The sequence below is a fragment of the Gardnerella sp. DNF00753 genome, from assembly GCF_049244275.1.
Taxonomy (GTDB): domain Bacteria; phylum Actinomycetota; class Actinomycetes; order Actinomycetales; family Bifidobacteriaceae; genus Bifidobacterium; species Bifidobacterium greenwoodii.
Window position 1 is genome coordinate 864,724 of the sequence record NZ_CP058393.1, and the last position, 57,671, is coordinate 922,394.

The 57,671-nt window shown below is 42.5% G+C and carries 46 protein-coding genes and 1 riboswitch (2 of these 47 only partly in view); of the genes, 13 read left to right on the forward strand and 33 right to left on the reverse strand.

Annotated elements, in window-relative coordinates; genetic code table 11:
- A protein-coding gene (gene uvrA, locus HXT33_RS03675) for an excinuclease ABC subunit UvrA (RefSeq protein ID WP_421776144.1) crosses the window boundary here: on the reverse strand, positions 1-1,292 show its 5' end (the start). Its footprint begins 1,669 nt before the window's first position; the window shows 1,292 of its 2,961 coding nt (coding positions 1-1,292); it begins with the start codon at positions 1,290-1,292; its stop codon lies beyond the left edge, outside the window.
- Between the two features lie 213 nt (positions 1,293-1,505).
- Here uvrA and HXT33_RS03680 point away from each other — a divergent pair, with 213 nt between their 5' ends.
- Together HXT33_RS03680 and HXT33_RS03685 are read left to right on the forward strand one after the other, a co-directional pair.
- Positions 1,506-3,107, forward strand: coding sequence for an ABC-F family ATP-binding cassette domain-containing protein (locus tag HXT33_RS03680; RefSeq protein WP_004137256.1), 1,602 nt, complete (start codon positions 1,506-1,508; stop codon positions 3,105-3,107).
- Positions 3,108-3,163: 56 nt separating this feature from the next.
- Positions 3,164-5,377, forward strand: a complete 2,214-nt coding sequence (locus HXT33_RS03685; RefSeq protein ID WP_421787590.1) for a beta-carotene 15,15'-monooxygenase — start codon at positions 3,164-3,166, stop codon at positions 5,375-5,377.
- Between the two features lie 18 nt (positions 5,378-5,395).
- On the opposite strand, the gene HXT33_RS03690 is transcribed toward HXT33_RS03685, so the two are convergent.
- The 3 genes from HXT33_RS03690 to HXT33_RS03700 form a co-directional block, all read right to left on the reverse strand.
- Positions 5,396-6,586 carry a pyridoxal phosphate-dependent aminotransferase gene (locus tag HXT33_RS03690; protein ID WP_421786549.1) on the reverse strand — a complete coding sequence of 397 codons (1,191 nt, stop codon included), beginning with the start codon at positions 6,584-6,586 and terminating at the stop codon, positions 5,396-5,398.
- Between the two features lie 99 nt (positions 6,587-6,685).
- Positions 6,686-7,462, reverse strand: coding sequence for a polyphosphate--glucose phosphotransferase (gene ppgK / locus HXT33_RS03695; protein ID WP_102694731.1), 777 nt, complete (start codon positions 7,460-7,462; stop codon positions 6,686-6,688).
- 112 nt (positions 7,463-7,574) lie between these two features.
- On the reverse strand, positions 7,575-8,621 hold the full coding sequence (locus HXT33_RS03700) for a glycosyltransferase (RefSeq protein ID WP_421786551.1): 1,047 nt from the start codon (positions 8,619-8,621) through the stop codon (positions 7,575-7,577).
- A gap of 72 nt (positions 8,622-8,693) precedes the next feature.
- Positions 8,694-8,840, forward strand: a riboswitch (FMN riboswitch).
- A 6-nt stretch (positions 8,841-8,846) separates the two neighbouring features.
- Here HXT33_RS03700 and HXT33_RS03705 point away from each other — a divergent pair.
- The 3 genes from HXT33_RS03705 to HXT33_RS03715 all read left to right on the forward strand — a co-directional run bounded on the left by HXT33_RS03705 (position 8,847) and on the right by HXT33_RS03715 (position 12,256).
- Positions 8,847-9,425 carry an ECF transporter S component gene (locus tag HXT33_RS03705; RefSeq protein WP_421776142.1) on the forward strand — a complete coding sequence of 193 codons (579 nt, stop codon included), beginning with the start codon at positions 8,847-8,849 and terminating at the stop codon, positions 9,423-9,425.
- Between the two features lie 48 nt (positions 9,426-9,473).
- Positions 9,474-11,789: an energy-coupling factor transporter ATPase gene (locus HXT33_RS03710; RefSeq protein WP_421787592.1), complete on the forward strand. Its 2,316-nt coding sequence runs from the start codon at positions 9,474-9,476 to the stop codon at positions 11,787-11,789.
- Positions 11,790-11,950: 161 nt separating this feature from the next.
- A complete protein-coding gene (locus HXT33_RS03715) occupies positions 11,951-12,256 on the forward strand; it encodes a YhbY family RNA-binding protein (RefSeq protein WP_119521168.1) in 306 nt (101 codons plus the stop codon).
- Between the two features lie 52 nt (positions 12,257-12,308).
- Here HXT33_RS03715 and HXT33_RS03720 read toward each other — a convergent pair whose 3' ends face one another.
- The 7 genes from HXT33_RS03720 to HXT33_RS03750 all read right to left on the reverse strand — a co-directional run bounded on the left by HXT33_RS03720 (position 12,309) and on the right by HXT33_RS03750 (position 22,395).
- Positions 12,309-13,547 carry a hypothetical protein gene (locus tag HXT33_RS03720; RefSeq protein ID WP_421786553.1) on the reverse strand — a complete coding sequence of 413 codons (1,239 nt, stop codon included), beginning with the start codon at positions 13,545-13,547 and terminating at the stop codon, positions 12,309-12,311.
- Between the two features lie 92 nt (positions 13,548-13,639).
- The gene (locus HXT33_RS03725) at positions 13,640-14,137 is read right to left on the reverse strand and encodes a hypothetical protein (protein WP_421786555.1); all 498 of its coding nucleotides are present in this window, start codon (positions 14,135-14,137) and stop codon (positions 13,640-13,642) included.
- A gap of 139 nt (positions 14,138-14,276) precedes the next feature.
- Entirely contained in the window at positions 14,277-15,386 is a 1,110-nt protein-coding gene (locus tag HXT33_RS03730) for a hypothetical protein (protein ID WP_421786557.1), read from the reverse strand.
- Positions 15,373-16,767, reverse strand: a complete 1,395-nt coding sequence (locus HXT33_RS03735) for a replication-associated recombination protein A (RefSeq protein WP_421786559.1) — start codon at positions 16,765-16,767, stop codon at positions 15,373-15,375. The genes HXT33_RS03730 and HXT33_RS03735 overlap by 14 nt, the downstream gene beginning before the upstream one ends.
- Before the next feature lie 77 nt (positions 16,768-16,844).
- A complete protein-coding gene (locus HXT33_RS03740; RefSeq protein ID WP_421786561.1) occupies positions 16,845-19,373 on the reverse strand; it encodes a DEAD/DEAH box helicase in 2,529 nt (842 codons plus the stop codon).
- A gap of 59 nt (positions 19,374-19,432) precedes the next feature.
- Positions 19,433-21,625 (reverse strand): bifunctional cytidylate kinase/GTPase Der, encoded by a 2,193-nt coding sequence (der, locus tag HXT33_RS03745; RefSeq protein WP_421786563.1) that lies wholly within the window; start codon positions 21,623-21,625, stop codon positions 19,433-19,435.
- Positions 21,622-22,395 (reverse strand): pseudouridine synthase, encoded by a 774-nt coding sequence (locus tag HXT33_RS03750; protein WP_308582558.1) that lies wholly within the window; start codon positions 22,393-22,395, stop codon positions 21,622-21,624. The genes der and HXT33_RS03750 overlap by 4 nt, the downstream gene beginning before the upstream one ends.
- Positions 22,396-22,631: 236 nt before the next feature.
- Between HXT33_RS03750 and HXT33_RS03755 the strand changes: the two genes are divergently transcribed.
- The gene (locus HXT33_RS03755) at positions 22,632-23,576 is read left to right on the forward strand and encodes an MIP/aquaporin family protein (RefSeq protein ID WP_421786565.1); all 945 of its coding nucleotides are present in this window, start codon (positions 22,632-22,634) and stop codon (positions 23,574-23,576) included.
- A 3-nt stretch (positions 23,577-23,579) separates the two neighbouring features.
- On the opposite strand, the gene HXT33_RS03760 is transcribed toward HXT33_RS03755, so the two are convergent.
- The 15 genes from HXT33_RS03760 to HXT33_RS03830 form a co-directional block, all read right to left on the reverse strand.
- Positions 23,580-23,897, reverse strand: a complete 318-nt coding sequence (locus tag HXT33_RS03760; RefSeq protein WP_032841794.1) for a hypothetical protein — start codon at positions 23,895-23,897, stop codon at positions 23,580-23,582.
- Between the two features lie 141 nt (positions 23,898-24,038).
- The gene (gene purH, locus HXT33_RS03765) at positions 24,039-25,754 is read right to left on the reverse strand and encodes a bifunctional phosphoribosylaminoimidazolecarboxamide formyltransferase/IMP cyclohydrolase (RefSeq protein WP_421786567.1); all 1,716 of its coding nucleotides are present in this window, start codon (positions 25,752-25,754) and stop codon (positions 24,039-24,041) included.
- A gap of 25 nt (positions 25,755-25,779) precedes the next feature.
- Positions 25,780-27,192 carry a DUF6350 family protein gene (locus HXT33_RS03770; protein WP_421786569.1) on the reverse strand — a complete coding sequence of 471 codons (1,413 nt, stop codon included), beginning with the start codon at positions 27,190-27,192 and terminating at the stop codon, positions 25,780-25,782.
- Between the two features lie 90 nt (positions 27,193-27,282).
- Positions 27,283-27,864, reverse strand: coding sequence for an adenine phosphoribosyltransferase (locus tag HXT33_RS03775; RefSeq protein WP_119487159.1), 582 nt, complete (start codon positions 27,862-27,864; stop codon positions 27,283-27,285).
- 119 nt (positions 27,865-27,983) lie between these two features.
- Positions 27,984-28,415: a preprotein translocase subunit YajC gene (gene yajC, locus HXT33_RS03780; RefSeq protein WP_308582573.1), complete on the reverse strand. Its 432-nt coding sequence runs from the start codon at positions 28,413-28,415 to the stop codon at positions 27,984-27,986.
- 68 nt (positions 28,416-28,483) lie between these two features.
- Positions 28,484-29,536, reverse strand: a complete 1,053-nt coding sequence (gene ruvB / locus HXT33_RS03785) for a Holliday junction branch migration DNA helicase RuvB (RefSeq protein WP_308582575.1) — start codon at positions 29,534-29,536, stop codon at positions 28,484-28,486.
- Between the two features lie 37 nt (positions 29,537-29,573).
- On the reverse strand, positions 29,574-30,197 hold the full coding sequence (ruvA, locus tag HXT33_RS03790) for a Holliday junction branch migration protein RuvA (protein ID WP_421786572.1): 624 nt from the start codon (positions 30,195-30,197) through the stop codon (positions 29,574-29,576).
- Positions 30,198-30,287: 90 nt separating this feature from the next.
- Entirely contained in the window at positions 30,288-30,869 is a 582-nt protein-coding gene (gene ruvC / locus HXT33_RS03795) for a crossover junction endodeoxyribonuclease RuvC (protein WP_004137308.1), read from the reverse strand.
- A gap of 6 nt (positions 30,870-30,875) precedes the next feature.
- Positions 30,876-31,634 carry a YebC/PmpR family DNA-binding transcriptional regulator gene (locus HXT33_RS03800; protein WP_004137310.1) on the reverse strand — a complete coding sequence of 253 codons (759 nt, stop codon included), beginning with the start codon at positions 31,632-31,634 and terminating at the stop codon, positions 30,876-30,878.
- Positions 31,635-31,695: 61 nt separating this feature from the next.
- Positions 31,696-32,352, reverse strand: a complete 657-nt coding sequence (locus tag HXT33_RS03805; protein WP_421787594.1) for a CDP-alcohol phosphatidyltransferase family protein — start codon at positions 32,350-32,352, stop codon at positions 31,696-31,698.
- Between the two features lie 288 nt (positions 32,353-32,640).
- Entirely contained in the window at positions 32,641-34,671 is a 2,031-nt protein-coding gene (thrS, locus tag HXT33_RS03810) for a threonine--tRNA ligase (RefSeq protein ID WP_419389049.1), read from the reverse strand.
- Between the two features lie 172 nt (positions 34,672-34,843).
- Positions 34,844-35,704 carry a metal ABC transporter permease gene (locus tag HXT33_RS03815; protein WP_421786575.1) on the reverse strand — a complete coding sequence of 287 codons (861 nt, stop codon included), beginning with the start codon at positions 35,702-35,704 and terminating at the stop codon, positions 34,844-34,846.
- Complete coding sequence (locus HXT33_RS03820; protein ID WP_421786577.1) at positions 35,705-36,637, reverse strand: metal ABC transporter permease; 933 nt, start codon at positions 36,635-36,637, stop codon at positions 35,705-35,707.
- Between the two features lie 5 nt (positions 36,638-36,642).
- Complete coding sequence (locus tag HXT33_RS03825) at positions 36,643-37,365, reverse strand: metal ABC transporter ATP-binding protein (RefSeq protein WP_116794058.1); 723 nt, start codon at positions 37,363-37,365, stop codon at positions 36,643-36,645.
- 133 nt (positions 37,366-37,498) lie between these two features.
- A complete protein-coding gene (locus tag HXT33_RS03830; protein WP_421786579.1) occupies positions 37,499-38,680 on the reverse strand; it encodes a metal ABC transporter substrate-binding protein in 1,182 nt (393 codons plus the stop codon).
- 317 nt (positions 38,681-38,997) lie between these two features.
- Here HXT33_RS03830 and HXT33_RS03835 point away from each other — a divergent pair, with 317 nt between their 5' ends.
- From HXT33_RS03835 to HXT33_RS03850, 4 genes are all read left to right on the forward strand, one after another.
- Complete coding sequence (locus HXT33_RS03835; RefSeq protein WP_421786581.1) at positions 38,998-40,002, forward strand: ADP-dependent NAD(P)H-hydrate dehydratase; 1,005 nt, start codon at positions 38,998-39,000, stop codon at positions 40,000-40,002.
- 40 nt (positions 40,003-40,042) lie between these two features.
- On the forward strand, positions 40,043-40,693 hold the full coding sequence (locus HXT33_RS03840; protein ID WP_421786583.1) for an HAD family hydrolase: 651 nt from the start codon (positions 40,043-40,045) through the stop codon (positions 40,691-40,693).
- Positions 40,694-40,795: 102 nt separating this feature from the next.
- Entirely contained in the window at positions 40,796-41,728 is a 933-nt protein-coding gene (locus HXT33_RS03845) for a LysR family transcriptional regulator (protein ID WP_004129177.1), read from the forward strand.
- Between the two features lie 310 nt (positions 41,729-42,038).
- Complete coding sequence (locus HXT33_RS03850) at positions 42,039-42,488, forward strand: Panacea domain-containing protein (protein WP_421786585.1); 450 nt, start codon at positions 42,039-42,041, stop codon at positions 42,486-42,488.
- Positions 42,489-42,892: 404 nt separating this feature from the next.
- Here the strand turns inward: HXT33_RS03850 and HXT33_RS03855 are convergent, their stop codons facing one another.
- From HXT33_RS03855 to lepA, 3 genes are all read right to left on the reverse strand, one after another.
- Positions 42,893-43,348, reverse strand: coding sequence for a tripartite tricarboxylate transporter TctB family protein (locus tag HXT33_RS03855; RefSeq protein WP_421786587.1), 456 nt, complete (start codon positions 43,346-43,348; stop codon positions 42,893-42,895).
- 76 nt (positions 43,349-43,424) lie between these two features.
- Positions 43,425-44,741, reverse strand: coding sequence for a radical SAM family heme chaperone HemW (hemW, locus tag HXT33_RS03860; RefSeq protein ID WP_421786589.1), 1,317 nt, complete (start codon positions 44,739-44,741; stop codon positions 43,425-43,427).
- Positions 44,738-46,618 (reverse strand): translation elongation factor 4, encoded by a 1,881-nt coding sequence (gene lepA, locus HXT33_RS03865; RefSeq protein WP_421786591.1) that lies wholly within the window; start codon positions 46,616-46,618, stop codon positions 44,738-44,740. The genes hemW and lepA overlap by 4 nt, the downstream gene beginning before the upstream one ends.
- Positions 46,619-46,964: 346 nt before the next feature.
- Between lepA and rpsT the strand changes: the two genes are divergently transcribed.
- Positions 46,965-47,225: a 30S ribosomal protein S20 gene (gene rpsT, locus HXT33_RS03870; protein ID WP_004127335.1), complete on the forward strand. Its 261-nt coding sequence runs from the start codon at positions 46,965-46,967 to the stop codon at positions 47,223-47,225.
- Between the two features lie 135 nt (positions 47,226-47,360).
- Here the strand turns inward: rpsT and HXT33_RS03875 are convergent, their stop codons facing one another.
- From HXT33_RS03875 to HXT33_RS03885, 3 genes are all read right to left on the reverse strand, one after another.
- Positions 47,361-48,080 (reverse strand): trimeric intracellular cation channel family protein, encoded by a 720-nt coding sequence (locus tag HXT33_RS03875; protein ID WP_116794070.1) that lies wholly within the window; start codon positions 48,078-48,080, stop codon positions 47,361-47,363.
- A 198-nt stretch (positions 48,081-48,278) separates the two neighbouring features.
- Entirely contained in the window at positions 48,279-49,448 is a 1,170-nt protein-coding gene (locus tag HXT33_RS03880) for a branched-chain amino acid aminotransferase (protein WP_308583176.1), read from the reverse strand.
- Positions 49,449-49,730: 282 nt separating this feature from the next.
- Entirely contained in the window at positions 49,731-50,351 is a 621-nt protein-coding gene (locus HXT33_RS03885) for a 50S ribosomal protein L25/general stress protein Ctc (protein WP_415704168.1), read from the reverse strand.
- A 328-nt stretch (positions 50,352-50,679) separates the two neighbouring features.
- On the opposite strand from HXT33_RS03885, the gene HXT33_RS03890 reads away from it, so the two are divergent.
- A complete protein-coding gene (locus HXT33_RS03890) occupies positions 50,680-52,731 on the forward strand; it encodes an AMP-dependent synthetase/ligase (RefSeq protein ID WP_421786594.1) in 2,052 nt (683 codons plus the stop codon).
- Between the two features lie 324 nt (positions 52,732-53,055).
- Positions 53,056-57,039 (forward strand): hypothetical protein, encoded by a 3,984-nt coding sequence (locus tag HXT33_RS03895; RefSeq protein WP_421786596.1) that lies wholly within the window; start codon positions 53,056-53,058, stop codon positions 57,037-57,039.
- 149 nt (positions 57,040-57,188) lie between these two features.
- Here HXT33_RS03895 and era read toward each other — a convergent pair whose 3' ends face one another.
- Positions 57,189-57,671, reverse strand: partial view of a GTPase Era gene (gene era / locus HXT33_RS03900; protein ID WP_421787596.1) — the final stretch only. 513 nt of this gene lie beyond the right edge of the window; only the last 483 of its 996 coding nucleotides appear in the window; the start codon falls outside the window, past its right edge — the gene reads right to left on this strand; the stop codon is at positions 57,189-57,191.

Below are 57,671 nucleotides of genomic sequence, written 5' to 3' on the forward strand. Positions count from 1 at the left end.
TCATGCTTTCGCATAAGCGTTCTAACTACACCTTCAAAGCCTGTGGAATATTCGCGCTGCCTACCCCACCTGTTTTTGTACGAGACTTTTACGCTAAAATCATGTCCGTACATGATTGCATGCTGTACGTCTTCTGGAAGATTTTTCCAAGGCGTATTCATACTAAAGCCCATGTCTTTAGAAAGACCTGAAAGTACGTGCTGATAGTACATTCCTGCAGCTTTATTCATTGCCCAAGGTTCAATAGCTCCTTGAGAAAGAGATTTGTCTGAATCTGGTATAACAAGCTCAGGGTCAATTTCAAGCTTGTAGCCAATTCCGGAACATTCTGCACACGCTCCGTACGGTGCATTAAACGAAAATGTTCTAGGTTCAATTTCTTCAAGATCTAGCTTGTGATTATTAGGGCAAGACCTGTGCTCGGAAAATGATTGGCGCCTGTTTGGAGAGTTTTCTGGCTCGTCAACAAAATCAGCAACCATAACGCCTTTAGAAAGTTTTAATGCTGTTTCGATTGAGTCTGTTAAACGAACGCGAATACCTTCTTTTATGACTATTCGATCAATTACTACTTCAATATTGTGTTTCTTTTGTTTTTCAAGAGTAATATCTTCAGAAAGTTCATGCATTTGACCGTCAATAATTGCTCGCGCGTAACCGTCCGAACGCAACAATTCAAGCGTATCTTTAAACTCTCCTTTTCTACCTCTAACAACAGGAGATAAAATTTGCAGACGCGTACGCTCTGGCTTAGAAAGCAAAGCGTCTGTCATTTGTTGAGGAGTTTGTGCACTTACCAACTCACCACACTCAGGGCAGTGAGGAACTCCAACTCTAGCAAACAGCAGTCGTAAATAATCGTATATTTCAGTAATTGTTCCAACTGTAGAACGAGGGTTTCTATTAGTAGTTTTTTGGTCAATAGAAACCGCCGGACTTAACCCTTCAATAAAATCAACATCTGGCTTATCCATACGCCCCAAAAATTGGCGAGCGTATGCACTAAGCGACTCAACATAACGTCGTTGACCTTCTGCAAAAAGCGTGTCAAAAGCTAAAGAGGATTTACCAGATCCAGAAAGACCAGTAAAAACAACCATTCGATTTCGAGGAATAGACAAGCTCACGTTTTTAAGATTGTGCTCGCGTGCTCCTTGAATAGTGATTTTCCATTCGGAAGGCACTTTAGACAAATCCGATATTATCTTTCCGTCATGCGAAGAAAACGTAGTATTATCTAGTAATGCTTGCAAAGCATCAGACTGCTTACTTACTTGCTGATTCAAACGCATACCTCCACTTGTAACCCCATTAACACACCCCAACTATTAACAAACCACTATACTATAAAATTACATTTAGAACAAGTGTTCGAAAAACTAAAGTATTTTGCTAACTTATAATCACATATTCGTTACTAGCACACGGTACAATAGTGAGTTTGGCAATACTTTACTTATTACACATAAAATAAAGCCTAATTTTTGGGGAACGGATTATAAACTATGCCTATTGACGCACAAGCATTAACCATTCAAATTGGTGCGCGCACGCTGTTAAACCCTACCGATTTTCACGTTACAAAGGGAGACAAAATCGGTTTAGTCGGTAGAAACGGCGCAGGCAAAACAACTCTTACTCGAGTAATTACTGGAGATATGCTTCCAGCAGGAGGATCCGTTAGAGTAAGCGGAGGCCTAGGATATTTGCCTCAGGATACTCACGCAGCAGACCCTGAGCAAAGCGTAATTGATCGCATTATGAGTGCTCGAGATATTTCTTCTATTGTGTCTAGGATTCGCAAAGCAGAAAAAGAAATGACCGATCCAGACCCGGACGTAATGACTAAAGCTATGAACCGCTACGACAAAGCTATGCAAGATTTTGAAAAAGCAGGCGGTTACGCAGTACAGTCTGAAGCAATTTCAATGGCAACAAGCTTGGGACTACCTCAAGAAGTTATGCAGCAGACTCTTGGCACTCTTTCCGGCGGACAGCGCAGACGCATCGAACTAGCGAGAATTCTGTTTTCTGACGCCAACACTCTTATTCTCGATGAGCCTACGAACCATTTGGACGCCGACTCAATTATTTGGTTGCGTAATTATTTGAAACGTTTCGAAGGCGGCTTCCTTGTTATTTCCCACTCAACGGAACTACTTGACGAAGTAGTAAACAAAGTTTGGCATTTGGATGCTCAACTCGCCCAAATAGACATGTATTCAATGGGCTGGAAAGCATACTTGCATCAGCGAGTAGTAGACGAAGAACGCCGCCGCCGCGAGCGCGAAGTCGCCGAAAAGAAGGCAGAACGCCTTATGAAGCAAGGTATTCGTCTGCACGCAAAAGCCACAAAAGCAGTAGCAGCTCAAAACATGATGCGCAGAGCAGAACGTTTACTTAGCGAAACCAGCGAAGCTCAAAAACAGGAAAAAGTTGCAGACATTCGCTTCCCAGAACCATCACCATGCGGTCGCACACCAATTATGGCAAAAGATATTTCTAAAGCATACGGTTCTAACATTGTTTTCGCTGGAATTAATCTTGCAATAGACAAAGGTTCTAGGGTTGTTATTTTGGGTTACAACGGTGCTGGAAAAACCACAACTTTGCGCATTCTAGCAGGAGAAGAAACGGCAGACACTGGAGAAGTTCAGTACGGTCACGGCTGCAAAATCGGCTATTTTGCCCAGGAACACGACACTTTGGATTTAGATGCTACGGTTCTTGAAAACCTTCAGCATGTTGCACCAAACCTGGATGACACACAAGCACGTTCTATGCTTGGCAGCTTCCTATTTTCTGGTGACGACGCAATGAAGCCTGCTAAAGTGCTTTCCGGCGGCGAAAAAACGCGTCTTGCTCTCGCAACACTTGTTACTTCGCAAGCTAACGTACTGCTTCTCGATGAGCCTACTAACAACTTGGATCCTGCGTCTCGTGACGAGATTTTAAAAGCTATATCTAAGTATGAAGGCGCAATTGTGCTAGTCACACACGACGAGGGTGCTGTTGAAGCTTTGCGCCCTGAGCGTGTTCTTCTTATGCCTGACGGCGACGAAGATTTGTGGAACGACGAATATCTTGACTTGGTTGCTGAAGAATAGTTAGAAAAATGCTCGAAACTTTGAAATAGAATGGTTATGTGGTGATTACAACGTCCATGCTTAAAAACTTGCCGCAAGATTCTAGCAATACTATTTCGCATACTAGCAGGCAAACTCACAGTCGCATTATGCGCTGCACATGGCGTTTTTTACACATTCCACTTCTTGTTTTACTTATAATTACACTATTTGAATGTTCTATTGGAAATATTCCATTTTGGAGCAGTGTTACAGGAAGTACGGATAGCGCATCTGTTCACAATTCTTTAGGAAGCGGCGTTAAACGTCTTAAATCAGGCGGTCTTCTTATAACAGACCCTTCCGAAGCATACTTAGAGGTTATTTCAGATGGAAGCTCGCCTTATATTCGTCTTCAACCTTCTCGCGTTAAAAATAAGCTTTATAAAAAGCAGCAAATTATAGACGATATTCACACGCGTGTTGAAGCTAATAAATATTTAAGCAAACCACAGAGCACAAATCCTCGAGCGCTTAACGCTTCCCTACTTAGCATTCCCGAAGAAGTAGTTGATCAACCGTGCGTAGTTAGAGTATGGCTTCAACATCCGGCTGGAGCAATACTTGATATTGAGGATGCTAGAGCTAATGTTAGAGCGCCTTTTAGCTGGTCTTGGGGACGCGTAAGCATACTAATTGTTTTTGCAATACTTATAGCTTTATGGAATCCTTGGTCTAAGCTTTGGAAAATTAAACTCAACACAAGTAGCATTTCTCAACGATTCTACTTATTCGCATCATGGATGCCTTTTATAATCATTGCGCTTGCAACAATTATTTGGAATTTGCGCAATGCTACACCAATGCATTTTGATTCGCCTGGAAATTACGCCTACGATTTCGACCAGTATGCTCATACTGCAGACGCTCTTGCAAAAGGGCAGGTTCATCTTAATCTTCCTGTTCCTCACGAATTAACCACCTTGCCAAACCCGTATGATCCTATGGCTAGGAATAATCTTCTTAATCATTCAGTTCCTCACATGTACTGGGATTACGCATACTATAAGGGGCACTGGTACTCGTATTTTGGTGTTCTTCCAGCAGTACTACTGTTTTTGCCTTACCGTCTTATTACAAGCATTTGGATTACAGGCGGAGCAATGCTTCCAACTACTGTTGCAACATTTGTGTTTCTTATTGCTTTTCTTATTTCAGGATCTTTACTTGTTATTCGCATAATTGAGCATACTTTAAAAAACGCTTCTTTAGGAACCGTATCAATTTCTTTAGCACTGTTCTTTATTAGCGCAAACACGGTTTACTTGTGGTTTAGAACATCTTTCTATTCCGTTCCAATGGCAGCTTCACTATTTTTCACATCTTTAGGATTATGGTTTTATTTCGGCGCATTTGCTAAGAGTAAAACTAATTCTTTTAGAAATATTGCTTTGGGATCGTTCTTTATAGCGCTTAATTTAGGTTGCAGACCTACTTTTGTAATAGCACTCTTATTTGCAATTCCTGTGCTATACCCTATTTTGAAAAAATCGTTTAAAGATTTTAGTAAAGATTGGAAAAAATCTGAATATTGGAGAATTCCTTTGCTCTATGCTACAGCTTGGATTCTTCCAGCAGTAATTACTGCAATTCCGTTTGGATTGTATAATTTTCTGCGCTTTGGATCGCCTTTAAACTTTGGTAACGAGTATCAAATCACTATTACAGATATGACAACTATGCGTTTGCCATCGCAAAATATTCTGCCGTCTATTTTTAGCTATATTGCTCTACCTTTGCGCTTAATTCCAACTTTTCCTTGGATTGGCATTCAGCCTGTTGCTTTTGACAGATGGCAGTATGCTGAGCCTATGATTGGCGGAATGTTCGTGCTTTCTCCTCTCGCATTAGTTGCGTCTTTTGCTGCTTTAGTTATGAGAAAACGATGCTTGCACAAGACTTCGTGGAATATTGCTATAACTTCTTTAATAATTGGCGTATTTCTTATTGTTTTCGACAGTCTAAAAGCTGGAATTGGTTGGAGATATATTGCAGATTTTGCGTGGGCTTTTGCAATTGCTGCAGTAGTTGGCGTAACTTTACTTTTAGAGCATGCGGCCTCTGTTCAAAAAGATGATTGTTGGCAGAAAAAAACTATTTCATACAGCATACGTTTTGTTGTAATAGCACTACTTTTTGCTTCGATTATTATTGCAGCACTCAGCTGGTTTGTTACAGGTCGTGAAGATAGCACTCTTCGTTTTAACCCAGACTTATGGTATTTGGTTCGCTCCTGGCTTACGTTATTTTAATAAAAGTCTTTAGCAAAACTATTCTTCACAAAGAAGAGTATCAACGGTTTTTAAAAGTGATTTCAAACCTTCAATAAACTGAGTTTCTTCCGGAAGCAAAGAAAGAGCAAGATACCCATTTACTGGCATGTCAAAATAGTATCCGGGCTGCGAAACCAAATGATAATCTTGCATTAAGCGCAACGCTAACACATCGTCATCTATGCATGATGGCACGCGCAATAAAATATTCCAACCGCCTTCTGCACGCAAAGCACTAACACAACAATTAGGCCAGGATGCTAAAGTTTCACGAAGAGTTTTAAGATTTTTACTAACCCGGTTACGAACCTTTTGAGTCTGCGAAGAAGCATACTCTAACAACTCAGGTATACGCTTAGAAACCGTTGTTCCAATCGGCAAAAAGTCGTCTGCAATAACATCAAGCCTTTTTTGAGCTTCGTAAACATCATCCTTAGGACCTGAAACTTCAATCCACCCAACTTTTGCGTGAGGAGCTGCAAGCATTTTAGAAAAACCGTCCAAAGCAAACACGAGAGTAGATGATTCCCCAGCAAGCCTAGCGTTTGTTTCAAAAGGCTCAAGATAATAATCGTAAAAAACTTCGTCAGCAATTATTGCAACATCATTATCATGACATAATTGCAATAATTCTTTACGCTCCTCACTCTTTACGTAAGAGCCGGTAGGATTATTCGGATTAATAAGCACAAGTGCTTTAATGCGCAAAGACTTATTTTCAATTAACTCTTTTACGCGAGGCAAATCAATAGTCCAAGAACCGTCGTAATGCAAAGGATACGGTATTGCGTTCACGCATTGCAAGCGCGCAATCGACTCAATAAGCGGGTATCCAGGAGTAGGACCAATAACAGCATCCCCCGCATCACAAAGAAGCATCATAAGCCATGCATAAGCTTGAGATGTTGAAGAAAGTACGTAAAGCTGATCTGGATTAAGCTTTGAAGGAGTAGAAGTATTAGTGCGATTATCGCGCTTATTAATAAAGTCTGCAATAAGTTCCCTAGCTTCTTTAGGACCTCTTGCATCCGCAGTATAGCGTCCAGATAAACAGCTTGGGGCAAGATTATGAGCAGTAGGATTAGAATCGTTTAATTTAGTAAGCTTTATGCCTTTAGACACAGCTTTTCTCTGCGCTAAAATAATAGGATTTGGCTCACTTACATCTACTCTGGAAGAAAATCGCACGTAACAACCCTAACACTTGGCATAAAAAAGCTGGGCAACAGATTAAACCTGCACCCAGCTTAAAACAACAACAAATAAATTACTACTATTTATTAATATTTAGTCCTGTTGTTGAGTCTTCTGCATTGCGTAATAAGCTGCACCAATAATTCCAGCCTCATTATGCAAAGTTGCAACCACAATAGGAGTCTTAATATCAATATGTGGAAGGAATTTTTCGCTTACGCGGCTAACTCCACCACCAACAACAAACAAATCTGGGTTGAAGTATTTTTCCATCAAACCATAGTACTTAGTTAGGCGCTTAGCCCACTTCTTATAGCCCATATCAAGCTTTTCACGAACGGAAGAAGCAGCATACTTTTCAGCATCTCCCTTACCTTTTTCAAGCTGAATATGACCAAGCTCAGTGTTTGGAATAAGCACACCGTTGTAAATCAAAGCTGTACCAATACCAGTTCCAAGCGTTGTAGCAATAACTAAGCCATCCTTGTCTTTTGCTGCACCAAAACGCTGCTCAGCTAAACCAGCAGCGTCAGCATCGTTAACAACTGTTACTGGACGACCGCAAGCCTCACTAAAGACTTCAGTAACGTCAACACCAATCCAAGACTGGTCAAGATTAGCCATAAAATCAAGCTTCTTGCCCGGCTTAATTGGAGCAGGGAAAGCGATTCCAACAGGAACGTCTGCAGGAACTTCAAAATGCTCAAGCTGCTGACGGACAATATCCGCAACCGCCTGAGGCGTAGAAACTGCAGGAGTGAGAATCTTATAACGAGGCTCTGCAAACTCGCCCTTTTCCAAATTTACTGGAGCAGCTTTAATTCCAGAACCACCAATATCGACGCCAAATGCTTGTGCAGTGTCAATCATCTCACTAACACTCCCCTCTGAATGTGTGCTGATAACAGGATATTCACAAGTATTGTATCGTATATTTATTGCGACACGCTTGCTGATTGTTAACTTCTATTTCACTTCTGCTTCACTTTTTCAAAGAAGGCATAGGTTTCCACGTTCCGTCATGCAAAATCTTCCTAGAAGCAAGCCAACCGGTAAATAATTTCCAAATACCGGAAAGAATATGCTCACGATCAACAGCCAACAGACGAATAATCTCTTTAGCAGCAGTTAAAGCGGTTCCAAGCGCAAACATAAACGGATGAAAATCACCATGAACCATAAAGTAGCGAGCCATAAACCCACGATTTCGCATAATATGGTAACGGTTCATATCGGAAGTTGAGTTTAGCTGACGAACTCCTGCAATATCCCAGTTTGGAATATCGCGAGTGCGACGAAGAATAATATCCGGAACAACAATAGGATTCGTAACCTTACTAGCAAGATACCCGTAAGTAGTATCATCCCAGTAAATAAAGTAGCGAGAATCCGGGAAGCCGATTTTTTCAACAATATCTCGACGAATTAAACCACCCTCGAAACACATTGTGTTCATCACACGATAACCAGCATTACCAAAAGCTGAAGGCGCAATAGGATTCGGTATACCAAGAGGAACCAAAAAATCATACTGCCAGTAGAAATTACCACCGTCGTAATCTAAACGACTTCCTTGAACAACCGCGTGGCGCTTAGTCCAAGGAGCAAGACGCTCAATAGATTCAGGCACTGTTTCAACATCGTCATCCATAACCCAGAACCACTTAGCTCCAAGTTCATAAGCTTTTTTAACACCAGCACTAAAACCTCCTGCGCCACCAAGATTCTCATCCTGCGGAGCGTAAACAACGTGAGAGCAATTGCCCTCATCGTCTTTTTCTGCCTTACCCCAACGATTAGTTAAAGCAGCTTCAAGACCAGAAACCATTTCGCGAGTTTTATCGCTGCACTCATTGTCAACAACAACAATTCGCCAAGGACACTCGTTCAAACATTCAAAAGAATGGAACAAATTATCCAAAAGTTCCTGACGCTTATAAGTAACCACAACAACAGCAAGCTTATCAATACTCTTGCATACGCTATTGGCTTTGCTGTTAACAATTTTCTTTGTTCCCATATTGCTCATACTTGTATTCTCGCACCTACCCTCGCCACACAATTATTACAACAATGTTCCTAGCATGAGATACAAAAGAATAGTCAGTTTCAGGGAAGGTGAAAATCCTTACTGGCGGTAACAAAATGCGTATTTTATGCCTTTTTGAAGCCCGCGAGCGGCTTACAAGCTGCTGATTCGGTTAAATTCCGAAGCCAACGGTTACAGTCCGGATGAAAGAAACGGAGGCCCATCATGGGCATTTCTAATACTAGCAGTCATAACAATCATCAAACTAACTCTTCAAACACACGCTGGTCTAGCGAAAAAATAGCAAAATATGCGCTATTCGTAGCACTTTCAATGGCAGTAAGTTTCATAGAATTTCCACTAATTCCAGACTTTTCATTCCTAAAATACGATCCTTCAGGAATCGTGTGCCTAGTTGCAGGATTCGCATACGGGCCTTCAGCTGCAGCAATCGTAAGTATACTCGGCTTTGCACCACACTTATTTACCAATCCACTCGGCACAGTTATGGCAGTACTAGTTTCTTTAGGAGCTAGTGTTACAGCAGCAATCGTATACAAAAAAATGCATACCAAAAAAGGTGCAATCATTGCACTTTTGGTAGGCTCTGTTGTTGCAATTGCACTCGCAATAGCTGGAAATCTTGTTATTACACCGCTTTACGCTCACATGACTGTTTCGCAGGTTGTGGCTCTTATTATTCCAGCACTGCTACCGTTTAATATTATTAAACTTGCGCTTCACGTTGTAGTAACGATGCTTGTTTATAAACCAGTTTCTAAACTACTTCACCACAGCAAGTAAATCTTCTAAACGGCATAAACTATGCAAAATACCAGCACAAGCAGTAGTATGAACGAAGCTCAAAATTGCGCAGTTGAAAACAATGCTCTAGTAGTGTTGCGAAATATTTGCTTCAGCTACGATGATGGAAAAACTTGGACGCTTGAGCAACTAAATCTTACAATTCGCTCCGGAGAGCGCGTAGCGATTGTGGGCAAAAACGGTTCTGGTAAATCAACTTTGGCAAAAATTATTGCAGGTTTAACAGCTCCAGATAGCGGCTATGTTGAATTGTGCGGCGAAAAAGTTTTTGAAAATACTACTGCTTATGCTGATGCTTACAAAAATGCGCGAAAGTTTATTGGCGCTCTGTTTCAAAGTCCAGAAGATCAGATTGTTACTACTGTTACTGAAGATGATGTTGCTTTTGGACTGGAAAATTTAAACGTAGAACAGCATAAAATGCGAAAACTTGTTAACAATGCTTTAGAGGCTGTTCACATGCAAAATCATAGACTTTCTAACCCAAGTCTTATGAGTGGCGGGCAAATGCAGAAAGTTGCTTTAGCAGGATCTATTGCAATGCAGTCAAAGCTACTTGTGCTAGATGAACCTACTTCTATGCTCGACTCTAAATCTCGCGAAAACGTTGACACATTATTTGATGATTTGCATAGAAACGGCACAAGTATTGTGCAAATTACGCACCGAATTGACGAATGCCAGCGCGCGGATCGAATACTTCTGCTAGAAAATGGGGTGCTTCACGAAATTTGTTTAGAAAAACTGGAATCATATTTCAACAATTCTAAATCTAGTTTTTCAAAAAAAGCGCAGGAAAATATTAATAATTACGCGAATCGAAACGAAAACATAAACGATAGCACGCATGCAAATAAAGCAATTTCAATATCACACTTAACAGTTAAATACGATGATAAATCTCCAGCTGTAATTAACGACTATTCACTTGACGTAAATGAAGGTGAAATAGTTGCAATAATGGGCGAAAACGGCTGTGGAAAATCCACTCTTGCGAAAGCTTTGTGCGGACTGTTAAAAGCAGAATCTGGTTCTATAAGCGTAGAAAAAATACCTGTTAGTGGAAAAACTTCTAAAAAGAATCGGCAAAAACTTCGCGAAATTATTGGCTACGTAATGCAGCTTCCAGAGCAGCAGCTTTTTGCTAACATTGTGCGCGAAGATGTTGCTTACGGTCCTAAAAATTTTGGTCTAAAAGGAGACGCCCTTAAAGAATGTGTAGATGAAACGTTAAGATTGCTTAATCTTGAAGATTTGGCTGAAAAATCGCCTTTTTCTCTTTCCGGCGGCCAACAGCGTCTTGTGGCAATAGCGGGCGTTCTTGCTTTTAGACCGAGAGTACTTGTGCTTGATGAGCCAACAGCAGGATTAGATTTTGAAGCAGCATCACATTTCTTGCAAATTCTTTGCGAACTGAATAATCAAGGCGTAACAATTGTTGTTATTACGCATAATATTCATGATGTAAAAGCTTTAGGAGCAAGATTAGTAACATTAAAAGCAAACAATAGTGAAAGCTTAGAAGATACAAAGAAATCATCACAAGAAACGATTACGATAGAAGAATCTTCGCAAGAAAAATCAACCTCACTACTTAGCTCTTTTGATCCCAGAATAACACTTATATCCTGCTTCATGCTCATGCTAAGCGCTTTTAGCATCACTCATTACACACAGTTAGCTGTTCTTGCTTTTGCCACACTGTGTCTAATTATTGCCGCAAAAATACAATTCATAAAACTAATTTCTTCACTACACATGCTTATTGCAGTATTTACTTTTTCGGGATTGCTGAATATTCTTGCCGTTCGCACAGGAAAAATACTTTATAAACTCGGGCCGATTATTGTAACTTACGACGGAATTAATTGCGCAATACTATTTGCCACAAGATTCTCGCTTGTAATTATTATTGGCGCAATATTAGTTATGACAATAAGCCCAACAGTACTAACCGAAGCCTGCACGTCTTTACTGTCGCCACTTAAAACTATTGGAGTGCCAACGCAGGAAATATCGCTTATTATGAGCCTAGCATTGCGATTTTTACCAACGCTTTCTAACGAGGCAGTAGAAGTTGCGCACGCTCAAACCGCTAGAGGCGGAAGCATACGGGACGGCTCGATTGGCAAACGAATCCACGCAATATCTTCGCTTATTGTTCCTGCTTTTGCAGGCGTTATTCGCCACTCAGAAACACTTTCTTTAGCACTTGACACTCGCTGCTACACGCCAAGCGCAACAAGATCGCACCTGCACACGCTGAAAGTTAGCGCAAAAGATGTGCTGTTATTAGTTGTGGCCATTGGTTTTGTTAGCACGATTATTGCAATGAGTTTATAAATGTTATACAGAATAAAATTATGCATAGCAAAATGCGCATGTTGCAATTTTGGTGTGAAATAATTCGCAATATACTGTATAATCCGTTAAGCACTTATGTAACTTATGCAATACTTTTGTTTAATTAAATTTGATTAAACTTGCATGCGAAAGGACGCCTTATGGCATTGACAAAGAAGCAGATTAAGCAGCTTCGCGCACTTGCTAATACGCTAAGCCCACTTTTATACGTTGGCAAGAACGACATTACTGATGCAGCCGTAAAGCAAGCAGACGAAACCATGCAGTACCACGAACTTATGAAGTGCGCTGTGCAAGATGGTTCCGGATTAAGCGCTAAAGAAGCAGCTGAAGCTCTTGCTCAAAAGCTTGGCGCCGAAGTTGTGCAAGTAATCGGCAATCGCTTTGTATTGTTCCGCGTATCTACACTCGACAACGTTGACCACATTATGCTTGTGCGTGAATAAATTATTTCATATGTTATCGCGCAGCAGGTCTCACGAACTTGCCTGATGTTGCTTATTTGTACTCATCCAAGCTAGGATCTAACTCCTGAATTATATATGAGCTACTGCTTAATACAGGCTGGGACCATGGAAGATTGTTTACAGTATCATACATTCCATCTGTTGCAAAAGTAACTCTCTTTCCAACATAATTCATAATCTTGTCATGATTTGGATCGTGCACAAATGCATCATCTAATATTATTACGACCCTATTCATCAAATTACTTGGAGGCCTATATCCGCACTCAGTTCCATTACAATATGACGATGCTGAGCGCGGATTATCTAAAGCAAGCACTGTGGTAGTTGGGTTATTGTTAATACGTATAAAGTCATCAAGACTAAAACCAGTATATGTTACTGGCGCACCAGGATAGTTGTATGCTTCTTCTGGAGTAAGCTGTTTTACTGTACCAGTATAAACTTGATACCCTTTTTCTTGCCATTGAAGAACTTGCTTATCGTACGCTTTTTGCTTATCGCTACGTTTATTTGAGTTGATTAGCTTATTGATACCAGTATCATCATTTATAGGGATAAAAACTGGAGCAACTACTTTATCCATTTCGCACGTATCGTTTTCATTTTTCTTAATAGGATAATCAACAACTGTAGTACTATCGTTCAGATTGTTTCCCGTAAGCGTATAAGATACTTCTTTCCATTTGAATGGAGTATCTGGGTCAAAAGAAGGACTGTTATTAGAATAATTATTATACCACTCTTCACTTTCTGGAAGATAGAATACTAAACCTTTGTGATTCCTATAAAAGAAGAGCGTTGAATGCTCATATTTATTTAATAGAGTTTTAAGAACATTATTAGGAGCAACTAGCTTATTCCCATCGTATGAAAAAACTCGCGTTGACGACACTTCCTGAGTATCGTCTGAATCATTTTTCTTAACTTCGTACGTATCATTAACCAGCAAATCAGGTATTTTGTCATCATTAATATCCCATAAGGCGTAAGTATAATCGCCTTCTGGAGCATCATTGAATGAATACTTGTGAATATTTTCAAGCACATTCTTGTACTCTTTGCCTGCTTGAGAAAGAATATCGTCAGTATTGCGAGTATGCGGTTTTGTGATAGCACTTATGGTATTACTGGCAACATGATTCAGTGAAAAACCGCTGTTTTGTACAGTGTCAGCAACAAAGCGAACATACACAACCCAAGTTGTAAGCATACAAATAAGCACAACAGTTGATACGCAATAATACAAAAAAGCGTTATTCTTTTTCATCGCAAACATCTCTACTTTCGCCAAGCTGCACAACAACTAATCGTCTTTATTCAGCGCAGGTTATATAAGGTTTGTACGTGTTATACGTAGATTTAGTCACCGTAATTGGAAGAAACATCTTTCATTAAACCTGCCATAAGCGAGTTGTTGTCAATGTGGGAAAGATTACTAGCATCTCCAACAATCATAACGTCGCCAGCAGTAGTCGGGAAAATTATTACAGAACATGGGTCACCAACAATAAAAATATGATTGTCATCACTCATATCGAAGGGGCTACCATTTTTGTAAAGAATGTTCTCTAATTTTTTATGATTTTTTTCAGCGGACGGAAACTCGTTGAGAACGCATGATGCATCTTTTTCAAAAGCGTCGCCTGTTCCAACTTTCACAATTGCTTTAGCCCCACCAAGAGCATAGCTATGCTTTATTGGTAGATTACACTTTTCGCTAATAGCGTTAAGATCTGGCTTTATATTAAGAGCATTTCGCACGCCGCTAAAAGATCCATTGTGCTGAACGCAATAGAATAAACCGGCTAGTATTGCAATTACAACAAATCCCCAAAAGTAACTTTTAGCTTTGCTCATAATAAACCTCCATCGTAAGCAGTGATACAAAATAAGCATCGCTGACTTAGTTTTCGAATCAATCAATCTCTCTTAAATGAAATTCTTAACCATGATTCTAGTCGCACGATTTGATAACGCGTAAACCTTCAGTTTACGTTTAGTCTGTAATGATTTTTAGAGCACTGTAGCTAGGGTCATCGTAATGTGCTTCTAGAGTAAAGCATATTGAAGAAGCATTTTTAACTGCTATAGTTACGTTCTTTCCTACATAATCTTTCATTTCTCCGGCTTTAGGACTAACAAAGAAACGTTTGTAAACGTATGTGTCAGGAACCGGCGTACCTTTGCCATCAACTCCAACAGTTATGATGGTTTTGTATGGCATATTTACTGTATAAATAATTTTTTCATTAGTATCGAAGAAATAATAAGAATAATTTTCTAAATCTGCATCCGGTTGTGCTGTTTGCTTTACTTCGTCAATATTCATCTCTTTAACATTGCCGGTAAGAATGGTGTATCCATCATCTCGTAAATCTTGAATATACTTATTGTGTTTCTTCTCTTTTTCACTAAGAGTCATATTATTGATGAGATTATCTACAGGCTTAAGATTTTTAACATCAACGAACATTGCATCAAAATCGCCTATAGTGCCAGGATCTGCCGAATTATCTTCAACACTTGAATCTAATTTAAACTTATAATCTTCAGTAAGCTTGTAAGTATCACGACGAACTTTAAGCCCATCAAATAGATGATATACAACTATGCCATTGTGATTATGATCGTACATTAATGTTTCTGAGAGTTCGTTATCATGAGACGGTTCTAAATCTTCAATTAACTGTGACTCAACAATTTTTTTGCCATCAAAAGAAAATACTTTAGTAAAACGCGGCTTATCATCATCGTAACCTAATTTTTTCCTTGCAGTTACAATAAGTTCTGGAATCTTATCATTATCAAAATCCCATAAGTCATAGTAATATCCGAAGGAATCTGGAACATTTTTGAACTTGTATTTTCCGTGCAGATTTTCAAGCACGTTTTTATAAGCACGACCTGCTAAAGCAAGAGCATTATCTGACTTATTTGGTTCAACTACAGCTGTTACAGCATTGTTGTTCATAACATTTTTCAGCGAAAAACCGCTGTTTCGCACGGTGTCTACAGTGAAGCGAACATACACAACCCAAGTTGTAAGCATACAAATAAGCACAACTGTTGATACGCAATAATACAGAAAAGCGTTATTCTTTTTCATTGCCAACTTCTCTACTTTCTTTAGACTCATGAAGTATATTACGAATTTGAGATAAGCGTTGAGTTAGATCGTGCTCGTATCCACGATTCGTTGGATGGTAGTATTCGCGGCCAACAAGCTCGTCTGGCATATACTGTTGCGATGCTACAGCACCCGGATAATCGTGAGCATACTGGTATCCTTCGTGGTTTCCCCAGCTTTTCATTAGTTTCGTTGGAGCGTTTCGCAAATGAAGAGGCACTTGACCAATATTTCCAGCATCAACATCTTGCAAAGCCTGATTAATAGCATTATAGCTTGCGTTTGATTTAGGAGCTGTTGCTACAGCAATCACAGCTTCAGAAAGAATAATGCGTGCTTCCGGCATGCCTATTAAAGCAACAGCTTGATCTGCAGCAACAGTTACTTGCAAAATTTGCGGAGCTGCCATACCAACTTCTTCAGCAGCAGCAATCATAATTCGCCTTGCAATAAAACGCGGGTCTTCACCAGCTCGAAGCATTCGCGCTAAGTAATGCAAGGACGCATCAACATCACTTCCGCGCATCGACTTAATAAAAGCAGAAATCACGTCGTAATGATCGTCGCCATCTTTGTCGTAGCGAACAGTAGTGGTGTCCATTACGTTAGAAACAATATCGGCAGTAATAACAGGCTTCTTTTTGCCGTGCTGCAGCGCAGCATCTCCTGTTATTGCTCCTGCTGCAGCTTCTAAAATAGTAAGAGTTTTGCGAGCGTCTCCACCGCTTAAGCGAATAATAGAATCTATTGCGTCTTCGTCAATTTTAAGCTGATTGTTGAGCCCATTTTCGCTAGTTACTGCGCGCTCTATAAGCGTGTGTAAATCTTCTACGCTAAGCGACTCAAGTTTTACTACTACAGATCTGCTAAGAAGCGGTTTAATGATTGAAAAACTTGGGTTTTCAGTTGTAGCTCCAATAAAAGTTACGTCGCGATTTTCTACGCTTGGAAGCAGAGCATCTTGCTGCGATTTAGAAAAACGGTGAACTTCGTCAATAAAAAGTACTGTTTCTTGGCCTTTGCTAACTAAACGCTCGTGCGCACGATCAAGCACGGCACGAACATCTTTAACACCAGAAGTTACAGCAGAAAGCTCTTCAAACACTCGCCCAGACTGGCGAGCAACAATATATGCAAGAGTAGTTTTACCGACTCCTGGAGGACCAAATAGCACAACAGAACTTGGAGCAGTAAGAGAACCTTTAGACTGCGGATTTGCAAGCCTGCGCAAAGGAGAGCCTTCTTTTAAAGCATGAGATTGCCCAAGCACGTCGTCAATACTGCTCGGGCGCATACGCACTGCCAACGGACGAGTTACATCACTCGGCGCGCTACTTGCTGCAAATAAATCCTGCTCCATAAATACCAGCTTACAATACGTATAGAACAAACGTTCGATTCTAGTTGTTGGTTACAAACTAAGACAAGTTTACAACACTAGACGTGCGAAACTTGGTAATCGAAGAACACAACTTCGCCTTCATCTTGCGTTGTATCCAAATCAACAATGCCAGTAATAGCCCAATTATGATCCCCGTCAGAATCGTCGATGATCTGCCGCACTTTCCACGAGTGTTCACTCTTCTCTAGCGAATCGTCAAGAATAAACAAGTCTCCGCTTCGAGCTTTGGCGTCTATTCCAACATACTCATGTTCGTCGTAATAGTCGTCAAGCACATCATTCCACTCGTGAACTCCGTAACCCCAAGCTTTATCAAGCTCTCCTAAAGCATCCGCATCTTCCAAATCCATAAGTTGCACACGGCGGAACATTGCATTCCTAATCAACACAATAAGACCGCGACGATCTTCAACCACAGACTCAGAAGTTCCAGGCGCAGCCGTAGTTACAGCGCTAGCTTCAGCGTCCGAACCTCCTGCACTCTCCCACTCATCAACCAAACTAGAATCAATCGAGCGCACAACAAGACGAAGCCACGAAATAATATCACGCAATTCTTCGTTAAGCATGTCTTCTGGAACAGTGCGAGCAAGCGAACGGTAAGCATCAGAAAGGTAACGAAGAAGCGTTCCCTCACTTCTAGCAATGCCATAGCGTGAAATATAGCCAGTAAAATCGGAAGCAGTTTCTACCATGTCTCGAAGCACAGTTTTAGGCTTAATCCAGTAGTCGTTTGCCCACGGCACGTCCTTGCGATACTGAGCAAAAGCAGGAGCTAGTAAGTCTTCAAGAGGCTTAGGATAGCTAACTTCCGCCAAGCGCTCCATGCGCTCCTCGTAGTCAATACCATCGTCTTTCATGCCAGCCATTGCAGCATCTCGAGCCTTACGCTCTTGAGCACGAAGAACAGGCTTAGGATCATCCAGAGTTGCTTCAACCATAGAAATTACGTCAAGCGCGTAGCTTTGAGACTCAGGATCTAACAATTCCAAAGCTGCGAGCAAGAACGGCGAAAGCGGCTGATCTAGCGCAAAACCTTCAGGCATTGCAACATCAAGCTCATAATCACAAGAACCGTCCGCGCGCTTTTTACATTCAATAACTTGAGTATCGAGCAAAGTTTGGAAAATATCGTCGCAACGTTCAAGCAGTTTCTCTTTATCTTGCGGCTTTTGCGCGCTATCTTCAATAAGTTTTTGCACGCGCGATCTAGCATCTCCACCTTGCGTAACTTCGTTCAAAATCATTGAGTGCGTTACAACCATATGTGGATTCAAAGTTTCTGGAGCACTTTCAATAAGCTTAGTAAATGTTGGCTCGCCCCAAACAACAAATCCTTCTGGAGCCTTCTTACGCTTAACTTTTTTAAGCTTTTTAGGGTCATTGCCAGCTTTTGCAACAGCGCGCGCATTCTCAATCTCGAACTCTGGAGCCTCGCTAACCACTAATCCTTCGGTATCAAATCCCATTCTGCCTGCACGGCCTGCAATTTGATGAAACTCGCGAGCGCGAAGTTTTCGACTACGATTCCCATCAAATTTTGTAAGAGCTGTAAGCACAACCGAGTGAATTGGCACATTAATACCAACACCGAGAGTATCTGTTCCGCAAATAACTGGCAGAAGTCCTTGTTGAGCCAGCTGTTCAACGAGCCTGCGGTAGCGTGGAAGCATGCCAGCATGATGCACTCCAACGCCGGTTCTAAGTATTCTTTGCAAGATTTTGCCAAAGCCTGTAGTAAACTTTGTGCCCTTAATTGCTTGAGCAATTTTGTCTCGCTGCTCTTTGCTTGAAACTCCCGTGCTTGCGAGCGCTTGTGCTGTTTCCAGAGCTGCGTCTTGCGAAAAATGAACTACGTATATTGGCGTTAAACCCTTGTTAAATAAGAGTTCTACAGTTGTAGCAAGCGGCTTATCGGTGTACTCGTATTCAAGAGGAATCGGTCTTGGAGCGTTAGCAATAATATCAACGCTTCTTTTTGTTGATTTTTCTAAGCGTTCCGCAATATCCGATACGTCTCCAAGAGTTGCGCTCATAAGTAAGAATTGCGTGTTTGGAAGCGTAAGTAGCGGCACTTGCCAAGCCCATCCGCGCTCTGGGTCTCCGTAGTAGTGGAATTCATCCATTGCAACGCAACCGACTTCAGCATTTACACCTTCACGTAAAGCTTGATTTGCTAAGATTTCCGCAGTGCAGCAGATTATTGGAGCATCCGCGTTAATATGCGAGTCGCCAGTAATCATACCAACATTGTCTCGCCCAAAAATAGCAACCAAGTCGAAGAATTTTTCGGATACAAGCGCCTTGATTGGTGCAGTATAGTAGGAGCGTCTGCCTGTGACGAGTGCTGCAAAATGCATTCCGAGAGCAACAAGAGATTTTCCAGAACCTGTTGGAGTGTTTAAAATAACGTGGTCTCCTGCAAGCAAATCCATAACGGATTCTTCTTGATGCGGCCACAAATCTACATGTTTGTTATCTTTAACCCAGTCAACAAATGCTTGAAAAATCTCGTCTTCGCTAGCATGATGCAAATCAAGAGCTAACTCGCCCAATTCAGTCATACTACGCTCCTACTTTACTTACGCTTTAATCGTGACTTTACTTACGACCTAATTACGCTCTACTTGCGCTTCTTTTTATCTCGCACTTTTACGGAGATTTGAATAGGAGTTCCTTCGAATCCAAACTCTTCGCGAAGAGATCGCTCAATAAAGCGACGGTATCCGTGCTCTAAGAATCCTGTTGCGAATATTACGAAACGCGGAGGGCGAGTGGACGCCTGGGTTGCGAATAAGATTCGTGCCTGCTTTCCGCCTCGCAAAGGATGCGGATGAGCAGACTGAATACGACCCAAGAAAGCGTTAAGCTTACCCGTAGGAATACGCTTATCCCAGCTATCTAAAGCTGTTCGCATGGCGCGAGAAAGGCGATTCGTATGCCAGCCTGTTTTTGCAGAAAGATTTACGCGCTCAGCCCAAGTAACACGATCAAACTCAGTCTTCCACAAGCGTTCCATGCGCTGTCTGGAAAACTCGTCCATCAAATCCCACTTGTTAAACACAAGTACGATTGCGCGACCTGCGTCAACCGCTTGGCTCATAACTTTTAGATCCTGCTCCGCAATCGGCTGGGAAGAATCAAAAAGAATCAAAGCAAGCTCCGAACGCTCAATCGCAGCCTGCGTGCGTAGCGAAGAATAATATTCTGCACCAGTAAGTTTATGAGGTCTGCGCTTAATACCAGCCGTATCAATAAACAGCCAGTCTTCGCCGTCAACTCGCACAACCTCATCAACAGGGTCACGAGTAGTTCCAGCCAAATCGTTTACGACAGCGCGCTCTTCGTGAGCTAAATGGTTCAAAAGCGAAGACTTACCAACGTTTGGTCTTCCTACTAAAGCAACCCTACGAAGACCTTGTGGAGTTAAGAATCCTGAAGTTTTATTAGCTTTTTTCAAAGAATTGAGCGCCGCATCAAGCAAATCTCCAACGCCTCTACCGTGCATTGCAGAAATTCCGTACGGCTCTCCCATTCCAAGCTTCCAAAACTCTGCAGTTAAGTACTCGCTTCTAGCATCGTCAACCTTGTTAACTGCCAAAGTAATAGGCTTTCCTGCAGCGCGAAGCATTGAAACAATGCGCTCGTCGGTGGCTGTTAAACCAACTTGACCATCAACAAGGAAAATTACAGCGTCACTTAAACGCACTGCTACTTGAGCCTGCTGAGCAATCGAAGAATCAATTCCTTCAACGTCTGCTTCCCAGCCGCCAGTGTCAACAAGCTTAAAGTTAGTTCCAGCCCACTCAGCATCGTAACTTACGCGATCCCTCGTAACTCCCGGAGTATCTTCAACAACAGCAACTCTGTGACCCAAAATACGGTTTACAAGCGTTGATTTTCCAACGTTTGGTCGGCCTATAACGGCTATTACACCAACTGCTTTAGAATCTTTCTTCTCGTCACTACTTGCAAAATCTCCACTAAGAAGCGCGCGGTCTTCATCGTCAAGATCATAGCCTTCAAGATTTGCAGCGTAACGGTCGTACTCGTCCTGCTCAATAGCAGCATCAACAATTTCAACAAGCGCGTCAAGAGTCTGCTCAAACGTCAAATCTGAATTATCGAGCGTTGTAACACCATCAGCAGCCTGAAGAAAACTCGTAACTTTAGCATCCTTAGCGTCGCGAGCACGAATATCGTCTTCCTCAGAAGATTGATTATTTTGCAAACTTTCTTTATAAATCTCCTGCTTGTTTCTGCGAGCTTGACGAACTTCTTCCCTTGCAGTAAGAAGCACTCGAACTTGCGCATTAGGAGCTACAACAGTAGTAATATCGCGGCCTTCTGCAACAATGCCCTCACCTTTAGAGAAAGAATCATCAGCAGATTGCGCAGAAATATATGCGCGCTGCGCTGCAATAAGCATGCGACGAACTGCAGGAATAGAAGAAACAGTAGATACATGCGAAGAAACCTCAATAGAGCGCAACTCTTCGCTAATATCCTCACCTTCGACAGTCACCACAGGATTTTTAGGATCCACGCTAAAGTCGGCATTACTTTCAGTAAATAATGCTCCAACAGCTTCAACAATTTGGTTGAAACGTTCAGCGTCTGCAGGATTCGTCGGCTGACCTTCATCATCTAAAGAAAGCTGAGTGCTTAAGTCAATTCCTTTTTGCATGCACCACCATGCAGCAGCTCGATACATTGCCCCAGTATCTAAATACGCAAAACCGTAGTATTGCGCTAAAGCACGAGAAGTAGAAGACTTACCTACTCCTGCTGGTCCATCAATTGCTACACAAATCACAGGCCAACCTCCTTAGAAAGAGAACGCACTTCTGTTTGAGAAAGCACACGATACGATCCCGCCTTCAAATCACCCAACTTAATAGGGCCAATTTGCGTACGAACCAAGCGCTTTACAGGGAATCCAACAGCTCCGAAAATTCTACGCACAATGCGATTCTTACCAGAATGCAACACAACTTTTACCATGGTTGTGTCGTGATTTTGGTCGATTATTGCGCAGCGGTCGAGCTTAATCCAGCCGTCTTCCAGATTTACGCCTTGAGAAACCAAGCGCCTGCAAACCATGCCGTTGATTTTGCCTTCAAGCGTTGCAATATAAGTTTTTTCAACCTCATACTTTGGGTGCATAACATGCTGGCTTAGCTCGCCATCGTTGGTCATTAAAATAAGACCTTCCGAATCGTAGTCCAAGCGACCCATGTGGAAGATTCGCTCGTACTTGTCTCCCACAATATCCCTTAAAGTAAAACGACCTTTAGGATCGTCCATAGCGCTCAAAACTCGCTTAGGCTTATGCAATGCGAGAGTTACGAGCTTCGTGTTGAACTTTACTCGAGATCCATCAACGCGCACTTTCTGACGCTTCGGATCTACGCGAGTACCAAGTGTTGTAACCAATTCGTCGTCTACTTCAACACGCCCATCGAGAATAATCTCCTCACATTTGCGTCTTGAACCAAATCCCGCTTCAGCAAGTAGCTTCTGCAGTCGAATGGCGTTTTTGTCATCTGAATGCGCCCCATCGGCGCGGGAATATGCGTTTGGCATCGTTCTCCCAACGTGACCTCATGAATTGTTTAACAAAATATGCGCAAATAAGTTATTCTTAAGCGCTAAATCAAACAATTCTCTATTACTATAATTTTTCTATTACTTTCGCAATTGTGATAAATAAGAAAATTACCACTTTTTCTATGCTACCGTATGGCATGGCCGTGATACTATAGCAGTTGTTTTAATAAGTTGCAAACTATACAGCAACACGTATTAAAGTAAGGAAAACTATGATTGAAGCACCGGAAACAACTTCTGAAGAAGCTAAAAGTGACTCTCCACTTGCTATTAAAATAGCAACCGAGTTTATTGCTACAGCGCTATTAATGTTCACAATTTACACTTTTTATTCACTATCAACAGCAATGTACGGCATTAATTTGCTTATGATTGCAGTAGGCACAGGCGTTGCGTATGCTGCAGCAATTTCTATTGCATCCAAAGTTTCTGGCGGACAACTTAATCCTGCTGTAACTATTGCATCCATGTTTACAGGACGCACATCGTATTTGGAAGGCCCTTGCTATATTATTGCGCAAGTTCTTGGATCCATTTTGGCAGCGGGCGCTTTTGTGTTCATTTTGCCTCAAACAAAAATGGTGAAAGATGCTAACTGGTTCGCTCCTGTTGTAAACGGTTTCGAACAAGGCTCTATTTCTGCAACGCAGCTAAAGAGCGTAAACTCTTCCTTCGGCGTTATTACGGCCTTATTGGTTGAAGTAATTGCAGTTGCAATAATTGTTGCTACAGCAATGAATTACACAAAAGATAACGGCAAGACCAATTGCGGCTATTCCACTCACATGGGTATTGCTTACGCAGCTGCAACTCTTATTACCTACCAGATTACAGGTTCGGGTCTTAATCCTGCACGTTCTACTGGCATTGCGATTTTTGCAAACTTTAAAGAGCTTGAAGTTAAGCCATTAACTCAGTTGTGGGTTTTTTGGATTGCTCCAATTTTTGCAGCCGCTCTTGTTGGTTTTATTATTCTTTTAACAAAGCTTCTTGCTGTTTCGGAAGATAAAACTTTAGCAGGGTTTGAAAATGACGCTAACGCTTTGTATAAAAAGCATCATGCTCTGTCCAATATTGAAGATCCTGATGCTAAATACAGCGAACATGAAATCAATATTGATTTCGATAAAACTGCTGAAGCAAACCAAAATAATTAGCTTTTACAGCAATAATGAGATTGAAGCATAAGTTATAAATAAACCAATGCCTAACGCAATACTTATGAAAGAATCAAATCTAACAGATCTGACCTTCCAAGGACTGCGTTGACGCATTAATAAACGTATAACACCGAGAGTAACAGCCGTCACAGCAACAACAACTGTGGCGGCTGTTGCGTATCCAAGAAAAGCTAGTATTGCGCTTGTTGCAACAATAGCTGCAACAATCCACTCAGCGTAAGGTTTTCCTTCAGACTTTTCCGACACATACGGATGTTCAGTTTTACTATCCTTAGTCTGCTGCTCGCTATTTGTCATACTTGTATAATACATAACTTGCAATAATAAAACACAAGTTGTTTTACAGAAAAACAAAAAATGCAGCGCTTGAAGTTATCAAACGCTGCATTTTTAGAATATGAATTTACTTATTTTACTTACTTACTAAATTACGAGAATTTAGTGGAAGAAGTGACGAGTGCCAGTTACGTACATTGTTACTCCGGCTTTACGAGCAGCTTCGAACACTTCCTCGTCGCGAATAGAGCCGCCTGGCTGAACAATTGCACTAACGCCCGCTTCAATAAGAATCTGAGGACCGTCAGCGAATGGGAAGAACGCATCGGAAGCTGCAACAGCTCCCTTAGCACGCTCAACTCCGTCAGCCAAAGTGTTAGCGCGTTCAACAGCCAAATGGCAAGAATCCACGCGATTAACCTGACCCATGCCAATGCCAACAGTAGCATTGTCGTGCGCAAGCAAAATAGCGTTAGACTTTACGCAACGAAGCGAGCGCCACGCAAATTGCAAGTCGCGCAATGTATCAACGTCTGCAGGATCACCGGAAACCAAAGTCCAGTTTTCTGGATTGTCTCCAAAAGCGTCAATCTTATCTGCCGACTGCACTAAAGCACCGCCGTCAATAGGATGCACTTGCAAATCCAAAACAGGCGGAGTTGCAACCTTCAGAATGCGAAGATTCTTCTTCTTAGTGCGAAGCAATTCCAAAGCCTCTGGCTCATAGTCTGGAGCCACAATAACCTCTGTGAAAATTGGGCGAACACTTTCTGCCATTTCCAAAGTCACCGTAGTGTTTGCGGCAATTACACCACCGTAAGCGCTTACAGGATCACAAGCGTGAGCTTTTTTATGAGCCTCAGCTGCAGTAGCTCCAATTGCCAAGCCGCAAGGATTATTATGCTTGCAAACAGCAACAGCAATTTGTGGAGCAAAATCCCAAACCGCACGCCAAGCAGCATCCGCATCAACATAATTGTTGTAGCTCATAGGTTTTCCGCCAAGAAGCTCAGATTGAGCTAAACCGCCCTTATGCAATGGATCAACATACAATCCAGCCTGCTGATGAGGATTCTCACCGTAGCGAAGCTCATGTTCCAAACGCCAGGTGCGCGTGTAGTTTGAAGGAAGCGAAATGCATTTCTTTGCTGCTTCAGTATTACTTGCAGCATTGTTTTCTGCATTGCTTTCAGTATCTTCCTTAATTGCGCTAAGACTTTCTGGCTTTGGCCATGCAGTTGTAGTCCACTGAGAAATAGCAGCATCGTAAGCCGCAGTATGCTCAAAAGCTTTTGCAGCAAGATACTCACGCTCTTGCAAACTAAAACCTTCTCCGGAAATAATACGGTCTGCAAGAAGCTGGTAGTCTTTAGGATCCGTAATAACTGCAACAGATTTGTGATTCTTAGCAGCAGCCCTAATCATAGAAGGTCCACCAATATCAATTTTTTCAATAATAGAATCTCGATCCGCGCCGCTCATTACCGTATCCACAAATGGGTAAAGGTTAACAACGACTGCATCAAACGGCTTTATATTAAGATTTTCAAGCTGCTTTACATGATCCGCATTATTCATATCCGCTAAAATTCCTGCATGAATATGCGGATCCAAAGTTTTTACCCTACCATCTAAGCTTTCTGGAAATCCAGTGACTGCAGAAACTTCAGTAACTTTTACACCAAGTTCTATAAGCTTTGACGCTGTTGAACCGGTTGACACTACTTGAGTACCTGCCTGAATAAATGCTTTAGCGAGAGTTTCAAGTCCTTCTTTATGAAAAACCGAAACAAGAACTCGTCGAACCGACCTTCCCCCTGTGGTTATCAGAACATTTGCATTTGATTCTTGGCTATGTGTCTGTTGCACGGCGGTCATCCTTCCTAAAATAGTAGTGAGGAATTTATTTTATTTTGGTCTTTGATGAAACCGTTCTAGGAGCGGCTTTTTTCAAAGACAAAGGTGATTTTCGTTGTATTAATTCGGTATCTGTTTTATTTGTATTATCTTCTGCAGGATCAGAAGTAGCTTCAGCTTCAATATTAAAAGTTTTGTTTTGCGCAGAATTTTTATTAAGCAGCATAGAAAAAAGGTAACGAATTGCACAAGATAACAATATTCCAAGAGCTGCAATAAGCCACGCTGCACAAACAGCATAAAGAGTAAGATGGCCTACAGCCCTAGTGCTTTCAACAATGTCAACTCCAACAAAAGAAAGCCTGTACTCTCCTAAAGATCCGTTGGCTAAAGCAAAAACAATAGTAAAAATAATTGTTATTAAAGAAGCGATGCAAATACTTACTGCAGCTGCCTGAGCTAAACCTATGGCAAAAGCTTTAAGCTCTTCTTTATCTTTAATATTTTTCAAACGCAAGCCACAACCGCGTTTATGCAATATTGCTAAAAGTATTACCGCAAAACAAATTATTGGAATAATACTCAATATTGCGTTTCGGTATAAAGAATCGGATACTGATTCGGGAAATATTCCAAAAACTGGCACAGGTGGCAAAGATTTACGCATTGAAGAAGCCAAAGTAAAATGCGCAACTTTCCCAATACTAAATCCTGCTCCGCAAATCCAAGACAAAGCCCAGATAGCTATATTTGGCAACCACACTAGGCATGCAATTGACGTAAGAATACGCGAACCGTTTTGCATACCGAGTTTTATGAAGAAAGAATTAACAGAACCGATATTCGTGCAGCACCAAACTATTACAGTTACTAACGCTACAGCCGAGTATATTGCAAATAAAATAACTGATGATCGTTTAATTATGCGAATATTTTTTTGAGCAAATTCAGGACACATTTGTTTATAACGCTGCTTAAGAGTTTTATAAACTAAGCTGCGAGGGAAAACAGCAATAAACAAAGATATTAAGTATATTAAAGCTGTTTTGAAAATAATAACAGGAACAGAATCAACCAAAGTTATATGCGTATTTTGCGAAAGAATTACGTTAACAGCAACCCAAAATACGGTACCTGTTACGTATGCTGTAGAGCCGCCTTCAACTTTTCTAATTAGGCTAGAAAGGGAAGCTATAAGCAAAATTGTTAAGCCTAAAGGAGTTATTGTTAGCACACAATTGTCAAAAGTAAGACCAATTCCTTGAGCGAACATAAATACAGCCCAAGTCATAGACATTGCGGAATCAGAAAGATTACCGGTTCCTTCTTCAATAGAAACTATAAGTAAAGTAAGAGATAAGAAAAGTCCTATTGTAAGAGAAAAAACAAAAATTACAATAAACGGAGTAATTACACCTTTAGATACACTGATTAAGGATGACTTAAGTTTTTCAACCATAGCTTATCCTTTCAGTACTATTTCAAACGTGCAAAACTAATCGTAGTAAAATAATCCTACTGCTTTAAATTGTTTATATTTTGCTAAACTCTACGCAGGCATAGTCATTAAACTGCTGCACGGATAATCCTCTAAATCGTTCATTCCACTAATGCCAGTAAGTTCAATCACGAAACTAAATCCTGCAACTTGCCCTTTAGCTTTTTTAACAATATTTGCAGCTGCTTTAGCAGTTCCTCCAGTTGCAATAAGATCATCTACAATAAGAACACGCTGGCCAGGTTTAATAGCATCATCTTCGATTTCAATACTAGCCTGACCGTATTCAAGCATATAAGATTCGCTAATAACTGGAGGCGGAAGCTTACCAGCTTTACGAATAGCAAGAAAACCTTTGCCTAAACGTTCTGCTAAAAGTGGGCCGAAAAGAAAGCCGCGAGCTTCAAGACCAGCAATTAAGTCGATTGAATCAGGCTCAGTAGGCAAAGCGTCTACTAAAGAGTCAACAAGAATACGAGAAGCGCGTGCGTTAGAAAATATTGGTAGAAAATCGCGGAATATAATACGCGGATTTGGAAATCCCGGAACGGTACGAATTAATGAAGCAAGATAATCTGAATCATCTTTACTTACTGTTCTCAACGATTTTGCTGTAATATCCGTTGTTGTCATAATCCTAACGTTCTTTTCGTTGCAACCTGTTTTTAAGAATATGAGGAAAGTATACGCATGTTCGTGTGATGTGTGAAGCATGAACCGCATCACACATCACAACTTCAAGTATTACATAATTAATTTATAGCAGTCGTCATGAGACCCGCTATTGCGCTGTCTTCTTCAGTGGACTTAGCAGTTGGCTCAGAAACATCTTGTTTATCAGTTTCTTCGATATCAGCTTTGGCTTCCATTTTTTCGTTTGCTTCAGCTTCTTCGTCGCTAATAAATGCAGGACGCACATACAACCTGTTTACAGCTCTAAAGGACACGCGCATTAAGCTACCTTCAGAATCAATAACAATTTCTTCGTACTGCATATCTACGCTTACAATCTTGCCAATAATTCCGCCGATTGTAATAACCTCAGTACCTGGCTGCAAAGATTCATGGAATGAACGCATTTCATTCTGACGCTTTTTAGCATTGCGAGTTTGGAACCACATCATAACAACCATTACTACGATAAGCGCAATAAGAAGACCGTACTGCTGGAAAAATTGAGGCACAATAAACTCCTTAAGTGTCCAACCATAAGACGGCCGAAATGCCGTCCAAGACAATTATTTTAAGCCATCTAGCTGACATTACTAGGAGCTTTCAAACCCAAATGCTCCCAAGCTTTAACAGTCGCAACACGACCTTTAGGTGTACGAATTAAGAATCCTTCACGAACCAAATACGGCTCGCAAACAGTTTCAACAGTTTCCGCTTCTTCACCTACCATTGCAGCCAAATTATTAAGACCAACCGGTCCTCCATTAAATTGGCAAACCATTGCTTTTAGAACTGCAATATCGAGCCTATCTAAACCCTGAGTATCAATTTGATACAATGCTAAAGCTTCAACAACAGCATCTTGATTTACACAATCCAAGTCGTGAACAATCGCCCAGTCGCGCACTCTCCTAAGTAAACGATTCGCAATACGAGGAGTTCCACGAGATCGCAAAGATAATTCTTTAGCAGCCTGATCTTTAAGATTAATTCCAAGAACTTTAGCCGAACGTTCAATAAGCTTTTCTAGCTCTTCGTGAGGATAAAAATCAAGGTGAGCTGTAAAGCCAAAGCGAGCGCGCAATGGAGAAGGAAGCATGCCTTCGCGAGTAGTAGCGCCAACTACTGTAAAACGTGGCAAAGTAAGCGGTATTGAAGATGCTCCAGGACCTTTACCAACCATAACGTCAACGCGAAAATCTTCCATCGCAATATAAAGCAACTCTTCGGCAGCACGCGGAAGACGGTGAATTTCGTCAATAAACAAAACTTCGCCAGTGTCCAAAGCGCTGAGAATAGAAGCTAAATCTCCAGCATGCTGAATAGCAGGACCGGAAGTAATACGAATAGGAACTTGAAGCTCATTTGCAACAATCATTGCAAGAGTAGTTTTGCCCAAACCTGGAGGACCAGCCAAAAGCATGTGATCAGGCGGAACATCGCGCTTTTTGGCCGCATCCAAAAATAGTTGCAACTGTGCTTTAAGTAAAGGCTGGCCAATAAAACCTTCTAAAGCGCGCGGACGAAGCTCCTCATCACTAAGCTGCTCATTAGCTAAAGGAGCAGAAGAAACCATGCGCAAAGAATCTTCCGAAACACCAGTATTTAGTGCAGATGCATATTCATCACTCATTTCAACTCCCCCAATGCTTTATTTTTAAACAACATAATCATCTGCCCCTATCTAACAAAGTTAATGCCATGCGCAAAACATTAGGCATATCTGCTTCAGTTACAGGAGCAACAATATTATTTTCAGCGCAAACTTGCTCAACAGCTTTTTGAGCATCCGATTGACGCCAACCAAGAGAAACAAGACCATCAATTACGGCGCTAATACCAGTATCAATAGTTTTGACGCTTGAAGCGTCAGAGACGTCTGCAGATAAACTGTTAAGATCAATAGAACCTTTAAGCTCCAGAATAATCTTCTGAGCACCTTTTTTACCCAAGCCTGGCGCGGAAGAAAGAGCAGTAACATCTCCTTCGGAAATAGCTTTCAAAAGACGATCGACATTAAGAGTAGAAAGAATTGAAAGCGCAACTTTAGGACCAATACCACTTACTTTTTGAACCTGCAAAAACATGCGTTTAGCAGCTTGAGTTGTAAAAGCGTATAAAGTTATTGAGTCCTGAGAAACCTGCATAGAAGTATAAACACGAACTTCCTGCCCCTCATGCAAAGAAGACAAATCTTGAGAAGGCATATAAGTTTCGTAACCAACGCCTGAAACAACAATAAGAGCAGTGCGAGCATCAACAGACGCTACTTGACCAACAAGCATACCAATCATAAACGCTCACCTTCCAGCAATAAAAGCTCACAGCACAACGCAGCAAACAAGTCAAAAAACAGACAATAGAACATCTGTTCTATTGGTATCCTACATGCCTCGAGAGACAGAAGATACACCGCGAGCCGCACGCTGAGCTAAAGCCCACTGTTTTTGAGCTGGCGTTAAATGCTGCTCACGCTCGCCGCCTTGCAAAGCCCCTTCCGGACGAAGAGCATGACAAATTGCCTGAGCTAAAGCATCAGCCGCATCAGCCGGAGTTGGAAGCATATTAAGACCAAGAAGACGAGCAACCATGCGCTCAACCTGAGGCTTTTGCGCCTTGCCGTTGCCAGCAACAGCAAGCTTAACCTCAGTAGGAGTATGCAAAGCGACTGGAATATTGCGTTGAGCAGCAGCCAGCATAGCAAGACCAGCGACTTGAGCAGTGCCTAGAACAGTATTTAGATTTTCCTGAGCAAAAACACGCTCAATAGAAACAGCATCCGGAGAAAAACGCTCAATCTTTTCAACTAAACCATTGTAAATCTTAAGCAAACGCAAATCTTGAGAAAGATTTGGATCAGATCGCAGTACATCGACGTGAATAAAAGAAAGCCGACGCGAAACGCCGGCTTCAATCACGCCGACCCCGCAGCGTGTAAGCCCGGGGTCAACGCCCAAAATCAACATATGAAATTATTCTGCTTCCTCAAGCTGAGCCATAACTTCATCCGATGCAGTCCAGTTGCTGTAAATATTCTGAACATCATCAAGGTCGTCTAGATTATCAATCAAACGAGAAACCTTCTGAGCATCTTCAAAGCTTAACTCAACTTCGTTATTTGGATGCATAATAATATCTGCAGAATCGTAGTCGAAACCAGCATCCTGCAAAGCCTTACGAACGGTAACCAAATCGCTGGAATCAGTGTAAACGGAGTACACATCACCATCGTCAGCTACATCCTCAGCACCAGCTTCTGCAGCAACTTCGAAAAGCTTATCGTAATCAACGCCTTCGGATGGAACTTCAATCAAGCCCTTACGCTCAAAGTTGAAGCTCACAGAACCGCTTGTTGCCAAAGAGCCGTTACCCTTAGTAAGAGTGGAACGAACGTCAGCAGCAGCACGATTGCGGTTATCGGTAAGACATTCAATAATCAAGCCAACACCTGCAGGAGCGTAACCTTCGTAAACAATCTCCTCGTAGTTAGCGCCGCCAGCTTCTTCACCAGATCCACGCTTCACCGCGCGCTTGATGTTATCGGCAGGCATAGAAGCCTTCTTAGCTTTAACGATGGCATCGTACAACGTAGGGTTACCATCAGGATCTCCACCGCCCAAACGAGCAGCGATTTCAATGTTCTTAATAAGCTTGGCAAAAAGCTTGCCACGCTTTGCGTCGATAGCGGCCTTCTTATGCTTGGTAGTCGCCCACTTGGAATGACCTGACATGATACTCCTAAAATGTACAATTAATCAAACGAAACGATTTTATTGCGCTTTCGCGACAATTTTACTTATCTTTTTGTTGAAGACCATGCTTTACTTCGAGAATACGCTGAATAACAGTCACAATACCACCAATAGAAAGCAATATCATTGCGCAACTTAACCAGAAAAGTTGATTAGTTATACCAGATAATCCAATAGCAACAAGAATTAGAGCCACACGATCTGCTCTAGTAATCAATCCACTTTTAGGATCAACCGAAATTGACTGACCGCGAGCGCGAGTGTACGAAGTTACGAAAGCAGCCATAAGCGCAATCAAACAAGTAAATAATCCAGCGTATTTTAACGACATTCCAATAACGGACGGCATCCAAATGCACACATTTTTATTATTTTCACGCCACAAGCAAATGAACACTGCCATAAATAAAGACCAGTCTGCAATACGGTCAAGAGTTGAGTCAAGAAATGCGCCGAAACGAGTGCCACCAGTAGTTAGTGCAGCAACTGAGCCATCCAAACCGTCTGCAAGTACGAAAATCGTAAGAAATATTGCTCCTGCAAAAAGTTGTCCTGTAAAAGCCGTTACGAAAGATATAACAACTACTGCTAATGTGCCAACAACTGTTACAGCGTTAGCGCTTACGCCTAGGCGAACCAACAATTTTGCAACAGGATCAATAACACGCTTAAAACCACTGCGTAACGATTCCAACATTGAATCAACCTTCCTGCGCTCGCAAATAAAACTTGTGTTCAAACAACACTTTTATACTAACCATGCGGCTGTAAGAAGATACAAACATCGTTACTAACTCAGCTAACGAACTGAAAAAGTAACGGTAATAAGCAAAACACCGTTACTAACTCAGCTAACGAACTGAAAAAGTAACGGTGTAGAGATTTAGATATAAAGAAGCCCACACAACGTTAAGAAGTGTGGGCTTTTTAGTTAAAGATTCAGCTTACACCGAAACTTACGTTAGAACCTAAGTTATAACTTAAATCACTTAGTGTAACGTTCGAAATCTTCAGCAGTATTGACCTGAACGCGCTGCTTAATAATGGAAAGAATCCACTCTTTAGCTTGAGCAACAGGAACGCCGTTCAATTGGCTGCCATCGCGGAAGCGGAAGCTCACAGCATTGTTGTTCACATCCTCTTCGCCAGCAATCAAAGTGAAAGGCACTTTAGACTTGGAAGCGTTACGAATCTTCTTACCAAAGCGATCGTCAGAGCTGTCCATTTCGCAACGAACCATGTTCTCTTCCAAATCGCTAATAAACTTTTGCAAGTGCGGAGCGAACTCGTCTGCAACAGGAACGCCAGTTACTTGAACTGGAGCTAACCATGCTGGGAACGCGCCCGCGTAATGCTCAAGCAAAATCGCGAAGAAGCGCTCAATAGAGCCAAAGAGTGCACGGTGAATCATAACCGGGCGCTGGTGGCTACCGTCAGCCGCAATGTACTCCAACTTAAAGCGCTCAGGCAAGTTGAAGTCAAGCTGAATAGTAGAAACCTGCCAAGTGCGGCCGATTGCGTCGCGAGCCTGCACAGAGATCTTCGGACCGTAGAATGCAGCTCCACCTGGATCGTCCACGAGCTCCAAACCAGATTCTTTAGCAACCTCAGCCAAAGTGTTTGTTGCTTCTTCCCAAATCTCGTCGGAACCAACGAACTTGTGCTCATCCTTAGTGGAAAGCTCCAAGTAGAAGTCGTTCAAACCGAAGTCTTTAAGAAGGCCAAGCACAAAGTTGAGCAAGCTCTTCAACTCGTCGCGCATCTGCTCGCGAGTGCAGTAAATATGCGAATCATCCTGAGTCAAGCCACGCACGCGAGTTAAGCCATGCACAACGCCAGACTTTTCGTAGCGATACACGGTACCAAACTCGAACAAGCGCAAAGGAAGCTCACGGTACGAACGCTGGCGAGACTTGAAGATCAAATTATGCATTGGGCAGTTCATTGGCTTCAAATAGTAGTCAGCACCTTGGCGAGTTACGTTACCGTTTTCGTCGCGCTCTTCGTCAAGCTTCATTGCAGGATACATGCCATCCTTGTACCACTGCAAGTGGCCGGAAGTCTCGTACAATCCACCCTTAGTAATGTGCGGAGTTTGCACAAAGCTGTAGTGGTGCTTGCGATGCTGCTCGCGCGAATAATCTTCCATTGCGTTAATAATTGCAGCACCCTTTGGATGGAACACTGCCAAGCCTGGGCCAATCTCATCTGGGAAGGAGAACAAATCCATCTCTTGGCCGAGCTTACGGTGGTCGCGCTTAGCGGCTTCTTCCATGCGAGTTGTGTAAGCTTTAAGCTCTTCCTTGCTAGGCCATGCAGTACCGTAAATGCGCTGAAGCATAGGATTCTGCTCCGAGCCACGCCAGTAGGCTGCAGCCACACGCTCAAGCTTAAAAGCCTTAATATAGCGAGTGTTTGGCAAGTGAGGTCCGCGGCACAGATCGCTCCAAACTTTATTGCCTTCGCGATCCAAATTGTCGTACATGCTAAGCTCGTGCTTGCTGATTTCGCCAGCAGCAGCTGGATCAAGAGCAGCTTCTTTATCTCCAATCAACTCCAACTTATAAGGTTGATTTGCTTCTTCAGCACGCGCCTCGTCTTCTGTTACAACGCGGCGGCGGAAGCTTTGAGATTCTTTAATAATGCGCTGCATATGCTTTTCGATTTGCTTCAAATCGTCTGGCGTAAATGGAGTATCAACATCGAAATCGTAGTAGAAGCCGTCTTTAATTACAGGACCAACGCCCAACTTTGCGTCTGGTCTAATTTCTTGAACAGCTTGAGCCATCACGTGAGTAGCGGAATGACGCATGATTGCGATGCCATCTTCACTATCAAGTGCTACTGATTCCACGGTATCGCCGTTATGAAGAGGCGTGTACAAATCACGCAACTCGCCATTTAAACGCACGGCAATAATATTCTTATCTTCCGCGAAAAGTTCAACGCCAGTGAAGCTTGCATCCACCTCCTTGCGTTCCTCGTTTACGGTGATGGAGATGGTATTTTCAGCCATAATTGTCCTTTTCTATCGGGGTCTTGCGTTACTAATGTGCAGACCTGGACTTGTGTGGCGTCGAATTTCATGCGGTTAAAATTTTATTAAATTAAACGCAAAAAACGACGTCAATCGCGCGCATTTTTCACGCGCAATTCATTGATACTTTAGGACACTCGTAAGACTTCAACTATGCTGTAATAGATTTGCACTTGCAAATGCCGTAAACAATCCGCTCAACAAGTTTAGTTAGAAGGAAGAAAGCTCCAGCGCAAATAGCAATAGTTCCTCCTGCTGAAAGCTTTAATATTACAGCAAGTGCCAAGCCAGTGAGCGCAATTAAAATAGACGAAAGTACGCAAGCAAGCACAAATTTATTGATAGAGGCGATTCTTGATTTTAAAGCTGCGGCAGGAGCAGCAATAAGAGATACCGAAACAACCGTTCCAACAGCTGGAATAATAACAGAAACTGTAATAATGATTAAAGCTAAAACCATGCCTTGTATAAAATCAGATTTTCCGCCTGCAGCGCGGTAATTGATAGGATCAAAAGAGCAGTGCACAAGATTAGCAGAATTAAAAATCCACAATCCTAAAGCAAGCAAGAAAGCTACAGAGGCTGAGGCAACGTCTGCAGGAGTGCAATTAAGCAAAGATCCGGTTAAAAATCCTTCAATACGAAGCGGTAAAGGCGCAAACCACTTATTCAAAAAATATCCGCTAGCAAAACCAACAGTAAGAGTAATTCCAGCAGCAGCCTGAGAAGAAATACCTTTAATATGCGAAAGTGCGTGCATTACTAACGAAAGAAATACGCACGCAATTGCAGCCCCAATAAATAATCCTAAGGAAAGCACATTCTGATCAATCGTATATAAAGATGTGCAGACTACTCCAAGAACAGCTCCAGGAAAAGCTGCATGCGTAATAGATTCAGTAAAGAATATGCGCTGATTTAGAAGAGCTAAAGACCCTACGAAACCACATAATGCGCCAACTACAATCGCCTCAACAATCGGGAGCGCAATAATTTGCCAAATACTTACCATTTAAGCTCCCTGCTTTTTTAAGATTGATTTATTTGATTCATGCGCCGGAATTATTGAGGAAACAAAGCGGAAAGCCCATCGCAATATAAGCACAACAACAAACATTGCACACATACTTAAAGCAATTGCAGCCTGAGGAGAAACAGGATGATCCAGCTCAAGATTCATAGCGTACATTCCAAGCAAAACGCCTGCAATACCAACAACAATACCAACAGAGACCATGCCAGAAACAGTGCGCGAAACTAATCGAGCACTAGCACCCGGAATAACAAGGTATCCAATAACAAGAAGAACACCAACCGCAGAAGATGCTGAAACAACAACTGCCGCGATTCCAACGTTTAGCACAATGTCAACAAGCAAAGTGTTAGCACCCATAAGAGGAGCGCTTGCGCGATCAAAAGCAACTATAATCTGCTGCTTCCATGTGGCTAACATAACAATAATTGCAAAAATACAAATCAACATAGCTTGAGTCATGCGCTCGTCTGTTACGTCAAGAAGTCTGCCAAACATAAGCGATTCAAGCTGCCCAGACATATCGCCTTTTTTAAGCGAAATTACTACGCCGAGCGCAAAGAAAGTCGTAAGAACAGTAGCAATAACAGACTCGTTAATTCTAGCCGAGCGAGAAGCCCATACAAGAGCTGCAACTAAAAATATTGCGCAAATTGCAGCACCCGGAATAATACGATTGATGCCACCGTATAAAGCTCCGACCACAATTCCTGGGAAAATGCCGTGAACTATAGCTTCCGCATTAAATTCTGCACAACGAAGATTTACAAATACTCCAACAATTCCGCTAGCTATGGAAAGAACTATAAGAAGACAGAATGGGCGGAAAATGTAAGGAGCAGAAGCAATAAAATCAAAGCCTGGAATTGATTCCAACGATTGTCTTAATAACTCGACTAATTGGGCAAGCATTTAAATCAGCCTTCCGCAATTTCCGAAAAAGTAAGACCTGCAGAAGCGGCAGGCATGCTTCCGCCGTATGCGCAAGTAATATTTTCTTTCGTCATAACTTCTTTAAGCGGACCAAACGCAACTTGGCGACCAGCCAAAAGTAACGCTTTTTCGCAAATAGCATCCGCAATTACCAAGTCGTGAGTAGAAACAACAAAAGCTATTCCCTCTTGCTTAGCGGCTTTCATAATATTAAGAAGCTCACGACGATTTGGCTCATCTAAACCGTTAAATGGTTCGTCAAGAAGAATCAAAGTTGGTTTGGCAACAATAGCACGCGCAAGTAAAATGCGCTGGCGCTGACCGCCCGAAAGATCACCAAAACGAACATCCGCGCGGTTAAGCAATCCAACGTGATTAAGAGCGTCCTCAACGGCTTGTTTTTGATCTTTTTTAAGCAAACCGAGGAATCCAGTTTTTCTGCTCAATCCCATGGCAACAACCTGACGAGCAGTAATCGGGAAAGTCAAGTCCAAATCAACCTGCTGAGGCACATAGCCAATAGACAAAGCTTTTGGCATGCTAAGTTCGCCGTGACTTACGCGCACAATCCCAATAATGGCTTGCAAAAACGTTGTTTTTCCAGAACCATTAGGCCCTATTAGAGCCAAAGCCTCTCCAGGCTCAACACTACCGTTAATACCTGTGACCACGGTTTTATAACCGTAAGCAAGGCTGCAATTTTTCATTGCAAGGACGCTCTTATTCACTATATTTCCAGTCTTTTCAGTTTATTAATAATAAGTATTCGTAACAGTAACTTCTTGCTTTCGCGACTAAAGTTACTGTTACGATACTGTTATTTTTACTGTTATTTGTATGTTACTTCTTCAATGCAGTTTTGACTGAATCTGGAAGTTCAGGAACCTTACCGTTCCAAGCCTTCACCAATGTTTCAACATTGTGAACAATGGAACCGATGTAGGTTTCACCAGCAGATCCGACTGGTCCAAGAGAATCTCCATAAAGTGCGTCGTCGCCAATAACAGCCTTTACACCTGCAGCTGCAGCCACAGCCTTAATTGACTTGGAATTGTTGGAGTTTTCTGCAAAGATTGCCACAGCACCAGACTTTTTAACATCTTCTGCAGCCTGCTTAATATGATCTGCTGTTGCATCCTGCTGGCTGTTAAAGTCAGAAAGTGCTGCACCAATAAACTTCACATTGTAGTCACGAGAGAAGTAACCGAATGCGTCGTGAGAAGTAAAGAGTACGCGATGCTCTTGTGGAACACTGTTCAAAGCTTTAGTTGCCCAAGCGTCCAAATCCGTCAAAGCCTTAACGAACTTTTCAACATGCTCGTCGAAAATCGGCTTGCTTGCAGGAAGAGCCTTGCCTAAGAATGCACCAATATTCTTAACCTGAATCATAGTATTCTTGGCACTTGTCCAAATATGCGGATCGTACTGGAATTCAGGCTCCTTCTCGCCTTCTTCTGGCGGGAATGGCCACTTCTCGGCATGAACTTTAGCAATACCGCGGTCAACCTTATAAGGAAGATTCTTTTCTTTAGCAGCTTGCGCCTTTGGATCTTTGATTTCGTCTGCGGTAAGAATACCGGATGTGACGCCCATTGTTCCCTTAAATCCGGTTGCTTCTACAGCCTGATCCAAGAAGTGCTCAAGATCAACGCCAGAAACAAGCATCAAATCAGCTTTTGAAAGAGCCTTAGACTGCGCTGGAGTCATTTCGTGCTCGTGAGCAGAAGCATTTGGTGCAAGCAAGCAAGTCAAGTTAATTGTTGACTTTGCTTTGTTTGCTGGAGCTCCGATTACAGACTTTTTGCCCTGAGAATCGGTTTTATTAAGGCTTAAACCAGAATTTGCGTCTGCAGTTGACGCAATTTGTGTTACGTAATCGCAAATTTGCGTTGTTGTTGCCACTACGTTTACCTGATTGCCTTTTGTATTGTTTTCTGCAGTTTTAGAAGAGCCGCAAGCGCTCATAGAAGTAGCTAAAAGTGCAACCGCAGCGGCAGTTGCGAAAATTCGTGAAGTTTTCACACTCGTTCCTTTCGGGAATCTTTACTGTTATTGCATGGGTTGATTGCGTAAAGTAGCCATGAAAAATTGTTCATGAAAAAAATAATCATTCGCAATAACGCTTATAGCTTAAATAAAATATGGATGAGGGTCAACAATATTTCAAAAATTTCTTTATATTTTTTATAAAAGCGCGTGTCGCAAAATTTTCGTCTGTTATAATCACGATTTTTCTTGCATTCTGACGTCACATAGTGTATATACAAACGAATTACAATCGAATATACAATCGATAAAACATAGCGCACCAATCGCAAATATTTACTACAATCATATATATGAGCCCACTTGTAAATTTAGCAACAAAAGATGCTAGCAAATGCCTAAAAATACCGAATCAATCCAGCAATAAGTATTCTAGAGGAGTTTTAGGCGTAATCACTGGATCTAACGAGTATCCGGGAGCTGCTGTATTAAGCACTCGCGCAGCGGCATATTCAAATATTGGAATGGTTCGTTATTCAGGCCCTCTTCGAGCACAAAACTTAGTATTACAGGCTTCACCAGAAGTAGTAGCATCGCAAAATTTGCAAGGAAAAGTTGACGCAATAACAGTCGGCTCTGGCATACCTGACGCCGAACATTGCAACAGCGAAAGCGCACAAGAACAAAGAGAACAAATTGCGAACATACTTAAAAACTATGAAAACGAAAGCCAATCAAGCAATATTCAATCGCAATCACAATCGCAATCACAAAGTGCACTCCCCCCAATATGTGTAGACGCTGGAGCTTTAGATTTACTTCCTAAAAAAGTTTGCACAAAAGTAGTTTTAACACCACACGCATGCGAATTAAGCTCACTGTTTAAAAGATACGATTTAGAAATAAGCGCTCAGGAAATATTGCAAAATCCTGTTGAGTACGCTCAAAAAGCAGCAGATCTTACTGGAGCAACCGTGCTTGTTAAAGGCGCTAAAACAGTCGTTGCCTCTCCAAGCTACACTCATACGCCAATATACGTTGCTCAGTACGGCCCAACTTGGCTTGCAACTGCAGGATCTGGGGATGTGTTAGCAGGAATTTTAGGGGCTCTACTTGCACAGCGCGAAAAGCAAGACGAAAGCCGCACAAACTACGCATTTATTGCAGCAAGTGCAGCAGTAATTCACGGAATTTGCGCAGTATTTGCTTCTAGAAGCAGCGGAGGAAATAGCTACGCTCAGCTCGTGCAAGATATGTTAAAAGCAAAAAAGCCGTTAGCTTTAGAACACCCAATTGTGGCAAGCGACATAATTAGCGCACTTCCCCACGTACTTGGGATTCTTATAAATATAAAGTAACTTGCAAACTAGAAACTACTAAAAGAAAGCACATATCAGTATGAACAACACAAAACCGCTTAAAATTCACGACGTTATGTTTGATTATTGCCGAGTTCTACTCGAATGGAATTGCCGCAATTGCTTGCAAAAACAGTTCCCGAATTTAGTTGACACAATCTGCCCTAACGGAAGCTTTGGAAAAAATGATTTAGCAGGATTCTACGAGTTTGAAGACCGCATGGACGGTGGCGAGCTTTTGAAAGATCTTATGCCAGAATATGAACGCAGATTTGGAAGCGAGCTTGCCGAAGCATTCCGTTGGTATTGCGCAAATTATGATCAGGTTTTAACGCGAATGATGCCAGGAATGGTTGATTTACTTCACGATTTACAAAAAGCAGGCTACGGAGTGTGGGGACTTACGAATTGGTCGAGTGAAACTTTCCCACTGGCCCTTAGAAAATTCCCGAAACTTTCAACGCTTTTGCAGGGCACTATTATTTCTGGAGTTGAACATTTACACAAGCCACAGCCGGAAATTTTTGAGCTTGCAATGAGCAGATTTAATCTCGAAGCCGAACACACAGTATTCTTTGACGACAAGCCTGCAAATATTGACGGAGCCCACGCTGTTGGCATGCACGGTTTTGTTTTTACAACAGCCGAGCAGGCGCGTAAAGATTTAGCATCAATTGGTGTTGAACTTTAATTTTTGCAAATTCGCATGGCGATGCCTTTTGCTAAATTCGTTACCGGCTCTTATTTAACTCACTACTACTCAACTTACAAAAGTTTATAAAGGAAGCTCAATATGACTTTGTTACAGCTGAAATATATTGTGAAAATCGTCGACTGCGGTTCAATGAACGAAGCAGCGCGAGCACTTTATATTTCACAGCCTGCACTGAGTTCATCTGTAAAAGAGCTTGAACGTGAGCTAAATATTGAGATTTTTACAAGATCAACTCAAGGAATTGTTTTAACTTCCGACGGTGCAGAATTTTTAACATACGCACGACAAGTCATTGAGCAAGCTGATTTGCTTGAGGAACGCTACAAAAGCACAAAGCCACGCCCACAATTGTGCAGCGTTGCAACACAACACTACATGTTCGCTATTGAAGCATTTGTTGATATGATTCGTAGCATAAATTCCGACGAATACGAGTTTTCTATTCGTGAAACGCGCACAAAAAATATTATTAAGCAAGTAAGCGATATGCGCGCAGATCTTGGACTTTTGTACCTTTCGGACTACAACAAGGATGTAATTGGCAAGCTGCTTCGCGAAAAACATTTGGAATTCCACCCTCTTTTCCGAGCAAAATTGCACGTTTTTCTTTCCAGAAACAATCCTCTTGCAGCTCACAAAAGCCTGAGCTTGGAAGACTTGAAACCATACCCGTTCATTCAGTACGAGCAGGGAGAAGAAGGAAGCTTCTTCTTTGCAGAGGAAGCAGTGTGGCCAACTCGTCCGCCGAAAAAAATCAACGTTTCCGACCGCGCAACAATCCTGAACTTTATTATTGGACTAAACGGCTACACAATTTGCACTGGAATTAACAACGGCGACTTGAACAACGAAAAAATCGTTACAATTCCGCTAGAATGTGACGACACTATGCTTGTTGGCTGGATTACCAACGAAAGAACTAAACTTTCTAAAGCCTCACTCGCCTACCTTACTCAGCTTAAGTCTGTAATAACAAGGCATGGCTACACGCTTATTGATTCGCAAAATTAGATATAAACATATGCATTGCGCAATCAATTACATTTACATTGCGCAATCAATGCAAAACAAAGAGAAGCAACTCAAAGTAGTGTAATGTATTGTAGTGTACGCAGCGCGAGGTTAAGACGCACAACACATAAATACGCTCGCAGCTAATACGTTATGCGTTAACTGCGCGCGATTAATTTTAGCAATCAGCAATCAGCAATCAGCAATCAAAAACGCTAAAAGTTATCCACATTTCTTTAATCGAATTGACGCCCACTTTTGCTATTCATAAAATCTCTATTAATTCGCCGCAAAGAAAAGGAGGTGCGCGATGAGCATTATTAACGTAGCGGCAAAAATATTGGAAATTATGGGGCCAATGACAACCATGAAACTGCAGAAGCTTGTATATTATTCTCAAGCGCACAGCTTAGCCACAACCGGATTGTCGCTATTCCCGGAAGATTTTGAGGCTTGGACAAACGGTCCAGTCTCACTGGAATTATTCAACAGGCATCGAGGAAGATTTACAATTCGCAGAGAAGAACTACTGATTTCTCTTCCAGAAAGATGCGCAGATTTGGAAGATGAGCAGGTGAAAATCATAGAGGAAGTGTGCGCGAAGCTTGGAAATCTTACCGGAAATCAGCTAAGCGAAAGAACGCACAAAGAAAATCCGTGGATTAGCGCCAGAATAGGCATACCTGCGAATCAAGGCAGCGAGGAAATAATTTCCAAGAAGTCTATTCACGACTATTACGTAAATCATCCTGTTGTGTAGGCGCGGTTTGGCGAGGAGCGGTTTGGTCAATTACCGTTGTTTTCTCAGTCTGCTAACTGAGTTAGTAACAGTGTTTGGGTTGTGAACGTTGTTTTCTCAGTTCGTTAGCTGAGATATTAACAGTGTTTTGCCGATTAGCGTTGTTTTCTCAGTTCGTTAGCTGAGATATTAACAGTGTTTTGCATTTGGCACATGACTCTAGATATCGCAGGAGCCGGCGCCCAAGATACTCAGGCAATTCCGGCTCCAACTTCCATATCCTCCGAAGAGATAGGCAATAAATTCATTGTATCAGTATGCGACAATATTGGGGTAAGCTGCAAAAGAAAACAACTAAGGAGAGCACGTTGTTATTAGCAAGTGCCCGCCTTAATTATTAAAAACAGTTTTATTTATAAGTACACCTAAAGCGCGGTGCCGTGCTCATCTAGGCGCGGATTGCGTTTAGCGTTGCTAAAGCTAAAGAACAGCCCAAACACGCCCAAAGCAAACAGCACTGCAATAGTTATAACGAGCGCAATCGGCTGGCTTGGCTGCCACATAATCACCAAAAATGCGAATGCAGAAATCAAAATCACAGCCCAAGAGAAAACGCCAATAACCTTACGAACTGCGTTCCAAGTATCGTCGCCTGATTCAGCTCTGCGAATGTTTCGGGCAATTTTTTCTTCTTCAGCCGTCACATTAGAAGTTGGCTTCCAAGGACCAGCACCCTTTTCTTGAAGCTTGCGAGAACGCTCTTGAAGATTATATTCGTCAATCATTCCGCCGCGAGCGCGACCTTTCGTTTCATCATACTGCGAAGGAATACCCCTACGATTCCGCTTATCCCTTGCGCGACGCTCTTTGCGGTTTGCCATGATTAAGTTCCTTTCTACGCTGAAATTTTCGCATACAACGCATCTATTGCACAAAACTCACACAATACGCACTATTTTAGCACGTAAGGCCTTCTTCACACGCGTCAACGATTCTTTCTATTAATAAATCGTTGAGCAGCCTACCTTTGCGCGTTGCAATAATGCGATTTTCGTGCAACTCTGCCAAGTCTTCCTTGCACACTTCGCGTACCACTTTTTGCAAATGCGAATCGTCGAACACCTGATTAGTTTCACGCATCTTTGCGCACAATTGCGAAATATTAAGCCCTTCCCTAATGCGCAACCCAAGCATTACTTCTTCAATTAGCGCGTCTTCAGCGTTTATGCACTCGTAGTTTTGCCACGGCACGTTTCCTGCGTTAATAGCCTGAGCCCAGCGTTTTGGATGCAAAATATCCCATGCGCGCAAATTGTATTCTTGATTAGGATTCGCTTCTTTAGCATCCGAATCAACACTTTGCTTGCTAAGAGCGCTCGCCGCATTGTAGTGAGAGTGCGCTCCAGGACCAATTCCAGCCCAATCAATGTTTCGCCAGTAGCCAAGATTGTGCTGAGATTCAAAACCGGTGCGCGCCCAATTAGAAATCTCATACCACTTTAATCCAGCAGAACTAAAAAGCTCGTCTGCTAACTCGTATTTTGCTGCTTCATCATCGTCGTTTGGCGCTTGAATTGTTCCAGCAGCAATTTGACGACCCATTTTTGTGCGCGGCTCTACCGTTAGCGCGTATGCAGAAACGTGGTTTACGCCCAGCTTCAAAGCCATTTCTACCGACTTTCGCCAATCGTCTAAACTCTCCCCCGGAGCGCCATAAATCAAGTCAACACTTGAACGCAAACCGCAAGCATTTGCAGCTTTAACTCCGCGCTCTACGTTTTCTGGCGTATGCGTGCGATCAAGCGTTTTTAGCACATGCGGCACAGCTGATTGCATACCGAACGATATTCGCGTAAATCCGCCTTCTGCAAGCTCCTGAATATAAGACTCATCTGCAGTATCTGGGTTTGCTTCAGTAGTGATTTCCGCACCAGTTTTCAATCCCCACAAGTTTCGTATTTCCTGCAAAATTCGCACTAAGTCATGCGCTTTAAGAACTGTTGGAGTGCCTCCGCCGAAGAAAACAGATTGCGCTTTAGGCTCGAAAATCCCGTGATATTCCTGCCATTTTTTAACAAGACGCATCTCTTGAATCGCAACGTCGGCATAGCCTTCGCGACTTGCTCCCTCACCCAAATCAAGCGCAGTATACGTGTTAAAATCGCAGTAACCACATCGACGCAAGCAAAACGGCACATGCACGTACACTTCAAAAGGCATGATTGTAGTTTGCGTAGCTGATTTATTTAATTCAGCATCCAACTCTAAACTCATCCTTCAGACTTTTGCGCTGCGCGAATTTTATCTTTAGTATCTCTGTCATTTGCACTCTCATCAGTAGCCAAAGCCGCAACGAATGCTTCCTGCGGAACTTCAACGTGTCCGAGCATCTTCATGCGCTTCTTGCCAGCCTTCTGCTTTTCCAAAAGCTTGCGCTTACGCGTAATATCGCCACCGTAGCATTTTGCGAGCACGTCTTTTCGAAGCGCGCTAATAGTTTCGCGCGCAATAATACGCGAGCCGATTGCCGCCTGAATTGGAATCTCAAACTGTTGACGAGGAATAAGACCGCGAAGCTTCTTCGTCATCATAACGCCGTAAGAATAAGCCTTATCTCGGTGCACAATCGCACTAAAAGCGTCGACCTTATCTCCCTGAATAAGAATATCAACCTTCACAAGGTCAGCAGCCTGCTCACCATCCTCGTGGTAGTCAAGAGAAGCGTAGCCTTTTGTGCGGCTTTTGAGCTGATCGAAGAAGTCAAAAACGATTTCTGCAAGAGGAATTCTGTAGTGCATTTCCACACGGTCGGCACTAATGTATTCCATTGTGCCCATTTCTCCGCGATGCTCCTGGCACAAATCCATTACAGCACCAATAAATTCTTTAGGCGTAATAATATCTGCCGCAACCATCGGCTCAATAATGCGCTTAATTTTCCCTTCAGGAAACTCGCTAGGATTCGTTACGTGATGTTCGCTGCCGTCTTCGCTAGTAACGTCGTAAGTTACGTTTGGGGCGGTAGAAATAAGATCCAAGCCAAACTCGCGACTTAAACGCTCGGAAACAATCTCCATGTGCAAAAGACCCAAGAATCCGCAACGGAAACCGAAGCCTAATGCAACAGACGTTTCTGGCTCGTAAATAAGAGCAGCGTCGTTAAGTTTTAGCTTGTCAAGAGCATCTCGAAGTTCTGGGAATTGAGCGTTATCAATTGGGAAAAGACCCGCATAAACCATAGGCTTAGGGTCGCGGTAGCCATACAAAGGCTCAGATGCAGGATTTACTGCGCTAGTAATGGTGTCGCCAACTTTAGACTGGCTAACGTCTTTTGCACCTGTAATTACGTAGCCTACTTCGCCGGCTCCAAGCGCCTTTGTTGGAGTCATATCTGGGCTAATAACGCCGATTTCAATAGGATCGTGCGTCATGCCGATTCCCATCATATGCAACTTTTCGCGCGACTTAAGTTCGCCATCAACCATACGAATATAGGTGACGATTCCGCGATACGAATCGTAGACGGAGTCAAAAATAAGCGCGCGAGCAGGAGAATCAGGATTTCCGCTTGGGGCTGGAACTTCCAACACAATTTGATCAAGTAAGTCTTTAACACCTTCGCCGGTTTTGCCAGACACGCGTAGAACATCTTCCGGCTTGCAGCCGATTAAGCCCGCAATTTCTTCAGCATGCTTGTCTGGCTCTGCGCTTGGCAAGTCGATTTTGTTAAGCACAGGAATAATCGTCAAATTGTGGTCGATTGCCATATAAAGATTAGAAAGCGTTTGCGCTTCAATGCCCTGAGTTGCGTCAACAAGCAGCACCGCACCTTCGCATGCTGCCAGCGCGCGCGAAACCTCGTAAGTAAAATCGACGTGACCAGGAGTATCAATCATGCCAAGCGAATACTCTTTGCCCTCAAAAGTCCAAGGAACACGAACAGCCTGAGATTTAATAGTAATTCCGCGCTCTTGCTCAATATCCATGCGATCCAAGAAACGGTCACGCATTTCACGCTCCGGAACGATTCCGGAAAGCTGCAAAATGCGGTCAGCTACGGTAGACTTGCCGTGATCGATATGCGCAATAATGCAGAAATTGCGTATCAACGACTGATCCGTAAATCCTGGCTGGTTATGCGGTGTAATCAAAGCAAGCATCTCCTTATTAAATACGCGGATAGTATTAAATCGCGCAAGCTACGCAAGTAATTAATCTTACCAACTCTACTACCCTAGTCTAGTAAAACAAACGCCGGGAAAATACACGGCAAATGTAGTCACACACAGGCAAAACGACCACAAACGCCGGGAAAATACACGGCAAATGTAGTCAAATACAGACGAAACAACAACAAATGCCAGGAAAATACACGGCAAATGTAGTCAGATTATGTCGAAACAACAACAAACGCCAGCGACTAGTAAAGTTATCCAATAATCATGATATGCTTACGCTTTGTATGTCCTTATATAGCAAACGTCGTTTGGAGTAACAGTGGCAAACATTAAGTCGCAGAAGAAGCGCGTGCTCACCAACGAGAAAGCACACAAGCGTAACGTAGCAGTAAAGTCTGCTTTGAAGACCGCTATTCGTGCAACTCGTGAAGCCATCACCGCTGGTGATAAGGCTGCAGCACAGGCCGCTTTCGCAGTAGCCGCTCAGAAGCTTGACAAGGCTGCAGGCCGTGGCGTGATTCACAAGAATCAGGCTGCAAACCGCAAGTCCGGTCTTGCTGTAGCGATTAACGCTCTGTGAAGTTTGTGCAGGTAACTGCATAACACAGCATGTAAGGAAAATCCCCAGTACCAACAGGCGCTGGGGATTATTTTTATACGCGACTAAAAACTCATTTAGATTATTCGCACTTAAGATATTTAAGACTATCTAAAACTATCTGCGCTTGCGATTGTTTAAGTTTAAGCGGCGAATGCGCGGACGTCGCACTTTAATCGGCTCAGTGCGATTCATTGCTCCGAATAAAGTCAAGTCAAATTTTACAGATAGCAAACGCATTGCAACTACCAGCGCAACAATAAGCACATCCAAAATAATCTCAACAGTTACGCCAAATAAACCAGCGTGTTTTGCTTTAAATACAAAAACCGTAAGAACGCAACCAGCTGCAGCCGGAACAGCATACCAATGTTTATCTCGCACAATAACTGGAACCTGATTCAAAATCATGTCGCGAATAAGACCGCCTCCCAAAGCGGTCGCCATTCCTAAAAATACTGAAGTCGTGCCAGACATGTGAAAATCTAAGCCTTTTGCAGTTCCGTTTACAGCAAATAATCCCAATGCGAGCGCGTCAATCGTAAGCATAAACCAACGCCACTTATCAATCTCTGGATGCGCAATCGCAACAATTATGCCGGAAAGTAGGCCAGCAATCACAAAACCATGATCCGCAATCCCAACAGGCGGTAGCGCTCCAAGTAAAACATCGCGCACAATTCCGCCACCCAACGCAGTAATCCAAGAAGTGGTAATAATGGCAAAAACATCGTACTTTTTACGAATAGCCCACAGTCCGCCAACCATTCCGCAGCATCCCACAGCAACATATTCAACAATTAGAAAGAAGATGTTATCCCCTAATGCGCCTTCCACAGAATATCCCTTCAAAAATAATTATTACGATTACGCAAAACAGATTGCGAAAAACAGATTACGCAAATAAGTGACGCGCCGTACCTTATATGAATCTACATACATAGAGCACGACGCGCCACACGCAATTATTTATATTAAATTATTTGCAACTTGCGTAAGCGTTTGCAAACTATTTATCAGCTTATTATTAGCTAATTAGTCGCAAACTTTCCACATCCAGTTGTGCTTGTCTTCAACATCGCCAAGCTGAATGCCAAGTAACTCGTCGCGCAAAGCCTGAGTCAACTCACCAACACCACCGTCAGAAACCTTAAGATCGAAGTCGTCTGACTTAAAGCGACCAATTGGCGTGATGATTGCAGCAGTACCGCAAGCAAAGACTTCAGTTACCTCGCCAGAACGAATGTCGTCAAGCAAGCCTTGAAGCGGAATCATAGTTTCAACAACCTCATGACCGGCCTCTTTAGCAAGCTGAATCAAAGAACGACGCGTAACGCCTGGAAGAATGCTGCCAGTAAGAGATGGTGTTTCCAAATGACCATCCTTGTGGAGCGCAAACATGTTCATTCCGCCAAGCTCTTCCAAATAAGTCTTAGTTGCAGCATCCACGAAGCAAACCTGCTCGCAACCATGCTCAATACCCTTGTATTCACCAAGCAAGGAAGCAGCGTAATTTCCGCCGCACTTAGCAAAACCGGTACCACCAGGACCAGTGCGGAACCACTGATCTTCAACCCAAATGCTAACAGGCTTCAAACCACCCTTGAAGTATGGGCCGGATGGAGAAGCAATAACGCAATATTCAACCTCGTGAGCTTCACGCACACCAAGGAATGGCTCGGAAGCAAACATGAACGGACGCATGTAAAGCGTATACTCGCGGCGGCTTGGAACCCACTGCTTATCGCGCTTTACCAAAGCTGCAACAGAACCAATAAAGTCGTCAATAGAAAGATCTGGCAAGTACAAACGCTTAGCAGAATTTTGGAAGCGAGCAGCGTTAATATCTGGACGGAACAGCCAAATTGAACCGTCGGCACGCTTGTACGCCTTCAAACCTTCGAAGCATTCCTGAGCGTAATGCAAAACGGATGCGCCTGGATCCATTTTCAATGGTCCGTAAGGCTCAACGCGACGATCCGACCAGCCTTCGCCTTTAGTCCAAGACATGTGAACCATATTGTCGGAGAAAATCTGACCGAAAGCAGGCTTATCAATAAGTTCGTTGCGCTTTGCGTCCGAAACAGGATTATCGTTAGGCAGAACTTCAAAGTTGCCAGCTAATTTGTTCAACAGAGCAGGATTGCTATGATCATCGGATTCATAGGCGTCCGAAAACTCTGGAGCGATTTCTAAATCAGCCATTATGTCTCTTTTCTATCTGTAATATTTTTTATTGCCTTTTAACGCAATTAACGTATAGGATAATACGATTCTTGCGTTTAGCAAAACTTACACGCCAAAATATTTTAAGAAATATTTCAAAAAATATGGTTGAAAGTAAAAATTATTTAGCAAATTTATTGATTTTATACAAAAAAGCCGCATAAGTCAGTTCTTATGCGGCTTAAAATTTTAAACTATTTATAAGTTATAAGTTAATTCGTAATTAAATACGATAGCTTACTTTATAGCTTACTTTATAACTTACTTTTCTTCTGCAGCAGGAGCATCAGCTGGAGCGGCGGCAGCATCAGCAGCAGGAGCAGCAGCTTCGGCTGGAGCAGCATCTTCAGGAACGGTGACGCTAACAACAGACTCTTCGCCATCCATGTCGAGCACAACGCCCTTAGGAAGCTTAACGTCCTTAGCAAAGACCTTGGTGCCGTCGGTCAAGCCGTCAACGTTAACAACAACACGCTCTGGCAAGTTGGCAACGTCTGCGCGAACCTTGAGCTCCTGAACGTCAACGAATGCAACAGCAGCACCCTTTGGAGTACCTTCAACGAAGACTGGAACTTCAACGTCAATCTTTTCGCCAGCCTTAACCTCGTAGAAGTCAATGTGCTCAACAATGCGCTTAACAGGATTGCGCTGAACATCCTTAACAACTGCAATACGAGATTCCTTGCCAAACTTAATAGTGAACAAAGCATTTGCGTGACGCAAAGCCAAAGTGGTCTCACGCATTGGAAGAGTGACGTGCACTGGATCAGCACCGCCAGCGTAAAGGCTTGCTGGAATCAAATTTGCAACACGCAAGCGGCGAGCAACGCCCTTGCCAAACTCGTTGCGAACTTCGCCTTCAAGAGTAATCTTTGTAGCCATATCGGTCTCCTTATGGTCTGGATAGTTTTGTTTGTTAATCCAGCTTCAGGCGCACCGACGCGCCGAAAACCATAAGTGGCTATCAGCCCAGTCGATAACGGAACTTTGCCAACAATCAGTCAGCATATTCCCTCGCCAAAGCAACTTTTCTAGTGTAACCACAGAGCAAGACTAATTTTAAATCTCAATTATTTAATAAATAAAATAAAATAATATGCAAACACTTACACAACTTGAGCACACAAACGATTATTATAGATAACAGCACTAAGCGCACTTTGAAACTATGCGCTTTTAAGAGCCGCTAAGGCATGATTAAGGAGCAGATGTGTCCGTCTTTAATGCACTCCAACAGCAAGCGTTTAATCTTGCACGTAAAGCATTGCGTATTGGCAGCAATTTCGCACACCCAGTCAGCGACGATCGCGCAGGCGAACCAGGCTACCAGAATGAAGAACAAGAATCTTCTACAAATACTCTACTTTCGCAAAATAAACGTCTTCCACGTGTAGAAGAGTGGGGCGCAGGAATGCCAACGACCACGTTTATTGACCCAGAAACAGGTTTGCTTACCACAAAAACGGAAAGCGCTGCACCACTGGAAGAAGGCACAAGCATTTACGACTTGTACGCAGACCGTGCTGCACGCATGGGAGACGACCCGCTTTACACTTACAAAGAAAACGATACGTGGGTTACTAAAACAGCAAATCAGTTCCTTAAAGAAGTTAGGGATGCAGCAAAAGGCTTAATTCACTACGGCTTGCACAAGGGAGATGCTGTTGCTCTTATGTGCAAAACGTCGTACGAGTGGGATGTTACAGATGCTGCTGTTATGGCTTGCGGCGGCGTGCTCGCCACTATTTACGACACGGATTCTGAAGAGCAGATTCGCAACATTGTTAATAATTCCGACTCGCGTTTCCTTATTGTTGGAACTACAGAAATGCGAGATAAGGCAGACGGCGCTATTGAAGAATGCCCAAGCTTGGAACGTATTATTTGCTTAGAAACCGGCGGGTTGGAAGAGCTTAAAGCTTTTGGCTCTACAGTTAGCAACGAAGAATTGGACGAGCGCATTGATTCCGTAAAGAAAACAGACTTGTGCTCAATTGTTTACACTTCCGGCTCCACAGCAGCGCCTAAAGGCGTTGAAATGACACACGAGCACTACTGCACAACCGCACTAAACCTGCCAATCTACCTGCCAGATTTGTTAAGCGAAAAAGACGGTTCCGTACTTCTGTTCCTTCCGCAAGCACACTCTTTTGCACGCGCAATCAACTACATTGTTGTGGCAAGTACATTGCGAATTTACATTGCTCAAGGAATTTCTACTTTAATTTCTGATTTGCAGGTTGCAAAACCTACGGTTATGATTGTTGTTCCTCGAGTTCTTGAAAAAGTGTATAACGCGGCTTCGCAGAAGGCCGGTCACGGCGCTAAAGGCTTGGCTTTCCAGGGTGCTGTTGTGACTGCTCAGCAGTATATGAAGGAAGTTCAAGAGTTTGGTGATGCTAAAGCGCTTACCAAAGCTCGCCGCACTGCTTACGATCCACTTGTTTACCGTCCACTTCGCCAGGCTCTTGGCGGACGCGCGCACTGGATTGTTGCCGGCGGCGCTCCACTAGACCCTGAGCTGTTTTCCTTCTTCCGCGGCGCAGGAGTTCCAGTGTACGAAGGCTACGGTCTTACTGAAACCACTGCCCCATGCGCGTTTACACCAATCGGAGTTCCTTTCCGTGAAGGCTCTGTTGGAATTGCATTCCCAGCCTTTACTTTGCGAATTGCAGAAGATGGCGAAGTGCAAATTAAGGGCACATGCGTGTTCCATAAGTACCATAAGAACGACGAAGCAACTGAAACTTCGTTCACCAAAGACGGCTGGTATGCAACAGGCGATTTGGGAAGAATTGACGACGAAGGCATGCTTTATATTACCGGCCGCAAAAAGGATTTGATTATTACAGCCGGCGGTAAAAACGTTGCACCTGGACCTATTGAAGAGATGATTAAGAGATGCGAGATTGTGTCTCAAGCATTAGTACTTGGAGATAAGCGTCCATTTATTTCCGCACTTGTTACTTTAGACGAGGAGATTTTGCGCAACTGGCTTAAGCTTAAGGGATTAGACGAAACCATGAGCATGAGCGAAGCCGCAAATAATGCTGTTGTGCGCGCCGAAGTACAGAAGTTCGTTGACAGTGCTAACGAGGGCGTGTCTCGCGCAGAATCCGTGCGAAAGTTCATTATTTTGCCAGAAGAGTTTACGCAAGAAAATGGCTTAATGACAGCATCTATGAAGATTATTCGCCCGCGTGTTATTAAGCATTACGCAACGCTGCTTAATACGCAGATGTACACTTCGCGAAAGAAGTAGGCGTAGGCAAGTTTTGTATATGGCTTCTTGCGAGAAGCAAGCGTAAGCTTTCGCAAGAAGCAGACGTTTGCAAGTTTTATATATGGATTCGCGTATGTTTAGTGCGACTTGCGCGAATCCATAAATTTTTCTTAATAATCTATGGGTATTTGATAAAATTACCGTGAAAAAACTTGATACCCCCCCCCCGTTGAAGAATACAATATTTTCTTAGCACAAGTTAAAAGAAAAGCTACATTCACAACAATGTTGCTTTTCTAAAAAGCTTGGCAAGAGATATGAAAATCTTCTGATTTCCATTAACAATTAAGAGGAGAGGTTAATATGAACGCCAAACTCGCAGTAGCAATCTCATTAGGCGCAAGTTCCCTTGCATTATTCGGCATGGCAAATGTGGCCAATGCTGCAACTACTGACACTACTACTCCGCCAAATTCTAATACTTCTACAGTGCAGCCTGGAGAAAGTGCTACAGATAAAGCTCAAAAAGAAGCTAATCAAGCTATTGAAGATGCTAAAACGCAGAAAGAAGCCATTAACACTGAAGTTAATAAGGCTGAAGGCGAAGCTACTGATGCTAATACAGAAGCCACTAATGCTAACAAGGATGTAGACAAAGCTAAGACTGAATTAGAAGACAAGCAAAAAGAAGCTAATACAGCTGAAGAACAGCAAAAAGAAGCTGATAAGGAATTAGATAAAAAGAAGACTGCGGCAGAAAACGCTGACAAAGAGGTTAAAGATACGCAAGCTGCGTTTGATAAAGAAACAGAAAATCAGAAAGCTGCTGAAAATAAGCTGAAAGCGACTCAAGAAGAAAAAGATACAAAAACTACAGAGCTTGGAACTGCAGAAAAAGAAGTTCAAACTAAAACAACAGAACAGACTCAAGCCGGAAAAAACGTAGAAACTGAACAAGGCAAACTAGATGACGCTAATACCCAGCTTGAACAAGCTAAGCAAAATAAGAAGGACGCTCAGGGAAAAGCAAATCAACTTTCTAGCGAGGCTGATCAAAAAGAACAAGCACAAAAAGAAGCAGAGCAAAAAGTAAAAGAAAATACACAACAGCAGGAAAATATTCAAAAACAAATAGATAATCTGAAAGCTGCTGGTTCCGGAACAACAAGTGCCGATGTAAAAGAGCTAGAAAAGAAAGCAAATGAAGCTAAGCAGGCTTATGAGGAAGCAAATAATACAGAAACCCAAAAAGCTCAAGAAGCTCAAAAAGCTACTGACGCAATCGCTCCTAAAGCAGAAGAACTCAACAATGTAGAAACTGCGCTTAAGCAAAACGAAAATTATAAGAATAATATAGCTTCATTTGACCAAGCTGCAGATGATGCAACCAAAAAATACAATGAAGAATATAATAAAGAGAAACTTGATCCAGAAGTAGAAAAAGGCTTCGAAGGATTCTTGGAATATATTATTTCCACAGAAAAAGCAAAAACCGATGGCTCAAGAAATGAAGATTTAATTGCAGATGCTGAACGCGCTCAAAAAATTCTTAGGGGTGAAACTTTTAAGTCAACCTATACAGAAATCAAAATAGGTGAAGACACTTACGGCAACCCTGCAAAAGACATGAAAGCTCCAATCTGGGCTGATTACGTTAAAAAACTTCGACGTGTTGGCGGAGCAGATTCTTTGCAAAATTTGAAGGAAGCTGCAACTTATTATGATGCACTTAATAAAGTTCGTAACGAAGAAAGAGCTGGTTTACCAACAGTTGGCGTACGCTTAAGCCTTATTGCTGAAAGCATCATACACTCCTTCTACTCTGCATCGATACAAGATCATGCTGCTAATTTCGACATGGAACATAATGTGAACCCTAATTCTCCAGAGCAGCTTAAATCTCACGCGTACGATGATTCTTCAGAAAATCTTGCGTGGGGAGAATTTGACGGCAACGATTCCAATCGTGCTATTAACAAAAAAGGAACTATGAGCATTGATATAAACAGTACTTCTAATATCGCTCATTCTTCCACTAAATCTAACGCAATGGATGGATGGTATTACAAAGAAAAAGATATCTACGATGGTACACTTTCATCCAATTCATTCGGTGGAAAAACACTAACAGCTGAAGGAAAAACTTTCTTACAGGAACATAGATATGATTTCTTAGATTATGCATCAGCTGGGCTTTCACCAACCTTATTTAATGATGATTCTGATAAAAGTATACAAGACAAGTTCCAACACGCTGTTGGACACTATCTAAATTTTGTTAGTACTAATAATACTGCAGCAGGATTTGCAGAAGCTGATACAGCTATAAAGGATACAAGCTTCACTGTTACTGAAACATCTAACGGTACACGAAAAACATATAACAAAAATGGAACATTGATTTATGACATTGCTGTATGGCATGGCAATTCCGAAAAAACAATATCTGTTGATACTTACAAGGATTTGCTGAATTCTTATATAAATAAAGTCACAGACAATGGCAAAAAGAAGCTAGAGCCTGCTAATTCTAGAAATTTGGCAGATCTTGCTGCAAAAGAAAACGTAGCTGATATCAAATTATTTGATTCTGTTTATAAAGTCATTACCTCTGAAAGTAATAATTCTCAAACAGGCGCTAACACAGTAACTGAGCTTATTAAGAAGGTCATTACAGCAAAGAAGAACTTCGAAGAGGCTAGGGCAAAGGCTACCGCAGCGAATAAAGCTAAGGAAGAGGCTGCTAAGAAGGCTACTGAACTGAAGACTGCTTGGACTACTGCCAATTCAGCATATGAAGCTGCTAAGCAGAAGGCTGAGAATGATGCACAGTTAGGCAAAGAAGCACGCCAGCAACAGATTAATCAGCTTACAACCGAGCTTAACGGCTTGAAAGAAACAGCCAAGACTTTGAAGTCAGAAGCTGAAACTGCAAAGCAGACTGCTAAAGCAGCTCGAACTGCTGCCAAGGCACAGCAAGAAAAAGTTGATGACGAACTTACCAAGGCTGTTAACGAAGCTCAAGTAAGGTTTGATACAGCAACTCAGGCTGTTAAAGAAGCCAACGAAGCCAAAGCTAAGGTTGATCAAGAGCTTAAAGCAGCTAATGAGAAGGTAACTAATCTGAAGCAGACGATTCAGACTCTTGAAGCGCAGATTGCAACTGAGAATCAGAAAGTTACTGAAGCTAATGGCAAAGTTCAAGCTGCTCGGGCTGCTCTTGATGGTGCTAAAGATACTCAGAACACAGTAACAGGCCAGCTTAAAGCGTTACAAACAAAAGCTCAAAATGCTGTTAAAGCGGTTAAAACTGCAAATGATGCTGTTGAAGCTGCAAAAGAAAATGTTGTTAAGAAGATTAAGCTTGCTCAAACTGCTGTAGCAAATGCTCAAACTAAGGTTTCTGAGGCTCAAAAGATTGTTGCAGAAGCTAAAATCAAGATTGAAAATATACAGAAGAATCTTGCAGCAAAACAAGTAGCTTTAGCTGCAACTATTACAGATACAAGCGCTAAAGCACAGCTTAACTCAATCTTCATGTCAGCTACTGGGGAGTTTGAAAGCTTCGTACAAATTCTGACAGGAAAAGTTAGTACGCTCCAAACTACTGCTACCAATCTCACCAAGTCTGCAACAGCACTCAATGATCAACTGCAAAAAGTTGCACCAGAGTCTGTTGTTACACCACCTGTTGTACCACCTGCACCAAAGCCACCGGTTGTTGTGCCAAGTCATGATGGAGAAAGCGGTCACGGCAATACTGGTAATACTGGTAATACTGGCAACACTGGCAACACTGAAAACGGTGGTAACACTGGAAACAGTAATGTTCCATTCATTCCACAAACACCACATGTTAGTGTTCCTGCTGTTGATGTTGAACAACAGTCTAACGAGTTTGCTTCAACTACCGCAGAAAATCACGCTACAAAGGCTGTTTCTAAGAGTGAAGCTGGAAAGTCTACTAAGGAAGAACGTGCGAATGCAAAGAACACGAAGCACGCTAACCACACTGCTTCTGCAAATGCGGCAGCAACTTCTAACTCTGGCGTAGCACAAAGCAAGAACGCTAAAGATTCTAAGAATGCTGAATCGAAGGAATCTGCAAAGGAAGACTCCGCAAAGCAAGAAACTCAGGATTCTAATAGCAATAGCAGCGATCAAAACAGCACGCCAAACAATACTCCAAGCAACGAGTCCAAGAATGCTCAAGCAAACGGCAATGCTGCAAAGGCACAAAACAGCTCCAACAACACGCTTACAATTGGCGCAGTTGTGGCAGTTGTGATTGCTGGAATTGTTGCAATCGGCGGAGGTGTGACTTTCGCACGTCACCGTCGCATGTAGTTGAAACTAAATAAAACAAAAACCGCAGTCGAAATTATATCGGCTGCGGTTTTTTATAAGCGCTGTACTGAACAAGCTAATTAAAACACACCAAGCAAATGCGCTAAGAAAAACGCGCGCGTCAAAAAACGCTAATCAAAATCTGCTTGCTAGAACCCCAAACGCTCAAGCTTCTTAGGGTCACTCTGCCATCCTTTTGCAACCTTCACATGCAATTCAAGCACAGCTTTCGTGCCAGTAATGCGATTTACAGACGTGCGCAAACGCTTCTTTACGCGCACTAAATGCTCCGCACGATGACCAATAATAATCGGCTTTTGCGAATCTCGCTCAACATAAACAGACACAAGCACATGCGCTTTGTTGTCTTCGTATTGAGTATCCTCGCCACCGCCCGGATACACAATATCGTCAACTACAACAGCTAAAGAATGAGGCAACTCGTCGTCCAATTCTTCCAAAAACGCACCGCGAATAAGCTCCGAAATCATGCTTTCGGGGCTTTCCTCGCTAAGCTGATCCGCCGGATACATTTGCGGACCTTCCGGCAAGTTTTGAATCAAAACATTCTTAACCTCGTCAACATTGTCTCGCTCCAACGCACTAACCGGCACAATATCCGTAAAATCAGC

What these genes read in the sequence shown, in the direction of transcription:
- HXT33_RS03680 (WP_004137256.1), top strand. Translation starts at nt 1,506, where the DNA reads ATGCCTATTGACGCACAAGCATTAACCATTCAAATTGGTGCGCGCACG.
- HXT33_RS03685 (WP_421787590.1), top strand. Translation starts at nt 3,164, where the DNA reads ATGCTTAAAAACTTGCCGCAAGATTCTAGCAATACTATTTCGCATACT.
- ppgK (WP_102694731.1), bottom strand. Translation starts at nt 7,462, where the DNA reads ATGATTGACACTGCACAAGCATTTGGCGTCGATATTGGTGGTTCTGGA.
- HXT33_RS03700 (WP_421786551.1), bottom strand. Translation starts at nt 8,621, where the DNA reads ATGAGCAATATGGGAACAAAGAAAATTGTTAACAGCAAAGCCAATAGC.
- HXT33_RS03705 (WP_421776142.1), top strand. Translation starts at nt 8,847, where the DNA reads ATGGGCATTTCTAATACTAGCAGTCATAACAATCATCAAACTAACTCT.
- HXT33_RS03710 (WP_421787592.1), top strand. Translation starts at nt 9,474, where the DNA reads ATGAACGAAGCTCAAAATTGCGCAGTTGAAAACAATGCTCTAGTAGTG.
- HXT33_RS03715 (WP_119521168.1), top strand. Translation starts at nt 11,951, where the DNA reads ATGGCATTGACAAAGAAGCAGATTAAGCAGCTTCGCGCACTTGCTAAT.
- HXT33_RS03720 (WP_421786553.1), bottom strand. Translation starts at nt 13,547, where the DNA reads ATGAAAAAGAATAACGCTTTTTTGTATTATTGCGTATCAACTGTTGTG.
- HXT33_RS03725 (WP_421786555.1), bottom strand. Translation starts at nt 14,137, where the DNA reads ATGAGCAAAGCTAAAAGTTACTTTTGGGGATTTGTTGTAATTGCAATA.
- HXT33_RS03730 (WP_421786557.1), bottom strand. Translation starts at nt 15,386, where the DNA reads ATGAAAAAGAATAACGCTTTTCTGTATTATTGCGTATCAACAGTTGTG.
- HXT33_RS03735 (WP_421786559.1), bottom strand. Translation starts at nt 16,767, where the DNA reads ATGGAGCAGGATTTATTTGCAGCAAGTAGCGCGCCGAGTGATGTAACT.
- HXT33_RS03740 (WP_421786561.1), bottom strand. Translation starts at nt 19,373, where the DNA reads ATGACTGAATTGGGCGAGTTAGCTCTTGATTTGCATCATGCTAGCGAA.
- HXT33_RS03750 (WP_308582558.1), bottom strand. Translation starts at nt 22,395, where the DNA reads ATGCCAAACGCATATTCCCGCGCCGATGGGGCGCATTCAGATGACAAA.
- HXT33_RS03755 (WP_421786565.1), top strand. Translation starts at nt 22,632, where the DNA reads ATGATTGAAGCACCGGAAACAACTTCTGAAGAAGCTAAAAGTGACTCT.
- HXT33_RS03760 (WP_032841794.1), bottom strand. Translation starts at nt 23,897, where the DNA reads ATGACAAATAGCGAGCAGCAGACTAAGGATAGTAAAACTGAACATCCG.
- purH (WP_421786567.1), bottom strand. Translation starts at nt 25,754, where the DNA reads ATGACCGCCGTGCAACAGACACATAGCCAAGAATCAAATGCAAATGTT.
- HXT33_RS03770 (WP_421786569.1), bottom strand. Translation starts at nt 27,192, where the DNA reads ATGGTTGAAAAACTTAAGTCATCCTTAATCAGTGTATCTAAAGGTGTA.
- HXT33_RS03775 (WP_119487159.1), bottom strand. Translation starts at nt 27,864, where the DNA reads ATGACAACAACGGATATTACAGCAAAATCGTTGAGAACAGTAAGTAAA.
- ruvB (WP_308582575.1), bottom strand. Translation starts at nt 29,536, where the DNA reads ATGAGTGATGAATATGCATCTGCACTAAATACTGGTGTTTCGGAAGAT.
- ruvA (WP_421786572.1), bottom strand. Translation starts at nt 30,197, where the DNA reads ATGATTGGTATGCTTGTTGGTCAAGTAGCGTCTGTTGATGCTCGCACT.
- ruvC (WP_004137308.1), bottom strand. Translation starts at nt 30,869, where the DNA reads ATGTTGATTTTGGGCGTTGACCCCGGGCTTACACGCTGCGGGGTCGGC.
- HXT33_RS03800 (WP_004137310.1), bottom strand. Translation starts at nt 31,634, where the DNA reads ATGTCAGGTCATTCCAAGTGGGCGACTACCAAGCATAAGAAGGCCGCT.
- HXT33_RS03805 (WP_421787594.1), bottom strand. Translation starts at nt 32,352, where the DNA reads ATGTTGGAATCGTTACGCAGTGGTTTTAAGCGTGTTATTGATCCTGTT.
- thrS (WP_419389049.1), bottom strand. Translation starts at nt 34,671, where the DNA reads ATGGCTGAAAATACCATCTCCATCACCGTAAACGAGGAACGCAAGGAG.
- HXT33_RS03815 (WP_421786575.1), bottom strand. Translation starts at nt 35,704, where the DNA reads ATGGTAAGTATTTGGCAAATTATTGCGCTCCCGATTGTTGAGGCGATT.
- HXT33_RS03820 (WP_421786577.1), bottom strand. Translation starts at nt 36,637, where the DNA reads ATGCTTGCCCAATTAGTCGAGTTATTAAGACAATCGTTGGAATCAATT.
- HXT33_RS03825 (WP_116794058.1), bottom strand. Translation starts at nt 37,365, where the DNA reads ATGAAAAATTGCAGCCTTGCTTACGGTTATAAAACCGTGGTCACAGGT.
- HXT33_RS03835 (WP_421786581.1), top strand. Translation starts at nt 38,998, where the DNA reads ATGAGCCCACTTGTAAATTTAGCAACAAAAGATGCTAGCAAATGCCTA.
- HXT33_RS03840 (WP_421786583.1), top strand. Translation starts at nt 40,043, where the DNA reads ATGAACAACACAAAACCGCTTAAAATTCACGACGTTATGTTTGATTAT.
- HXT33_RS03845 (WP_004129177.1), top strand. Translation starts at nt 40,796, where the DNA reads ATGACTTTGTTACAGCTGAAATATATTGTGAAAATCGTCGACTGCGGT.
- HXT33_RS03850 (WP_421786585.1), top strand. Translation starts at nt 42,039, where the DNA reads ATGAGCATTATTAACGTAGCGGCAAAAATATTGGAAATTATGGGGCCA.
- HXT33_RS03855 (WP_421786587.1), bottom strand. Translation starts at nt 43,348, where the DNA reads ATGGCAAACCGCAAAGAGCGTCGCGCAAGGGATAAGCGGAATCGTAGG.
- hemW (WP_421786589.1), bottom strand. Translation starts at nt 44,741, where the DNA reads ATGAGTTTAGAGTTGGATGCTGAATTAAATAAATCAGCTACGCAAACT.
- HXT33_RS03880 (WP_308583176.1), bottom strand. Translation starts at nt 49,448, where the DNA reads ATGGCTGATTTAGAAATCGCTCCAGAGTTTTCGGACGCCTATGAATCC.
- HXT33_RS03885 (WP_415704168.1), bottom strand. Translation starts at nt 50,351, where the DNA reads ATGGCTACAAAGATTACTCTTGAAGGCGAAGTTCGCAACGAGTTTGGC.
- HXT33_RS03895 (WP_421786596.1), top strand. Translation starts at nt 53,056, where the DNA reads ATGAACGCCAAACTCGCAGTAGCAATCTCATTAGGCGCAAGTTCCCTT.